This is a genomic window from Streptomyces sp. NPDC006925 (assembly GCF_042869575.1).
In the GTDB taxonomy this organism is placed as follows: domain Bacteria; phylum Actinomycetota; class Actinomycetes; order Streptomycetales; family Streptomycetaceae; genus Streptomyces.
Map to the genome: position 1 here is coordinate 54979 of NZ_JBIAGB010000016.1, position 57053 is coordinate 112031.

The 57053-nt window shown below is 72.6% G+C and carries 51 protein-coding genes (2 of these 51 only partly in view); 37 read left to right on the top strand and 14 right to left on the bottom strand.

Annotated elements, in window-relative coordinates:
* The 3 genes from ACFYNS_RS21310 to ACFYNS_RS21320 form a co-directional block, all read left to right on the top strand.
* Nucleotides 1-382, top strand: the 3' portion of a protein-coding gene (locus ACFYNS_RS21310; RefSeq protein WP_388604533.1) for a glycosyltransferase family 4 protein. Its footprint begins 872 nt before the window's first position; only the last 382 of its 1254 coding nucleotides appear in the window; the start codon falls outside the window, past its left edge; its stop codon occupies nt 380-382.
* Nucleotides 376-1851 (top strand): sensor domain-containing protein, encoded by a 1476-nt coding sequence (locus ACFYNS_RS21315; protein ID WP_360299386.1) that lies wholly within the window; start codon nt 376-378, stop codon nt 1849-1851. The genes ACFYNS_RS21310 and ACFYNS_RS21315 overlap by 7 nt, the downstream gene beginning before the upstream one ends.
* An 85-nt stretch (nt 1852-1936) precedes the next feature.
* Nucleotides 1937-2650 (top strand): response regulator transcription factor, encoded by a 714-nt coding sequence (locus ACFYNS_RS21320; protein WP_360299413.1) that lies wholly within the window; start codon nt 1937-1939, stop codon nt 2648-2650.
* Nucleotides 2651-2671: 21 nt separating this feature from the next.
* On the opposite strand, the gene ACFYNS_RS21325 is transcribed toward ACFYNS_RS21320, so the two are convergent.
* A complete protein-coding gene (locus tag ACFYNS_RS21325) occupies nt 2672-4408 on the bottom strand; it encodes a PucR family transcriptional regulator ligand-binding domain-containing protein (RefSeq protein WP_360299388.1) in 1737 nt (578 codons plus the stop codon).
* Between the two features lie 385 nt (nt 4409-4793).
* Here ACFYNS_RS21325 and ACFYNS_RS21330 point away from each other — a divergent pair, with 385 nt between their 5' ends.
* From ACFYNS_RS21330 to ACFYNS_RS21350, 5 genes are all read left to right on the top strand, one after another.
* On the top strand, nt 4794-5699 hold the full coding sequence (locus tag ACFYNS_RS21330; protein WP_388604535.1) for an FAD binding domain-containing protein: 906 nt from the start codon (nt 4794-4796) through the stop codon (nt 5697-5699).
* Nucleotides 5690-6208, top strand: coding sequence for a (2Fe-2S)-binding protein (locus tag ACFYNS_RS21335; protein WP_360299394.1), 519 nt, complete (start codon nt 5690-5692; stop codon nt 6206-6208). Before ACFYNS_RS21330 ends, ACFYNS_RS21335 begins: the two co-directional genes overlap by 10 nt.
* 1 nt (nt 6209) lies before the next feature.
* Nucleotides 6210-8603 (top strand): xanthine dehydrogenase subunit D, encoded by a 2394-nt coding sequence (pucD, locus tag ACFYNS_RS21340; protein ID WP_388604537.1) that lies wholly within the window; start codon nt 6210-6212, stop codon nt 8601-8603.
* Nucleotides 8604-8806: 203 nt separating this feature from the next.
* Entirely contained in the window at nt 8807-10288 is a 1482-nt protein-coding gene (locus tag ACFYNS_RS21345; RefSeq protein WP_388604539.1) for an NCS2 family permease, read from the top strand.
* 97 nt (nt 10289-10385) lie between these two features.
* The gene (locus ACFYNS_RS21350) at nt 10386-11546 is read left to right on the top strand and encodes an XdhC family protein (protein ID WP_388604541.1); all 1161 of its coding nucleotides are present in this window, start codon (nt 10386-10388) and stop codon (nt 11544-11546) included.
* 26 nt (nt 11547-11572) lie between these two features.
* On the opposite strand, the gene ACFYNS_RS21355 is transcribed toward ACFYNS_RS21350, so the two are convergent.
* On the bottom strand, nt 11573-12598 hold the full coding sequence (locus ACFYNS_RS21355; RefSeq protein ID WP_388604543.1) for an endonuclease/exonuclease/phosphatase family protein: 1026 nt from the start codon (nt 12596-12598) through the stop codon (nt 11573-11575).
* A 124-nt stretch (nt 12599-12722) separates the two neighbouring features.
* Here ACFYNS_RS21355 and ACFYNS_RS21360 point away from each other — a divergent pair, with 124 nt between their 5' ends.
* The gene (locus ACFYNS_RS21360) at nt 12723-14411 is read left to right on the top strand and encodes an AMP-binding protein (RefSeq protein WP_360299408.1); all 1689 of its coding nucleotides are present in this window, start codon (nt 12723-12725) and stop codon (nt 14409-14411) included.
* A gap of 43 nt (nt 14412-14454) precedes the next feature.
* On the opposite strand, the gene ACFYNS_RS21365 is transcribed toward ACFYNS_RS21360, so the two are convergent.
* From ACFYNS_RS21365 to ACFYNS_RS21385, 5 genes are all read right to left on the bottom strand, one after another.
* Entirely contained in the window at nt 14455-15210 is a 756-nt protein-coding gene (locus ACFYNS_RS21365) for a hypothetical protein (protein ID WP_388604545.1), read from the bottom strand.
* Nucleotides 15211-15576: 366 nt separating this feature from the next.
* On the bottom strand, nt 15577-17043 hold the full coding sequence (locus tag ACFYNS_RS21370) for a catalase (protein ID WP_360303776.1): 1467 nt from the start codon (nt 17041-17043) through the stop codon (nt 15577-15579).
* A 167-nt stretch (nt 17044-17210) separates the two neighbouring features.
* Nucleotides 17211-18980 carry a glyoxylate carboligase gene (gene gcl / locus ACFYNS_RS21375; RefSeq protein WP_360301068.1) on the bottom strand — a complete coding sequence of 590 codons (1770 nt, stop codon included), beginning with the start codon at nt 18978-18980 and terminating at the stop codon, nt 17211-17213.
* Between the two features lie 112 nt (nt 18981-19092).
* Nucleotides 19093-20004 carry a 2-hydroxy-3-oxopropionate reductase gene (locus ACFYNS_RS21380; RefSeq protein ID WP_360301063.1) on the bottom strand — a complete coding sequence of 304 codons (912 nt, stop codon included), beginning with the start codon at nt 20002-20004 and terminating at the stop codon, nt 19093-19095.
* Between the two features lie 92 nt (nt 20005-20096).
* A complete protein-coding gene (locus ACFYNS_RS21385) occupies nt 20097-20912 on the bottom strand; it encodes a TIM barrel protein (RefSeq protein ID WP_360301060.1) in 816 nt (271 codons plus the stop codon).
* Nucleotides 20913-21531: 619 nt separating this feature from the next.
* Between ACFYNS_RS21385 and ACFYNS_RS21390 the strand changes: the two genes are divergently transcribed.
* The 8 genes from ACFYNS_RS21390 (at nt 21532) to ACFYNS_RS21425 (ending at nt 28448) form a co-directional block, all read left to right on the top strand.
* Nucleotides 21532-22437: a helix-turn-helix transcriptional regulator gene (locus ACFYNS_RS21390; RefSeq protein WP_360301057.1), complete on the top strand. Its 906-nt coding sequence runs from the start codon at nt 21532-21534 to the stop codon at nt 22435-22437.
* Nucleotides 22438-22475: 38 nt separating this feature from the next.
* A complete protein-coding gene (locus ACFYNS_RS21395) occupies nt 22476-22730 on the top strand; it encodes a hypothetical protein (protein ID WP_360301055.1) in 255 nt (84 codons plus the stop codon).
* On the top strand, nt 22730-23116 hold the full coding sequence (locus ACFYNS_RS21400; protein ID WP_360301052.1) for a helix-turn-helix domain-containing protein: 387 nt from the start codon (nt 22730-22732) through the stop codon (nt 23114-23116). Before ACFYNS_RS21395 ends, ACFYNS_RS21400 begins: the two co-directional genes overlap by 1 nt.
* A gap of 196 nt (nt 23117-23312) precedes the next feature.
* Entirely contained in the window at nt 23313-23831 is a 519-nt protein-coding gene (gene uraD, locus ACFYNS_RS21405) for a 2-oxo-4-hydroxy-4-carboxy-5-ureidoimidazoline decarboxylase (RefSeq protein ID WP_388604548.1), read from the top strand.
* Nucleotides 23828-24283: a hydroxyisourate hydrolase gene (locus ACFYNS_RS21410; RefSeq protein WP_360301046.1), complete on the top strand. Its 456-nt coding sequence runs from the start codon at nt 23828-23830 to the stop codon at nt 24281-24283. Before uraD ends, ACFYNS_RS21410 begins: the two co-directional genes overlap by 4 nt.
* Nucleotides 24284-24287: 4 nt before the next feature.
* A complete protein-coding gene (gene pucL, locus ACFYNS_RS21415; RefSeq protein ID WP_360301043.1) occupies nt 24288-25223 on the top strand; it encodes a factor-independent urate hydroxylase in 936 nt (311 codons plus the stop codon).
* A gap of 106 nt (nt 25224-25329) precedes the next feature.
* Nucleotides 25330-26736, top strand: coding sequence for an 8-oxoguanine deaminase (locus ACFYNS_RS21420; RefSeq protein WP_388604550.1), 1407 nt, complete (start codon nt 25330-25332; stop codon nt 26734-26736).
* A 224-nt stretch (nt 26737-26960) separates the two neighbouring features.
* Nucleotides 26961-28448, top strand: coding sequence for a nucleobase:cation symporter-2 family protein (locus ACFYNS_RS21425; RefSeq protein WP_388604551.1), 1488 nt, complete (start codon nt 26961-26963; stop codon nt 28446-28448).
* A gap of 154 nt (nt 28449-28602) precedes the next feature.
* Here the strand turns inward: ACFYNS_RS21425 and ACFYNS_RS21430 are convergent, their stop codons facing one another.
* On the bottom strand, nt 28603-29298 hold the full coding sequence (locus tag ACFYNS_RS21430) for a helix-turn-helix transcriptional regulator (RefSeq protein ID WP_360303603.1): 696 nt from the start codon (nt 29296-29298) through the stop codon (nt 28603-28605).
* A 269-nt stretch (nt 29299-29567) separates the two neighbouring features.
* Here ACFYNS_RS21430 and ACFYNS_RS21435 point away from each other — a divergent pair, with 269 nt between their 5' ends.
* The gene (locus tag ACFYNS_RS21435) at nt 29568-31094 is read left to right on the top strand and encodes a YfcC family protein (protein WP_388604554.1); all 1527 of its coding nucleotides are present in this window, start codon (nt 29568-29570) and stop codon (nt 31092-31094) included.
* A gap of 74 nt (nt 31095-31168) precedes the next feature.
* The gene (locus ACFYNS_RS21440; RefSeq protein ID WP_388604556.1) at nt 31169-31840 is read left to right on the top strand and encodes a GPP34 family phosphoprotein; all 672 of its coding nucleotides are present in this window, start codon (nt 31169-31171) and stop codon (nt 31838-31840) included.
* Between the two features lie 285 nt (nt 31841-32125).
* Here ACFYNS_RS21440 and aceB read toward each other — a convergent pair whose 3' ends face one another.
* Both aceB and ACFYNS_RS21450 read right to left on the bottom strand, forming a co-directional pair.
* A complete protein-coding gene (aceB, locus tag ACFYNS_RS21445) occupies nt 32126-33754 on the bottom strand; it encodes a malate synthase A (protein ID WP_388604558.1) in 1629 nt (542 codons plus the stop codon).
* 396 nt (nt 33755-34150) lie between these two features.
* The gene (locus ACFYNS_RS21450; RefSeq protein ID WP_388604560.1) at nt 34151-34816 is read right to left on the bottom strand and encodes an NTP transferase domain-containing protein; all 666 of its coding nucleotides are present in this window, start codon (nt 34814-34816) and stop codon (nt 34151-34153) included.
* A gap of 210 nt (nt 34817-35026) precedes the next feature.
* Between ACFYNS_RS21450 and ACFYNS_RS21455 the strand changes: the two genes are divergently transcribed.
* Both ACFYNS_RS21455 and ACFYNS_RS21460 read left to right on the top strand, forming a co-directional pair.
* Entirely contained in the window at nt 35027-35362 is a 336-nt protein-coding gene (locus ACFYNS_RS21455) for a DUF5955 family protein (RefSeq protein ID WP_388604562.1), read from the top strand.
* Between the two features lie 63 nt (nt 35363-35425).
* A complete protein-coding gene (locus ACFYNS_RS21460; protein ID WP_388604563.1) occupies nt 35426-37243 on the top strand; it encodes a serine/threonine-protein kinase in 1818 nt (605 codons plus the stop codon).
* 131 nt (nt 37244-37374) lie between these two features.
* On the opposite strand, the gene ACFYNS_RS21465 is transcribed toward ACFYNS_RS21460, so the two are convergent.
* Nucleotides 37375-38178 (bottom strand): IclR family transcriptional regulator, encoded by an 804-nt coding sequence (locus ACFYNS_RS21465; protein WP_360302278.1) that lies wholly within the window; start codon nt 38176-38178, stop codon nt 37375-37377.
* A 331-nt stretch (nt 38179-38509) separates the two neighbouring features.
* Between ACFYNS_RS21465 and allB the strand changes: the two genes are divergently transcribed.
* The 3 genes from allB (at nt 38510) to ACFYNS_RS21480 (ending at nt 41523) form a co-directional block, all read left to right on the top strand.
* Nucleotides 38510-39853, top strand: a complete 1344-nt coding sequence (gene allB, locus ACFYNS_RS21470; RefSeq protein ID WP_360302280.1) for an allantoinase AllB — start codon at nt 38510-38512, stop codon at nt 39851-39853.
* Nucleotides 39850-40983 (top strand): allantoicase, encoded by a 1134-nt coding sequence (gene alc / locus ACFYNS_RS21475; RefSeq protein ID WP_360302283.1) that lies wholly within the window; start codon nt 39850-39852, stop codon nt 40981-40983. Before allB ends, alc begins: the two co-directional genes overlap by 4 nt.
* 114 nt (nt 40984-41097) lie before the next feature.
* Complete coding sequence (locus ACFYNS_RS21480) at nt 41098-41523, top strand: ribonuclease (RefSeq protein WP_360302286.1); 426 nt, start codon at nt 41098-41100, stop codon at nt 41521-41523.
* A gap of 106 nt (nt 41524-41629) precedes the next feature.
* Here the strand turns inward: ACFYNS_RS21480 and ACFYNS_RS21485 are convergent, their stop codons facing one another.
* Both ACFYNS_RS21485 and ACFYNS_RS21490 read right to left on the bottom strand, forming a co-directional pair.
* Complete coding sequence (locus tag ACFYNS_RS21485) at nt 41630-42337, bottom strand: hypothetical protein (protein ID WP_360302288.1); 708 nt, start codon at nt 42335-42337, stop codon at nt 41630-41632.
* Nucleotides 42334-42861 carry a sigma-70 family RNA polymerase sigma factor gene (locus ACFYNS_RS21490; protein ID WP_388604567.1) on the bottom strand — a complete coding sequence of 176 codons (528 nt, stop codon included), beginning with the start codon at nt 42859-42861 and terminating at the stop codon, nt 42334-42336. Before ACFYNS_RS21490 ends, ACFYNS_RS21485 begins: the two co-directional genes overlap by 4 nt.
* Before the next feature lie 579 nt (nt 42862-43440).
* Here ACFYNS_RS21490 and ACFYNS_RS21495 point away from each other — a divergent pair.
* The 4 genes from ACFYNS_RS21495 to ACFYNS_RS21510 all read left to right on the top strand — a co-directional run bounded on the left by ACFYNS_RS21495 (nt 43441) and on the right by ACFYNS_RS21510 (nt 47072).
* Nucleotides 43441-44370 carry a sugar kinase gene (locus tag ACFYNS_RS21495; RefSeq protein ID WP_360303408.1) on the top strand — a complete coding sequence of 310 codons (930 nt, stop codon included), beginning with the start codon at nt 43441-43443 and terminating at the stop codon, nt 44368-44370.
* Between the two features lie 85 nt (nt 44371-44455).
* Nucleotides 44456-45088 (top strand): bifunctional 4-hydroxy-2-oxoglutarate aldolase/2-dehydro-3-deoxy-phosphogluconate aldolase, encoded by a 633-nt coding sequence (locus ACFYNS_RS21500; RefSeq protein ID WP_360303404.1) that lies wholly within the window; start codon nt 44456-44458, stop codon nt 45086-45088.
* A gap of 149 nt (nt 45089-45237) precedes the next feature.
* A complete protein-coding gene (locus ACFYNS_RS21505) occupies nt 45238-46467 on the top strand; it encodes a cytochrome P450 (protein WP_360303402.1) in 1230 nt (409 codons plus the stop codon).
* A 110-nt stretch (nt 46468-46577) separates the two neighbouring features.
* Complete coding sequence (locus ACFYNS_RS21510) at nt 46578-47072, top strand: GNAT family N-acetyltransferase (RefSeq protein ID WP_388604570.1); 495 nt, start codon at nt 46578-46580, stop codon at nt 47070-47072.
* An 88-nt stretch (nt 47073-47160) separates the two neighbouring features.
* Here the strand turns inward: ACFYNS_RS21510 and ACFYNS_RS21515 are convergent, their stop codons facing one another.
* Nucleotides 47161-48183: a Gfo/Idh/MocA family oxidoreductase gene (locus tag ACFYNS_RS21515; protein WP_360298930.1), complete on the bottom strand. Its 1023-nt coding sequence runs from the start codon at nt 48181-48183 to the stop codon at nt 47161-47163.
* A gap of 151 nt (nt 48184-48334) precedes the next feature.
* Here ACFYNS_RS21515 and ACFYNS_RS21520 point away from each other — a divergent pair, with 151 nt between their 5' ends.
* The 9 genes from ACFYNS_RS21520 to ACFYNS_RS21560 all read left to right on the top strand — a co-directional run.
* Nucleotides 48335-49054 (top strand): GntR family transcriptional regulator, encoded by a 720-nt coding sequence (locus ACFYNS_RS21520; RefSeq protein ID WP_360298939.1) that lies wholly within the window; start codon nt 48335-48337, stop codon nt 49052-49054.
* A gap of 232 nt (nt 49055-49286) precedes the next feature.
* A complete protein-coding gene (locus tag ACFYNS_RS21525; protein ID WP_360298936.1) occupies nt 49287-50282 on the top strand; it encodes a sugar ABC transporter substrate-binding protein in 996 nt (331 codons plus the stop codon).
* A complete protein-coding gene (locus tag ACFYNS_RS21530) occupies nt 50279-51382 on the top strand; it encodes an ABC transporter permease (protein ID WP_360298927.1) in 1104 nt (367 codons plus the stop codon). The genes ACFYNS_RS21525 and ACFYNS_RS21530 overlap by 4 nt, the downstream gene beginning before the upstream one ends.
* Nucleotides 51379-52176, top strand: coding sequence for an ATP-binding cassette domain-containing protein (locus tag ACFYNS_RS21535; RefSeq protein WP_360298925.1), 798 nt, complete (start codon nt 51379-51381; stop codon nt 52174-52176). The genes ACFYNS_RS21530 and ACFYNS_RS21535 overlap by 4 nt, the downstream gene beginning before the upstream one ends.
* Before the next feature lie 216 nt (nt 52177-52392).
* The gene (locus ACFYNS_RS21540; RefSeq protein ID WP_019357145.1) at nt 52393-53487 is read left to right on the top strand and encodes an ROK family glucokinase; all 1095 of its coding nucleotides are present in this window, start codon (nt 52393-52395) and stop codon (nt 53485-53487) included.
* Nucleotides 53488-53546: 59 nt separating this feature from the next.
* A complete protein-coding gene (locus tag ACFYNS_RS21545) occupies nt 53547-54116 on the top strand; it encodes a hypothetical protein (RefSeq protein ID WP_388604573.1) in 570 nt (189 codons plus the stop codon).
* 194 nt (nt 54117-54310) lie between these two features.
* A complete protein-coding gene (pcaC, locus tag ACFYNS_RS21550; protein ID WP_360298918.1) occupies nt 54311-55609 on the top strand; it encodes a 4-carboxymuconolactone decarboxylase in 1299 nt (432 codons plus the stop codon).
* Entirely contained in the window at nt 55599-56276 is a 678-nt protein-coding gene (locus tag ACFYNS_RS21555; protein WP_388604575.1) for an MBL fold metallo-hydrolase, read from the top strand. Before pcaC ends, ACFYNS_RS21555 begins: the two co-directional genes overlap by 11 nt.
* Before the next feature lie 47 nt (nt 56277-56323).
* Nucleotides 56324-57053: the 5' portion of an exodeoxyribonuclease III gene (locus ACFYNS_RS21560; protein WP_019357141.1), read on the top strand. The gene runs 50 nt beyond the window's last position; only the first 730 of its 780 coding nucleotides appear in the window; its start codon is at nt 56324-56326; the stop codon falls past the right edge of the window.

Consider the following 57053-nt stretch of genomic DNA (forward strand, 5'->3'; position numbering starts at 1 on the left):
CGGGTCCCGGGCGCACGGCGACCTGCCGCCCTACTACGCGGCAGCCGACGTCTTCGCCATGCCCTGCCGCACCCGCCGGCTCGGCCTGGAGGCCGAAGGGCTGGGCATCGTCTGTCTGGAGGCCGCAGCTGCCGGACTGCCCGTGCTGGCCGGGAACTCCGGCGGGGTGCCGGAAGCGGTCCGGGACGGTGAGACCGGGTATCTCGTCGACGGCCGCGACGTCCGAGCCGTCGCCGAGCGCCTCACCGGCCTGCTCACCGACCCGCGGGCGGCCGCCGCGATGGGCGCGGCGGGCCGTTCCTGGGCCGCGGCGGAATGGAGTTGGGAGTCCGCGGTCCGGCAGTTGCGCGCGCTGCTGTCGCGTACGGTCGATCCGTGGTGACCAGCGAGAAGCCGACGGTGCGGCCGCCGTTCGCGGAGGACCGGGACCGGGACGCGGAGGACCGGGACCGGGACCGGGACCGGGACACGGGGGACCGGGCCGGAGCGGGGGTACCCGCACACCCCGGGACCGGCTCAGCCGCCGGTCGGCAGGACGCCGCCGACGTCGGAGTGTGGCAGGCGCTGGCGGGCGGGCCCCGGACCTTCCTGTGCTCGACGTGGCCGCTGCGCGCGGTGCGCCAACTCCTGGTCGGCGGTGTGCTGGGGCTCGGCTGGCTCTGTCTCGCGGTCGCGCTCACGGTGTCCGGGATGCTGCTGCTGCCGGTCGGGATCGGCGCGGTCGCGCTGCTGGGCGTCCCCGCCTCGGCCGCCGGCCTCGCCGCACTGGAACGGCGCCGACTGCGCCTGTCCGGCCCGCGGGACACCCGGCCGCCCCGCCCGCGCCTGCCCGCGGGGGCGGGCCGGCGCACGCGCGGCAGTGCGATCCGGCGCGCGCTGCGCGGGCTGCGGCGGCGCGCCGCCTCCCCGGTCACCTGGGCGGAGTTCGGCTTCGCCCTGCTCAACGCGGTGCTGGCGCCGCTGGACCTGCTGGCGGTCCTGCTGGCGCTCGGCCTGGTCGTCAGCCAGCCCTTCGCGCTGCTCACCGTCGCGGACGGGGACCGGGTGATGTACGGGCCGGGCATCGTGCTGACGGAACCGGTCCAGGTGCTGCCGTGGCTCCTGCTGACGCCGGTCTTCGTGGTGCTCGGCTGCTACGCCCTCGCCTGCCTGGCCGGGATGCGGGCGTCGCTCGCCCGGGCCGTGCTGGTGGGGCCGCGCCGGGAGCGGGAGCTGGACGCGCGGCTGACGGAGGTGACCGCGTCCCGGGCCCGGCTGGCGGACGCCTTCGAGGGGGAGCGGCGCCGCATCGAACGCGATCTGCACGACGGCGCGCAGCAGCGGCTCACCGGACTGATCATGAAGCTGGGCCTCGCCCGGCTGGACGCCGACCCCGCGCTCGTCGCCGAGGCGCAGGAGGAGGCCCGCGCCGTCCTCGGCGATCTGCGGGACCTCGTCCGCGGCCTCCATCCGCCGGTGCTCACCGACCGGGGGCTGGGCGCGGCGCTCGGCGCGCTGGCCGAGCGGGCGCCCCTGCCGGTGCGGGTGACGGACCGGCTCGGTGCCCGGCGCCCCGCCGAGGCGCTGGAGGTGGCCGCCTACTTCGCCGCCGCGGAGGCGCTGGCCAACGTGGCCAAGCACAGCGGCGCCGCACACGCCGAGGTGACCGTAGGAGGCGGGCGGACGCTGACGCTGGAGGTCCGTGACGACGGCCGGGGCGGCGCCGACCCGGCGCGCGGCACCGGCCTGAGGGGCCTCGCGGACCGGCTCGCGGCGCACGGCGGACGGCTGCGTCTCTCCAGTCCGCCCGGCGGTCCGACGCTGCTGCGGATGGAACTGCCCTGGACCGACGAGAGCACGCATCGGCGATGATGTGCGGGCGGCGGAAACCGTCGGGATCGCGGGGCCGCCGGGCCACCGGAGAACAGCACGAGGAGGGGGAACGGCTGTGCGGCTGGTGCTCGCCGAGGACTCCGTACTGCTGCGCGAGGGGCTGACCCAGCTTCTCGCCCGCTTCGGCCACGAGGTGTGCGCGGGCGTCGGCGACGCGCCCGCGCTGCTGGAGGCCGTGGCCGCGCACGCGCCGGACTGCGTCGTCACCGATGTGCGCATGCCGCCGGGCCTGCGGGACGAAGGGCTGCGCGCCGCGCTCCGGCTGCGCACCGAAGACCCCGGGCTGCCGGTACTGGTGCTCTCCCAGTACGTCGAGAACTCCTACGCCGCGGACCTGCTCGCCACCGGCGACGGTGTCGGCTACCTGCTCAAGGACCGGGTGGGCGAAGTGGCGGAGTTCGTCGAGGCGCTGCGGCGGGTGGCGGCCGGCGGCACCGTCATCGACCCCGAAGTGGTCCGGCGGCTGCTGGCCCCGGACCGCGAACCGGCCGCGCTGCGGCGGCTGACCGCCCGGGAACGGGAGGTGCTGGCCGCCATGGCAGAGGGGCGCTCCAACGGCGGCATCGCCCGCGCGCTGGTCGTCAGCGAGGCGGCGGTCGTCAAACACGTCCGCTCCATCCTCGCCAAGCTCGACCTCCCGCCCGCACCCGACGACCACCGCCGGGTGCTGGCCGTCCTGGCCTACCTGCGCCGGGCCGACGCGGGCCCCGGTACCGCAACCGGCGCGGCGCCACCCGCGGCCCCGCACTCCGGCGGGAGAATCCCCTCCGAACGGTGAGACGGCTTCCGGCCGGCCGGCTCAGCTCATCCGCAGCGCGAGGAAGAAGTCCAGCTTGTCCTCCAGGCGGGACAGATCGCGGCCGGTGAGCTGCTCGATGCGGCTGACCCGGTACCGGAGGGTGTTGACGTGCAGATGGAGTCGGCCCGCGCAGCGCGTCCAGGAACCGTCCGAGGACAGGAACGCCTCCAGGGTGGGCACCAGTTCGGCGCGGTGCTTGCGGTCGTACTCGCGCAGCGGGTCCAGCAGCCGGGCGGTGAAGGCGCGGCGTACGTCGTCCGGGACGAACGGCAGCAGCAGTACATGCGAGGCCAGCTCCTCGTGCCCGGCCGCGCGCACCGCACCGGGGCGCGCCGCCGCCACCCGGCGGGCGTGCCGGGCCTCCTCCAGGGCGCCCCGCAGTCCTTCGGCGGAGTGCACCGCGGCGCTCACCCCCAACGTCAGCCGCCCGTCGTCGGCGAGGGCGCGCCCCAGCGGTTCCCCGGCCTCGGCCAGCAGCGCCTCCGCGTGCAGCCCCTCGCCGGCGCGCTTCCCGCCGTCCGCGGGCGCCTCGCCGCCGGCGGACGCCGCCCCCTGCGCCCCGGCGCCCTCCTCGACGGCGTCGTCCTGCGGGCCCTCGCCGGTCAGCGGCACCAGCGCGACCGCCTCGCCGTCGACGTGCGCGACGGCGATCCGGTCCGAGCCGTCCGGGCCCCCGGTGCGCGGGTCCACCAGAAGCTCCTCCAGCAGGGACTGGGCGACCGCCCCGCCGTCCAGGGCGCGGGCCGGGTCGGGCTCGTCCCACTCCACGCGGGCCACGATCACCTGCCAGGCGGGGGCCGCACCCTGTCCGGGCAGCAGGACGGGCGCGGCGACCCGCAGCCGCGCGGCGATCTCGGAGGGCGGCGCGCCGGCCTGCACCAGCTCCAGGACCTCCTGCGCCAGTCTGCGGCGCACGGTGCGGGCTGCGTCGCGCCGGTCGCGTTCGACCGCGATCAGCTGGGTGACGCCGTGCAGCAGGTCCAGGCGCTCGGCGGGCCAGTCACCGGTGTCGTCGGCGACCGCCAGCAGCCAGTCCGAGAGCACGGTGCGGCGCGGGTCGCCGGTGCCCCGGCCGACGGGGAAGAGCGAGTAGGGCGCACCGTCCTCGGTCGTCCGGTGCGGGGCGCGCCGCCCGGCGCGGACGGCGGCCAGATGGGCGCCCGCCAGCCTGGCGGCGGTGGCGTGCGGCAGTTCCGGTCCCTCGCTGGGGCCGGCGATCTGCCGACCGGTGGGGGAGAGCACCCAGGCGGCCAGGTCCAGGTCCGAGCCGAGCAGGTCGAGCACCACATCGGGTCCGCCGCCCGCGGGGCCGGAGGACATCAGCCGCCGGTGCCGGTCCACGACGGCGGCCAGATCCCCGGCGCGCTCGGTGGAGACCTGCCGGACCACGTGCTCGGTGATGGTGGCGAAGGCGACCGACTCGGTCACCGCGAACAGCGGCAGCCGGTGCCGCGCGCAGGCGTCGACCAGGTCCTGCGGGACAGGGCCCAGTTCCGCCTCGCCCGCGGCCAGCCCCGCGACGCCCGCGGTGGCCAGGATCTGGACGAACGGCTCGGAGTCCTCCGGCGCGTGCCGCCACGCCAGCCCGGAGAGCACCAGTTCGCCGCCGGACAGGTAGCGGCTGGGGTCGCGCAGGTCGGTGGTCATCACGCCGCGTACGGTCCGGTCCAGCTCGTCGTCGCCGCCGAGCAGCCGGAGGCCCAGTGAGTCGTTCTCCAGGAGGGCGCGGAGCCGCATCGTCTCGTCGCCTGCCGTTCGTGTTTCGTCTGCCGGGTGGGTGGGTCGTGCGCAGCACGTTGTCGTGGCACCGGGGTGTGACCGGGAGAAAGCCGTGAGGTTACCGCTTCCCTGCTTTCGTCTGAATCTACAAGACGAGGTGGCCGACCAGCCAAACGCTTCATGTTTTCGGTGACTGCACCGCAGCGGGTACCTCTCGGTGTACTGACCGCACCCCCTCGACACCCCTCGAGACCGCTCGCCCCCCCCGACAGCATCCACAGCGTCCCTGGGCACCCGGAACGCACCCCTCCCGGGCCGCATCCGCTGGGAAGCACTCTGCCGCGTCCCACCTGCGCAGGCACCCGCCAGCACCCCCCCCGCCAGCACACCGAGAAGAGACACCATGGAGTTCCTGCGCCCGGCAAGCTGGGAGGAGGCGCTCGCCGCGAAGGCGGAGCACCCCTCGGCCGTGCCCCTCGCGGGGGGCACGGATGTCATGGTCGAGATCAACTTCGATCACCGCCGTCCCACCCACCTCCTGGATCTGAGCCGGGTCCGGGAGCTGCACGAGTGGGAGACCGGCGGCGAGACCGTCCGGCTCGGCGCCGCCGTGTCCTACTCGAGGATCATCGACGGGCTCTCCCGCGAGCTGCCGGGCCTCGCTTTGGCCTCGCGCACCGTCGGCTCCCCGCAGATCCGCAACCGGGGCAGCGTCGGCGGAAACCTCGGCGCCGCCTCCCCGGCGGGGGACGCACACCCCGCGCTGCTCGCCGCTGGCGCCGAGGTCGAGGCGGAGTCGGTGCGGGGCACCCGGTCGATCCCCGTCGAGGACTTCTACACCGGGGTCAAGCGCAACGCGCTCGCCGAGGACGAGCTGATCAGGTCCGTCCGCATCCGGAAGGCGGACGGGCCGCAGCAGTTCTCCAAGGTCGGCACCCGCAACGCCATGGTCATCGCCGTGTGCGCCTTCGGTATCGCGCTGCACCCCGCGACCCGTACCGTCCGCGCCGGTATCGGCTCGGCGGCGCCGACCCCGCTGCGGGCCCGGGTCGCGGAGGACTTCCTCACCGCGGCGCTGGAGGAGGGCGGCCTCTGGACCAGCGGTGGGACGATCCCGCCGGCCGTCGCCCGCGAGTTCGCCGAGCTGTGCTCCGGCGCCTGCAACCCGATCGACGACGTACGCGGCAGTGCCGCCTACCGGCGCCGCGCCGTGGGTGTCATGGCCCGCCGCACCCTGGGCTGGGCCTGGGAGAGCTACCGCGCCACCGGGAACGGCAGCACCACCGAAGGAGGCGCACAGTGCGCGTGACATTCACCGTCAACGGGCGCCGGCACGAGGCCGACGACGTGTGGGAGGGCGAGTCCCTGCTGTATGTGCTGCGCGAGCGGATGGGCCTGCCCGGCTCCAAGAACGCCTGCGAACAGGGCGAGTGCGGCTCCTGCACGGTCCGCCTGGACGGCGAGCCGGTCTGCGCCTGCCTGGTGGCCGCAGGCCAGGTCGAGGGCCGCGAGGTGGTCACCGTCGAGGGACTGGCCGCGTACGCACGGGAGCGGGACGGCACCGCCGGTACCGGCGACCTGGCCCCCGTGCAGCAGGCGTTCCTGGACGCGGGAGCGGTCCAGTGCGGCTTCTGCACCCCCGGCCTGCTCGTCGCGGCGGACGAGTTGATCGAGCGCAACCCGCAGCCCTCCGACGCGGACATCCGCGAGGCGCTCTCCGGCAACCTGTGCCGCTGCACCGGCTACGAGAAGATCATGGACGCCGTCCGGCTCGCGTCCGCCCGCGCCGACGACGGCGGCGCGCGGGAGGTGGTCTGAGATGGCGCCCGCGAGCGGCCCCACCGGGGCCCCGGCCACTCTCGACCAGGGCGTCGGCACCCGGGCCGGAGTCGGCGACTCGCCGCTGCGGCCCGACGGCACCCTCAAGGTGACCGGGGAGTTCGCCTACTCCTCGGACATGTGGCACGAGGACATGCTCTGGGGCTGCACCCTGCGCAGCCCGCACGCGCACGCGGAGATCGTCTCCCTCGACGTCGGCGAGGCGCTGCGGCAGGCCGGGGTGCACGCGGTGCTCACCCACGACGACCTCCCGGCCGCGGTGAAGAACTACGGACTGGAGATCCCGGACACGCCCGTCCTGGCGCACGGCCGGGTCCGGCACCACGGCGAGCCCGTGGCGCTGGTGGCCGCCGACCACCCGGAGACGGCGCGCCGCGCCGCCGCGAAGATCAAGGTCGGGTACCGCGAGCTGCCCGTCGTGCACGACGAGGAGTCCGCGACGGCCCCGGACGCGCCCCTGCTCCACCCGGACCGCGAGGACCACCACGCGGGCCATGTGCCGCACCCCAACATCGTGCACCGCCAGCCGATCGTGCGCGGCGACGCCGCGGCGGCGGCCGGACGGGCCGACGTGGTCGTCACCGGCGAGTACGAGGTCGGCATGCAGGACCAGGCGTTCCTGGGGCCCGAGTCCGGGCTGGCCGTGCCCGCCGAGGACGGCGGGGTGGACCTCTACGTCGCCACCCAGTGGCTGCACTCGGACCTGCGGCAGATCGCCCCCGTCCTCGGGCTGCCTGAGGAGAAGGTGCGGATGACGCTCTCCGGCGTCGGCGGCGCCTTCGGCGGCCGCGAGGACCTGTCCATGCAGATCCACGCCTGCCTGCTGGCGCTTGCGACCGGCAAGCCGGTCAAGATCGTCTACAACCGGTTCGAGTCGTTCTTCGGGCATGTGCACCGCCACCCGGCCAGGCTCCGGTACGAGCACGGCGCCACCCGGGACGGCAAGCTCACCCATATGAGGTGCCGCATCGTGCTGGACGGCGGCGCCTACGCCTCGGCCTCCCCGGCGGTGGTCGGCAACGCGGCCTCGCTCAGCGTCGGGCCGTACGTGGTCGACGACGTCGAGATCGAGGCGCTGGCCCTCTACACCAACAACCCGCCCTGCGGAGCGATGCGCGGCTTCGGCGCGGTGCAGGCGTGCTTCGCCTACGAGGCGCAGATGGACAAGCTCGCCGCCGCACTGGGCATGGACCCGGTCGAGCTGCGGCAGCGGAACGCCATGGCGCAGGGCGCCGTGCTGCCCACCGGGCAGGCCGTCGACTCCCCGGCGCCGGTCGCCGAGCTGCTGCGCCGGGTCAAGGCCAGGCCGATGCCGCCGGAGGCGCAGTGGGAGACCGTCGACGGTGCGCCGGACGTCCGTGCGCTGCCCGGCGGGCTGTCCAACACCACGCACGGCGAGGGAGTCGTGCGGGGCGTCGGCTACGCCGTCGGCATCAAGAACGTCGGCTTCTCCGAGGGCTTCGACGACTACTCCACCGCGCGGGTGCGGCTGGAGGTCGTCGGCGGCGAGCCGGTCGGCTCGGTGCACACCGCCATGGCGGAGGTGGGACAGGGCGGCATCACCGTGCACGCCCAGATCGCCCGGACCGAGCTGGGCGTCACCCAGGTGACGATCCAGCCGGCCGACACCCGGGTCGGCTCGGCCGGGTCCACCTCCGCCTCCCGGCAGACGTATGTGACCGGCGGCGCCGTCCAGCACGTGTGCGCACTGGTGCGCGAGAAGGTGCTGGAGCGCGGGCGGGAGCGGCTGGGCACCCACCACCCCGCCTGGGCGACGGCCGAGCTGCTGCTGGAGGGCGGCAAGGTCGTCACCGACGGCGGCGAGGTGCTGGCATCGCTGGCCGACGTGCTCGGCGAGGAGCCGATCGAGGCCGAGGACGAGTGGCGGCACCGGCCGACCGAAGCCTTCGACCTGAGGACCGGCCAGGGCTTCGGCCATGTGCAGTACTCCTTCGCCGCGCACCGCGCCGTGGTGGAGGTCGACACCGAACTCGGGCTGGTCAAGGTCGTCGAACTGGCCTGTGCACAGGACGTGGGCAAGGCGATGAACCCGCAGGCCGTGGTGGGCCAGATCCAGGGCGGCACCGTGCAAGGGCTCGGACTCGCCGTGATGGAGGAGATCGTGGTCGACCCCGGGGCCAAGGTCCGCAACCCGTCGTTCACGGACTATCTGATCCCCACCCTTCTCGACACGCCGACCATCCCGGTCGACGTGCTGGAACTCGCCGACGCGCACGCGCCCTACGGGCTGCGGGGCGCCGGTGAGGCTCCGACCCTCTCGTCGACGCCCGCCGTGCTGGCGGCCGTCCGGGCCGCGACCGGGCGCGCGCTGCCGCGCGTGCCCGTCCGACCGGAGCACATCGTCGACGTGTGATCTTCCCCGGTCCCGCCGTCACCGGGCTTCGGGGGCAACCGCCCCCGGAACCCGGGCCCGAGCGGCGGAGAGGCTGCAACAGCCCCTCCGCCGGTTCGGGGAGGGACCGAGGACATGGCAGGACACGGGCCGTCCCCCGGGTCGTGCTTCCCAAATCCTCGGCAGTCGCCGAGGTGCCCCTTTGAACCTTGGGAGTCAGCACAATGACCCAGTCCACAGTGGAGCCGACGACGTCGGCGGAGGACGCGGGCCCCGGCTCGCGCACCCCCGCGGGCCGCTCCTGGCTCGACAGGTACTTCCACATCTCCGCGAGAGGGTCGACCTACGGCCGGGAGATACGCGGCGGTATCACCACCTTCATGGCGATGGCGTACATCGTCCTGCTCAACCCGGTCATCCTCTCGGTGCCCGACGCCAATCAGCAGACGCTGGACGGCGGGCAGGTCACCACGGCCACGGCGTTCGCCGCCGCGGCGACCACCATCGTGATGGGCCTCATCGGCAACGTACCGCTGGCCCTGGCGGCCGGACTCAGCGTCTCGGCGGTGCTGTCGTTCCAGGTCGTGCCCGAGATGACCTGGGGCAACGCCTGGGCGATGTGCGTCATCTACGGCGCGGTGATCATCCTGCTGGTGGTCACCGGGCTCCGCGAACTGATCATGAACGCGATCCCGCTGGCGCTCAAGCACGCCATCACCATGGGCATCGGCCTGTTCGTCTGCCTCATCGGCCTGGTCCAGGCCGGCTTCGTCACCTCGATGCCCGGCCCCGGCGGACTGCCCGGTGCCAAGCCGATCCAGCTCGGCACCGCGGACATGCTCACCGGCTGGCCGGTGCTCTGCTTCGCGGTCACCGTGCTGCTCATCTTCGCGCTCCAGGTGCGCAAGGTGCCCGGCGCGATCCTCATCGGCATCGTCGGCGGCACCGTGCTGGCCGCGCTCGTCCACCAGTTCGCCGGCCTGGACAAGAAGGACTGGGGCGGCCGGAACGCCCCGGAGATCACCGGGTCGCTGGTCAGCTCGCCCGACTTCGGGCTGCTGGGCAACGTCTCCTTCAGCGGGCTCGGGGACGTCGGCGGCATCACCGTCGGCGTCATCGTCTTCACCCTCGTCCTGGCCGGGTTCTTCGACGCGATCGGCACCATCATCGGCATCGGCCAGCAGGCCGGACTCGCCGACGAGCAGGGCCGGATGCCCGGCCTGAACAAGGCACTGACCATCGACGGCGCCGGCGGCGTGGTCGGCGGCGTGGCCGGGGCCTCGGGACAGACCGTGTTCGTGGAGTCGACCGCCGGCGTCGGCGACGGCGCGCGGACCGGCCTGGCCAGCGTCGTCACCGGCCTGGGCTTCGCCCTCTGCCTGTTCTTCACCCCCCTCGCGCAGGTGATCCCCCCGCAGGTGGCGGCCGCGGCACTGGTCGTCATCGGCTCGATGATGATGACCAACGCCATGCACATCGACTGGACCGACCCGGCCACGTCGATCCCGGTCTTCCTGACCACCGTGCTGATGCCGTTCACTTACTCCATCACGGCCGGCATCGGCGCCGGAGTCATCGCCTACGTTCTGATCAAGGCCGTCCAGGGAAAGTTTCGTGAGCCCGGATGGTTGATGTGGGTACTGGGGCTCGTCTTCCTGGCCTACTTCGCACTGAACCCGATCGAACAGTGGCTGGGGGTCAAGTAGCCGGCCGGCCCTCAGGAGCCGTTCAGGTGGGAGCGGGTGCGGTCCCCTGGCCGTTCCCGCTCCCACCTGGCCGTATATCACCGCCGAGGAGAGACACATGCTGGACATCGCCGCTGAGCTGCACCGCTGGTGCCAGGAGGGGCGGGACTTCGCCGTCGCCACCGTCGTCGGCGTGGGCGGCAGCGCACCGCGGCAGCCGGGCGCGGCGCTGGCCGTGGACACGGACGGCGAGGCCGTCGGCAGCGTGAGCGGAGGCTGCGTCGAGGGCGCGGTCTACGCGCTGTGCGAGGAAGTGCTGGAGTCCGGCGCGAGCGTCCGCCAGACCTTCGGCTACAGCGACGAGGACGCCTTCGCCGTCGGTCTCACCTGCGGCGGAACCGTCGACATCCTGATCACCCCGGTCCGCGCCGGAACGGCGGCCCGCACGGTGTGCGCCGAGAGCGCGGCCGAGGCCGCCGAAGGACGCACCGCGGCGCTCGTCCGGATCGTGGACGGGCCCGGCGAGCTGCTCGGCGGCGCCCTGCGGCTGGATGCCGAGGGGCGGCCGCACGGCGCCCTGGGCGGGGCGCCCGAACTGGACGCCACCGCGGCGGCCGAGGGCCGGGCGCTGCTGACCGCCGGCCGCACGGCCACCGTCACCATCGGCGCGGACGGCAGCAGGTGCGGCCGGCCGGTGACCCTGCTGGTGGAGTCCAGCGTCCCGCCGCCCCGGATGCTCGTCTTCGGCGCCATCGACTTCGCCGCCGCACTGGCCCGGATCGGCAAGTTCCTCGGCTACCACGTGACCGTGTGCGACGCGCGGCCCGTGTTCGCCACACCCGGCCGCTTCCCCGAGGCCGACGAGGTCGTCGTCGACTGGCCGCACCGCTACCTCGACTCCCAGGACCTCGATCCGCGCACCGTCGTCTGCGTCCTGACCCACGACGCCAAGTTCGACGTGCCGCTGCTGGAGCGGGCACTGCGGCTGCCGGTGGCCTACGTCGGCGCCATGGGATCCCGCCGCACCCATCTGGACCGGCTGGAGCGGCTGCGCGAAGTGGGGATGACGCCGCTGGAGCTGGCCGCGCTGCGCTCACCCATCGGCCTGGACCTGGGCGCCCGCACCCCCGAGGAGACGGCGCTGTCCATCGCCGCGGAGATCGTCGCCGCCCGGCACGGCGGCACCGGCGTCCCCCTCGACGGCGCCCACACCCCCATCCACCACGACGGCGGGGCCGCCACCTCGATCAGCGGAGGCGCCGGGCGCGCCGCGGGCTGAGCGTCCCGCGCGGGACGCGGCCGGGCTCAGAACAGCTTGACGTTCACCAGCAGGGCGCGGTGGTCGGTGCCGCGCAGATCCACGAACTCGCCGTCCACCGGCAGCATCGCCCCGCTCAGCAGCACATGGTCGAGCTGCGCGCCGAGCACCGGAGTGGTGCGGGTGGGCCAGGTGGGGGTACGCGAGTTGCCCAGCATGCGAGCCGCGTCGTGCATGCCGGTGCGCAGGATCGCCCGGAAGGCCGCGTGGTCCTGGGAGGAGTTGAAGTCGCCCGCGATCAGCGTCGGCAGCCTGCCCCGCGCCGCCGCCGCGGCCCGCAGCCGGTCCAGCTCCACCCGCCAGGCCGCCGTCCGGCCCGGCTCGGGCGGCATCGGGTGCGCCACCTGAAGGGCGACCCGCTCGCCGTGGATGTCCGCGATCGCCCCGGGCATCGCCAGCCGCCCGCGTACCTCGCCGCGGCCCTCCAGCGGATAGACGCTCAGCAGTGCCGAGCCGCGGGCGCCGCCGTCGTCGGTGATGATGCGGTGCGGATACTCCTCGCGCAGCGCGGGGGCACGCAGCGCCGCCGCGCACCGTGCGTCGCACTCCTGCACCGAGACGACCTGCGGCCGCTCCCGGCGCACCGCCGCCACCAGGTCGCGGGTGGCGGCACCGTGGTCCAGGTTGGCCGTCAGCACCCGGAACTGGGCCTTCGCCGGCCGGGCCGCCGTGTCCGCCGGTGCGGGCTGCCCGTAGGGGCGCAGGAACCAGCCGGTGCCCGCCAGCACCGTCAGCGCCCACAGCAGCACCAGCCAGCGGCGGGAGAGCGTCGCGACCAGCGCCGCCAGCCAGGCCGGCGCCAGGAACCAGGGCAGGAACGCCAGCAGTTGCGGCACCGGGGTGGGTCCGTCCTCGTCCCCGGCGCGGAAGGCCAGCGCCACGCTGAGCACCAGCAGGGTCAGCACCGCCAGCGCGGTGAGGAACGGATGGCGCCGTGCGCGACGCCGTCCGCCGCCGCGCGTACCGCCGTCCGCCGCGTCCCGGTCCCGGCGTGTGTCGGCCCCCGTGTACATCTCTCCGATGATGCCGCACCTCCCGTCACATGGGCGTAAGCCCCCGGCCGGGGGTGGTGCGGCACACGGGTGGGCGTACACGATGGCTCCCAGCGCCCGCAGCACCCCCTGAGCAGGAGGAAACATGGTCCCGTCCACGCCTACCGATCAGTTCCGCGCCGCCCGCGACACGCTGCTGCGGCACCGGACGGACTACGAGGCCGCGCGGGCCGCCTTCGACTGGCCCCGGCCCGAGCACTTCAACTGGGCGCTGGACTGGTTCGACCACATCGCCCGGGGCAACGACCGGCTCGCGCTGCACATCGTCGAGGAGGACGGGCTGGAGCGCCGCGTCACCTTCGACCAGATGCGGACCCGCTCCGACCAGGTCGCGGGCTGGCTGCGCGGCCGGGGCGTGGCGCCCGGCGACCGGGTCGTGCTCATGCTGGGCAACCAGGTCGAGCTGTGGGAGACGCTGCTCGCGCTGATGAAGCTGCGCGCCGTCGTCATCCCCGCGACACCCCAGTTGGGCCCGCGCGACCTGGCCGACCGGATCACCCGCGGCGCGGCGCGCCATGTGGTGGTACGCGCCGAGGACACCGGGAAGTTCACCGACGAGGTGCCGGGCGACTACACGCGGATCGCCGTCGGCAGCGGCGGCACCCCGGCCGCCGGCTGGCTGGCCTACGAGGACGCCTACGAGGCCGCGGCCGACTTCGACCCGCAAGGCGCCACCCGTGCCGACGACACCCTGCTGCTGTACTTCACCTCCGGGACGACCGCGCTGCCCAAGCTGGTCGAGCACACCCACGTCTCCTACCCGGTCGGGCACCTGGCGACGATGTACTGGATCGGCCTGCAGCCGGGCGACGTCCACCTCAACATCTCCTCGCCCGGCTGGGCCAAGCACGCCTGGTCCAACTTCTTCGCGCCCTGGAACGCCGAGGCGACGATCTTCATCCACAACTACAGCCGGTTCGACGCCGGGCGGCTGCTCACCGAGATGGAGCGCGGCGGCGTCACCAGCTTCTGCGCACCGCCCACCGTCTGGCGCATGCTCATCCAGGCCGACCTCAGCAGCCTCTCCGCCGTCCCCCGGGAGGTCGTCGCCGCCGGTGAGCCGCTCAACCCCGAGGTCATCGAGCACGTCCGCCGGGTGTGGGGTGTCACCATCCGGGACGGTTTCGGCCAGACCGAGACCGCCGTCCAGGTCGCCAACACCCCGGGCCAGCCCCTCAAGCCGGGCTCCATGGGCCGGCCCACGCCCGGCTTCGACGTCACCCTGCGCGACCCGGTCACGGGCGAGACCGGCGTCGAGGAGGGCGAGATCTGCCTCGACCTGTCCACCCGCCCGGTCGGCCTGATGGTCGGCTACCGGGGCGACGCGGAGCGCACCGCGGAGGTGATGGCCGACGGCACCTACCGGACCGGCGACATCGGGGCGCGGGACGAGGAGGGCTACCTCACTTACGTGGGGCGCGCGGACGACGTCTTCAAGGCCAGCGACTACAAGATCTCCCCGTTCGAGGTGGAGAGCGTCCTGCTGGAGCATCCCGCCGTGGCGGAGGCCGCCGTCGTGCCGTCGCCGGACCCGGTGCGGCTCGCCGTGCCCAAGGCGTATGTGGTGGTCGCGGACGGCGCCGCCGCGGACGCGGAGACCGCGGCCGTGCTGTTCGCGCACTGCCGTGAGCGGCTCGCCCCCTACAAGCGGGTGCGGGTGATCGAGTTCGCCGAGCTGCCCAAGACGATCTCCGGGAAGATCCGCCGCGTCGAGCTGCGCGCCCACGCGGCGGGCGAGGCGGGTACGCCCGGAACCGAGCACCGCGACCGGTAGCGCGCCGAGCGGGCGGGAGCACGGCGCCGGCGTCGCGGCGGGGTCACCGCGGGGTGCGGATCAGCTGCTCGGCGGCCTCGTTCACCGCCCGCGGTGTGCCCGTCAGGTCCAGGACGAACAGCGGGAGCCGCAGTTCGTCGGCGCGGGCCCGCGCGTCCTTGCCGTATCCGGCCAGGGCGAAGCAGACGGCGGCGACCGAGTCGTTCAGTCCGTTGAGCCACAGGGTCTCCACGTCGCGCAGCCCGGCCGGCGAGGTGGAGGGGTCGACGTGCGCGACCACGGCGGGCCCGCGCACGTCCACTCCCGAGGCGGGTGTCCGCTCGGCGACCCGTACCCCCTCGAAACCCAGCCACCGCAGATACTGCGCCGCGGCCAGCTTCGCGTCCTGCGCCGTGCGGATGGTGACGGGCCGGAAGGCGGGCCGCGGGACCGGTCCCCGCGCGGCGGGTGCGGGGTCCGCGGCGCTCGGCGCGGGCTCCGGCGCGGTGCGGGCGACCGGCGGCGGATGCTCGGCGGACGGCGTCGCCACCCCGGTCCGGCCGCGGGCGACCGGCACCCGCAGGGTGGTGCCGCAGCCGCAGCCCAGCTCGGGCTGCGGCCACTCGTCCACGCGCCCGCAGGCCGGGCAGCGTACCGAGATCCAGGAGCCCGCCCAGGTGCGGTGCCGCACCTGGATCGCGGCGGCGGAGGAGAGCAGCGGCAGGGCGACCGGCGCACCGCAGCCGCAGGGGTAGACGGGCGCGGTGTAGCTGTGCTCGCGCCGGCACACGGGGCAGCGCACAAGCACTCTCTCAGCCATCGTTCGGCTCCTGGCACGGGTGATCCGGTGGGCACGGTGGGGCTGCTGTGCCCGGCCGCCCTCCAATCGTCGCCGATGGAGCGGGTTTTCCGAAGGGGCAGGTGCCGGACGGGCCGGGGAAGGTGCGCGAGGGGGCGGACGAGGGCGGATCGGGAGGGGGGACGAGAGTGGATGATGACAAGGGTGTGCCCCCGCGCGGAACGGTCACCCCTCATCACAAGGACCGTTCCGCACGGGGGCGCGTGCCGGGCCGACCTCCCAATCACCCCGGTACGCCGTTCACCGCGAGAGAGTTGCGGCGCGCCCGCGTGGGGCGCCCCGCGCGGGCGCGCCCGCGGTCGGGACGCGCCCTGCGGCGGACGGTGCTCAGCCCTCCTGCAGCTCCCGCACGGCGGCTTCCACGCGGCGCCCGTACTCCGGGTCCGCGGCGCTGAAGTGGGCCAGGTTCTTCTCGATGACGTCCTCGCGGGAGACCTGCGAGAGGCCGCCGGCGATGTTGGCGACCAGCCGCCCCTTCTCCTCCTCCGACATCAGCCGGTAGAGCTCGCCGGCCTGGAAGAAGTCGTCGTCCTTGGAGTGCTGCGGCGCCTCGTGGGTGCCCCAGTAACCGGTGACCGGGCGCGGTGCGGACAGCGGGGAACCGCTCTCGACCGGGCCGCCGTAGGAGTTGGGCTCGTAGTTCTTGGTGTGCCGCCCGTAGGCGTTGGCGGCCATCAGGCCGTCCCTGCCGTAGTTGTTCGCCTCGGTCGCCTTGGGCGCGTTGACGGGCAGCTGGGTGTGGTTGACGCCGAGCCGGTAGCGGTGCGCGTCGGCGTACGCGAACAGCCGGCCCTGGAGCATCTTGTCCGGCGAGGGGCCGATGCCGGGCACGAAGTTGTTGGGCGAGAAGGCGGACTGCTCGACCTCGGCGAAGACGTTGTCCGGGTTGCGGTCCAGCACCAGCCGGCCCACGCGCTGCAGCGGGTAGTCGCTGTGCGGCCACACCTTGGTGAGGTCGAAGGGGTTGAACCGGTAGTCGGCGGCCTCGTCGGCGGGCATGATCTGCACGTACAGCGTCCAGGACGGGAAGACGCCGCGCTCGATGGACTGCAGCAGGTCGGTCTGGTGGCTGTTGGGGTCGGTGCCGGACAGCTCGGCGCCCTGGTCGCTGGACAGGCAGCGGATGCCCTGGTTGGTCTTGAAGTGGTACTTGACGAAGAAGACCTCGCCCTCGGCGTTCGTCCACTGGTAGGTGTGCGAGCCGTAGCCGTTCATGTGCCGGTAGGAGGCCGGGATGCCGCGGTCCCCCATCAGCCAGGTGACCTGGTGGGTGGCCTCGGGCGCGTGGGCCCAGAAGTCCCAGACGTTGTCCGGCTCCTGCTTGCCGGTGAAGGGGTCCCGCTTCTGCGAGTGGATGAAGTCGGGGAACTTCAGCGGGTCCTTGATGAAGAAGACCGGGGTGTTGTTGCCGACGAGGTCGTAGTTGCCCTCCTCGGTGTAGAACTTGAGGGCGAAGCCGCGCGGGTCGCGGGCCGCGTCCGGGCCGCCGAGGTTGTCGGCGACGGTGGAGAAGCGGAGGAACGTCTCCGTGCGGCGGCCGACCTCGCCGAGGAAGTGGGCGCTGGTGTGCGCGGTGACGTCGTCGGTCACCTCGAAGTAGCCGTAGGCGCCGGAGCCGCGGGCGTGCACCACGCGCTCCGGGATGCGCTCGCGGTTGAACCGCGCCAGCTTCTCCAGCAGGTGCTGGTCCTGGAGGAGGAGCGGCCCACCGATGCCGGCGGAGGTGGAGTTCTGGTTGTCGGCGACGGGCGCGCCCGCCTCGGTGGTCAGCGTGGGCTTCGACGACTTCGACATGGACGACCTTCCTGGGGCTGATTCACGGAAAACGGTTTCCGCATGTTGGAGCGTAAGGACGCCTCATCAGGGCGTCAACACTTTGTTGAAACTCGGTTCTCCGGCCCCCGGGAGACCGTTCCCGGGGGCCGGAGGAGGGGCGGCCGAGGGGGCGGGCGGTGCCGTCCTCAGCCCAGCGGAACGGTGGCCGTCGGCGCGTGCGCCGCCTCCGTGGCCAGCTCCTCGAACTCGTTGACCGAGGCGATGTCGCTGCCGCTCATCGAGATGTTGGTGACCCGCTCCAGGATCGCCTCCACCACGACCGGCACCCGGTGCTCGGCGGCGAGCTTCTTCGCCTCCTCGAAGGCGGGCAGCAGCTTGTCCGGCTCGGTCACCCGCAGTGCCTTGCAGCCCAGGCCCTCGGCGACCTTGACGTGGTCCACGCCGTAGGCGCCCAGCTCGGGCGCGTTCAGGTTCTCGAACTCCAGGTTGACCTGGAAGTCCATGTCGAAGTTGCGCTGGGCCTGCCGGATCAGCCCGAGGTAGGAGTTGTTGACCAGCACGTGCACATAGGGGATGCGGTGCTGAGCGCCGACCGCCAGCTCCTCGATCATGAACTGGAAGTCGTAGTCGCCCGACAGCGCCACGACGCTCGCCTCCGGGTCCGCCTTGGCCACACCCAGCGCGGCCGGCACGGTCCAGCCCAGCGGGCCCGCCTGGCCGCAGTTGATCCAGTGCCGCGGCCGGTAGACGTGCAGGAACTGCGCACCGGCGATCTGCGAGAGGCCGATGGTCGACACGTAGCGGGTCTCCGGCCCGAAGGCCCGGTTCATCTCCTCGTACACGCGCTGCGGCTTCAGCGGCACGTCGTCGAAGTGCGTCCGGCGCTGCAGCGCACCCTTGCGCTCCCGCGCCCCGGCGGCCCACTCCGACAGGTCGCGCAGCGCACCGGCCGCGGCGCGTTCCCTGGCGATCTCGACGAAGAGGGTCAGGGCCGCGTGCGCGTCCGAGGCGATGCCGTAGTCCGGTGCGAAGATCCGGCCGATCTGGGTCGGCTCGATGTCCACGTGCACGAACGTGCGGCCCTCGGTGTAGGTCGACAGCGCGCCGGTGTGCCGGTTGGCCCAGCGGTTGCCGACGCCGAGGACGAAGTCCGACTCCAGGAACGTGGCGTTGCCGTAGCGGTGCGAGGTCTGCAGACCGACCATGCCCGCGTGCAGCGGGTGGTCGTCGCCGATGACGCCCCAGCCCATCAGCGTGGGCACTACGGGGATACCGGTCAGCTCGGCGAACTCGACCAGCAGCTCGGAGGCGTCCGCGTTGATGACGCCGCCGCCCGCCACGATCAGCGGCCGCTCGGCCGCCGCCAGCATGTCCATCGCCTTCTCGACCTGCCTGCGGGTCGCGGCGGGCTTGTGCGGGACCAGCGGCTCGTAGGTGTCCGGATCGAACTCGATCTCCGTCTGCTGGACGTCGATCGGCAGGTCGATCAGCACCGGGCCGGGGCGGCCCGAGCGCATCAGGTGGAACGCCTCCTGGAAGACACCGGGGACCTGGGCCGCCTCCTTGACGGTGGTGGCCTTCTTGGTGACCGGCTTGGCGATCGAGGCGATGTCGACGGCCTGGAAGTCCTCCTTCTCGATCACCGCGACCGGTGCCTGCCCGGTGATGCACAGGATCGGGATCGAGTCGCCGATCGCCGAGTAGAGGCCGGTGATCATGTCGGTGCCGGCCGGGCCCGACGTGCCGATGCACACGCCGATGTTGCCGGGCGCCGTGCGGGTGTAGCCCTCGGCCATGTGCGAGGCGCCCTCGACGTGCCGGGCGAGCGTGTGCTCGACGCCGCCCGCGGCCCGCAGGGCAGCGTAGAAGGGGTTGATCGCCGCACCCGGCACCCCGAAAGCGGTGTCCACACCCTCGCGCTTGAGGATCTCAACTGCCGCGCGGGCAGCGGTCATACGAGCCATCGGACTCTCCTGGTTCGGTGCAGGTGGTGTCCGGGCGGCGGCGCCTGGGCGCGACAGGACAGTGTCGGCGCCGCCGCCCGGAGTCTCTGGGGGAGTGCGGTCCTCAGTTGGCGCCGTCGGGGTTCTCGCCCGAGAGCCGCTTGACGCCGCGGACCAGCGCCGAGTGGTCGAGCCCGCCGTCGCCCTGCGCCCGCAGCGCCGCGACGAGCTGGGCGACCAGCGCACCGGCGGGCACGGCCGCACCGACCGCGCGGGCCGCGTCGGTGACGATGCCCATGTCCTTGTGGTGCAGGTCGATCTTGAAGCCGGGCCTGTAGTCGCCGGCCAGGATGCTGTCCTTCTTGCGGGTCAGCACCGTGGAGCCGGCCAGCCCGCCGTTGAGCACCTCGAGACCGGCCTCCAGGTCGACGCCGGACTTGCGCAGGAAGACCACCGCCTCGGCGACGGCCTGGATGTTGACCGCCACGATGAGCTGGTTGGCCGCCTTCACGGTCTGGCCGGACCCGGCCGGGCCGCACAGCACGATCGTCCTGCCGAGCGCCTCCAGCACCGGCTTGGCCGCGTCGAAGGTCTCCTGGTCGCCGCCGACCATGATGGACAGCACGCCCTCGACGGCGCCCGCCTCGCCGCCGGACACCGGAGCGTCGAGCGCCTTGACGCCCTTGGCCCGCGCGGCCTCGGCGACCTCGACGGAGGTCTGCGGTGTGATCGACGACATGTCGATGAGGGTGCCGCCCTCGCGGAGGTTCTCCAGCACGCCGCCCTCGTGCAGGACGACCTGCTCGACCTGCGGGGAGGCGGGGACCATCGTGATGACGACGTCGGCGCCGCCGACCGCTTCCGCGATGGACGCCGCGCCCTTGCCGCCGTCCTTGACGAAGGCCTCGACCTTCTCCGTCTCCAGCGTGTACGCCGTGACGTCGTACCCTGCCTTCAGGAGGTTGCGTGCCATGGGCGCGCCCATGATGCCGAGCCCGATGAAGGCGATCTTGGTGTTGCCGGCGGTGTGAGCCATCTCTGGTGCCTTTCGCAGTTCCGAATGCCGGGGCCGCCCCTGAGGGCCCCGCGCGGTGCCGGGCCCCGCCCTGCCCGGGCGGGGGCGCGCAGTTACTTCAGCCAGCCGAAGGAGGCGGCGCTGCCGTTGTCGCCGGGCTTGTACTCGAGCCCGACCAGGCCGTCGTATCCGCCCTTGTCCAGCCGCTCGAAGAGGTCGCCGAAGTCCAGGGACCCGGTCCCCGGCGCCCCGCGCCCGGGGTTGTCGGCGATCTGGACGTGCGCGGTCCGGTCGAGGGAGTTCTCGATGACGGCGGGCAGGTCCTCGCCGTTCATGGACAGGTGGTACAGGTCCATCAGGAACCGCGCGTTGTCCAGGCCGGTGGCCGTGTTGACCGCGTCGACCACCTCGAGCGCGCGGGGCGCGCTCACCAGCGGGCACTTGGGCGACTCGGGAGCGTTCAGCGCCTCGATGAGCAGCACCGCCCCCACGCGGTCCGCGGCGCGCGCGGCCAGCCCGAGGTTCTCCAGAGCGAGCGCGTCCTGCTCGGCCTCGGAGGCTCCCTCGACGCGGTTGCCGTAGAGGGCGTTGAGCGCCTTGCATCCCACGGACCGGGCGAAGTCGGCGGTCACGTCGATGTTGGCGCGGAACTTCTCCGACTCCTCGCCGGGCACGGACAGGGCGCCGCGGTCGGGTCCGGGCAGCTGGCCCGCGTAGAAGTTCAGCCCGGTGAGCTGCACCTGGGCGTCCTCCAGCGCGCCGCGCAGCGCGTCGAGCTCGGAGGGCTCGGGCACGGGCGCGTCGACCCAGGGCCACCACAGTTCGATCTTGTCGAAGCCCGCGGCGGCGGCTGCCGCCGGGCGCTCCAGCAGGGGCAGCTCGGTGAAGAGGATCGAGGCGTTGACGGTGAACCGGTCCGAGGAGACCACTGCGACCGCCCTCCCTTCCGTCGGGGACCGTAGAAGATTTCGTATCGTGAAACTTGTTTTCTGCTCATTGGAAGATTGCGGTGTCGGTGCCGGTCCTGTCAAGAGCGGATCTGCTGCCACCCCGCCGGGCGACCCGACGGTCGGGGGATGCGCCGCGCACCTCGGGGCGAGCCGGGTCCGGCGCCTCGGGGTCGGCCCGGGGCAGGGCCCCGGTCGCGACCCGGTCCGGGGCGGCGCCGGGTCGCGACGGGCTCGCCCGTGGAGGTCGCGGACCCCGCGCCGGTGCGCAGCGGCCCGTACGGCCCGGGAGTCCACGGGCCGGACCCGGCGCCCGCTCGTCCGGGCCGCGCGGGTACGGGGGCAGGGGGGGCGGGCCGGGGTGCCGCACACGTGCCGGGATCGCTCCGGGCCGGTTTCCGGTGCCGGCGGTCGGACGCCTGGTCTCCGGGTCCTTCAACTACCGTGCCGAGGAGGCCTGTTGCCGGGGCGGCGACGGCGCGACGCGGAGGGTTCCGGACGCAACCCCCGTGCGCCGGCGGCGTATTCTCCAGGTACCTGTACCTGACCGGTACACCGGTGCCACACTGTTGTGACCGCCCAAACACCCTTGGGAGTCGGAATGACCGCCATGATCCAGCCGTCCGGTGACGCGTCGCGAGGGGCTGCGCAGGAGCAGTCGAACGGTCCCACCGCGCTGCGGATCATCCTGGGCGTCAAGCTGCGCAGGCTCCGGCAGGACCGGGACATCAGCCGGGAAGCCGCCGGACGGGCCATCCGCGGCTCGCACGCGAAGATCACCAGGCTGGAGCGCGGCCAGGTCGGGGCCAAGGAGCGCGATCTGCGCGACCTGCTGACGCTCTACGGCATCCACGACCCGGACGAGCGCGAGGAGTTCTTCGGCCTCGCCCGGCAGGCCAACTCGCCCGGCTGGTGGTGCCAGTACTCGGATGTGCTGGAGGACTGGTTCGAGCTGCACCTCGGGCTGGAGGACGCGGCGTCGGTGATCCGCACCTACGAGGTGCAGTTCCTGCCCGGACTGCTGCAGACCGAGGACTACGCGCACGCCGTCAGCAGGCTCGGCTATCCGAACACCGAGCCGCGCAAGGTGGCCCGGATCGTCGCGCTGCGCATGGCCCGGCAGAAGCTGCTGCACCGGCCCGAGCCGCCGCGGCTGTGGGCCGTCGTGGACGAGGCGGTGCTGCGCCGCCCCTTCGGCGGCACCGAGGTGATGCGCGAGCAGCTCGAGCACCTGCTGAAGATGATCGAACTACCGCACATCACACTGCAGGTCGCGCCGTTCGAGGTGACGGCCGCCGCGGCCGGCACCCCGGTGACCCTGCTGCGCTTCGTCGACCACGATCTGCCCGACAAGGTCTACCTGGAGCACCTGACCAACGCCGTCTACCTGGACAAGCCCTCGGAGATCGACCAGTACACGCTGATCATGGACCGGCTGTGTGCGGAGGCCCGGCAGCCCGCCGAGACGGCCGCCTTCATCGAGGACATGCTCGCCGAGCTGCGCTGACCTGCGGCGGGCCAGGGCGTTCTCGGTACTGTGGGGCCATGGAGCGATTGCGAGTGGAGTTCACCACCGAGCCCTTCGACCTCGACCAGGCGCCGGAGCACGCGGTCGTGGCGCGGGAGGTCGTCCAGTCGGCGGCACTGGATGCCGTGGACGTCGGTCCGTTCGGCAACACCGCCGAAGGCTCGGCCGACGCGGTGCTGGGCGCGGTCACCGCACTGCTGCGCCGCTCGCTGGAGGCCGGCGCGACCCGGGTCTCCCTGCAGGTGAACGTGATCGGGGAGGGCGAGGACTGATGGGGGAGGACGCGCGCGCCTCGGGTCATCCGTTCGTCGTCGCGATCAAGCCGCTGGTGGACGCCATGGGTGGGGCCATGGTCGCCCCGCAGGAGGCGCAGGGCGACGATGTGGTCCTCGCCTGGGAGGGCGAGGACGTGGTGGCCGTGCGGCTGCCGCATCTGTCGGACTCCCTCGACCACATCCTGGCGGAGCTGGAGAGGCGGCACGGGGTGCCGCTCGCGGAGCTGGACCGCAGGACCAAGCAGTCGGTGGTGCGGATCCTGGAGACCCGGGGGGCGTTCTCGGTCCGGCACGGTGTCGAGACCGTCGCCGGTGCGCTGGGTGTCTCGCGCTTCACCGTCTACAACTACCTCAACCGGGAGAACGGGCGCTCCACGAGCTGAGGTGTGCGCGCTCCGGAGGAGGCTGCGGAGGCTCTCCGGCGGGCGTGCGGGCCTTCCGCGGTGCCGCCTGTGGGGCTTCCGTATGGCGGGTGCTGTTTTCCGGGATGCCGAAAAGCATTCAACAAAGTGTTGACGTGGTGTGGCCTGAGGACTTAGCTATTCCCAGCCCGAACAGCACCACGGCCACGGAGGTCCCGTGACTTCGCGCTCGACGCCAGGTCTCACCTGGTTCAACTCCGCAGCGGACGCCGAGGCGCGCGCCGCGCTCCATGAGATGTGCGCCGCCCGGAGCTGGGGGAGCGCGCTGCTCGCCCGGCGTCCGTACGGCACCGTCGAAGCCCTCTTCGTCGCGAGTGACGAGGCCACCGAGGCCCTCACGGACGACGGGCTGGCCGAGGCCATGGCCGGGCATCCGCCCATCGGCCGCCCGAAGCCCGGCGACCCCACTTCCTCCCGTGAGCAGCGGGGGATGGCCGGGGCCTCCGAGGAGCTGAAGGCCGAGATGCTCGAACTCAACCTGGCATACCAGGACAAATTCGGGCATGTGTTCCTCATCTGCGCCACCGGCAGGAGCGCCGAGGAGATGAGGGACGCCGTTCGTCACCGGATCGACAACACTCCGCAACAGGAGCGGGAGATCGTGCGGCGGGAGCTGGCGAAGATCAACCGCCTCCGGCTCTCCCGTCTCGCGGAGGAAGGAGCCCCCACGGCATGAGCGACGCGACGAGCACGTCGGTGTCCACCCACATCCTGGACACCAGCCGCGGCCGCCCGGCCGCCGGGGTCGGGGTACGGCTTTCCGTACGCCAGGGCGACGAGCAGGCCGGATGGGTCGCGCACGGGGTGTCGAGGACCGACGCCGACGGGCGCTGCAAGGACTTTCCGGCGCTGCCGGAAGGCACCACCCACGTCCGGTTGTGGTTCGAGACGGAGCCGTACTTCTGCGGCGGGTCCGACTCGGAGCGACCGGAGGTGGCAGAGCACAGTTCGAATCCGCGCAGCCAGCGCGAAGCCGCGGAACAGCAGGACGCCCCCCGCGTAAGGGACAGCGCGCCAGGCAGCTTCTTCCCCGAGGTGACCATCGTCTTCGCGGTGCACCCGGGGGAGCACTACCACGTGCCGCTGCTGCTCAACCCGTTCGGCTACTCCGTGTACCGAGGGAGCTGACACCATGCCCACGATTCTCGGCCAGAACCAGTACGGCAAGGCAGAGAACCGCGTCGTCAAGATCACGCGGGACGGCGACACCCACCACATCAAGGACCTCAACGTCTCGGTCGCCCTCAGCGGCGATCTGGACGACGTCCACTACTCCGGCTCCAACGCCCATGTGCTGCCGACCGACACCACCAAGAACACCGTGTTCGCCAAGGCGAAGGAGCACGGGATCGAGTCGGCCGAGGCGTACGGCGTCCTGCTGGCCCGGCACTTCGTGGAGAGCTGCGAGCCGATCAGCAGGGCGCGCATCCGGATCGAGCAGTACGACTGGGAGCGCATCGAGACCTCCGACGCCAACTCGAAGTTCATCGGCGCCGACGAGGTCAAGCACTCCTTCGTGCGCAAGGGCCAGGAGATACGCACGGCCCAGATCACCTTCGACGGCGAGCGCGTCGAGGTGCTCTCGGGCCTGAAGGAGCTGACCGTCCTCAACTCCACCAACTCGGAGTTCTGGGGCTACGTCAAGGACCGGTACACCACGCTCAAGGAGGACTACGACCGCATCCTCGCCACCGAGGTGGCCGCCGTGTGGCGGCACAACTGGACCGGCACGGCCGGGGAGCGGACGCCCAACTGGGACAAGTCCTACGCGCAGACCAAGCGGCACATGCTGCAGGCGTTCGCGGAGACCTACTCGCTCTCGCTCCAGCAGACGCTTTACCAGATGGGTTCGCGCGTCATCAACAGCCGGCCCGAGGTCGACGAGATCCGCTTCTCGATGCCGAACAAGCACCACTTCAAGGTGGACCTGTCGCCGTTCGACATCAAGAACGAGGCGGCCGACGGAGCCGTCTACTACGCGGCGGACCGGCCGTACGGCCTGATCGAGGGCACGGTCCTGCGGGACGGGGTCACCCCCCGCATCCCGGTGGACATGACCAACCTCTGATCTTCCTCACCCTGCCCCGCCCCTCCCGGAACCCGCTCCTCGGGGCCCGAGCCCCGAGGAGCCGGGCGGGGGCGGGACAGGGACCGATCCCAAGCGAGGAACCCCCATGGCCGACACCGGACCACCACAGCCACCACCCACCGGGCGCGTCGTGATCGAGAAGTGCGCGATCGCGACCGTCGACGCCGAGGACACCGAGTACGCGAGCGGCCACCTCGTCGTCAACGGCAACCGGATCGAGTCCCTCGGCCCGGGCGACGCGCCCGAGGGCCTGGCGGACGTCACCCGCCGCATCGACGGCACGGGCCACCTCCTCACCCCGGGCCTGATCAACACCCACCACCACTTCTACCAGTGGCTCACCCGCGGTCTGGCCCAGGACTGCAACCTCTTCGACTGGCTCGTGACCCTCTACCCCGTCTGGGCGCGCATCGACGAGGAGATGGTGCACGCCGCGGCCCGCGGATCCCTCGGCATGATGGCCCGCGGCGGCGTCACCACCGCGATGGACCACCACTACGTCTTCCCGCGCGGCGCGGGCGACCTGCTGGGCGCCGAGATCCGCGCGGCCGGTGAGCTGGGTGTCCGCTTCACCGCGGCGCGGGGTTCGATGGACCGCGGCGAGTCGGACGGCGGGCTGCCCCCGGACTTCGCCGTGGAGACCCTGGAGGGCGCGCTCGCTCAGACCGAGAAGGCTGTCGACGCACACCACGACGCCTCCTTCGGCTCGATGCGGCATGTCGCCGTCGCGCCCTGCTCCCCCTTCTCCGTCTCCACCGAACTGATGCGGCAGAGCGCGGAGCTGGCCCGCCGCAAGGGTGTGCGGCTGCACACCCACGGCTCGGAAACGGCGGAGGAGGAGAAGTTCTGCCATGAGCTGTTCGGCATGGGCCCGACCGACTACTTCGAGTCGGTCGGCTGGCTGGGCGAGGACGTGTGGATGGCCCACTGCGTCCATATGACCGACGCGGACATCGCCGCCTTCGCCCGCACCAGGACGGGCGCGGCGCACTGCCCCTCGTCCAACGCGCGGCTGGGCGCGGGGATCGCCCGGGTCCCGGACATGCTGGACGCGGGCGTCCCGGTCGGACTCGGCGTGGACGGTACGGCCTCCAACGAGTCGGGCGAGCTGCACACCGAGCTGCGCAACGCGCTGCTGATCAACCGGCTCGGCCCGCGCAGGCAGGACGCGCTGACCGTGCGCGCGGCCCTGCGGCTGGGTACCCACGGCGGCGCCCGAGTGCTCGGCCGGGCCCAGGAGACCGGCTCGCTGGAGGCCGGGAAGCTGGCCGACCTGGTGCTGTGGAAGCTCGACGGCATCGGGCACTCCTCCATCGCCGACCCGGTCGCCGCCCTCGTGCTGGGCGCGGCGGCACCGGTCACCCTCTCCCTCGTCAACGGCCGGCCGGTGGTCGAGGACGGTCACCTCGTCCGGGCCGACGAGGAGGAGATCGCCGGCACCGCACGGGACGAGGCGCGGCGCCTCGCCCGGATCGCGGCCGACGCGGGCTGACGCTTTCGCCGCGCGGCCGGAGCACCGCTCCGGTACCACCCCACAGACACCGGCCGGGAGGGACGGCTCCCGGCCGGTTCGACCCCCCATCCGGACTCCTGTCATGTTCCGGACACCAATGACGGGCGCACCAGTAGGACATCGCACCGACAGCACCACCTTGCACAGCGCAACACCTCCGGAAAACGAGTGCCACACGGCGCAGACAGCGACAGGAGGACCCCGTGGCCAAGACGCCCAGGTTCACCAGGCAAGGAAAGACGGCGGACGGCAGTGGGGACGAACCGGGCCGCGGCTCGCACGACCCCGACCAGCAGCAGCCCGCGGCGCAGGAGAAGCACCCGGTCGACCAAGGCATGCCGCCGCTCAAGCTGTTCACCACCGGCCTGCAGCATGTGGCCGCCATGTACGCGGGAGTGGTGGCGCCGCCGCTCGTCATCGGCGCGGCCGTGGGCCTCTCGCCGTCCGAACTGACGTTCCTCACCGGGGCCAGCCTCTTCATGGCCGGCATCGCCACCCTGCTGCAGACGCTCGGCTTCTGGAAGGTCGGCGCGCGGCTGCCCTTCGTCAACGGCGTCACCTTCGCCACCGTGGCGCCCATGCTGGCCATCAACAAGTCCGAAGGCCCCGCCGACGCGCTGCCGGTCATCTTCGGCGCGACGATGGTCGCCGCGGCGCTCGGCTTCGTCATCGCCCCGTTCTTCAGCAAACTCGTCCGCTTCTTCCCGCCGGTGGTCACCGGCAGCGTCATCGCCCTCATCGGCGTCTCGCTGATGCCCGTCGCCTTCAACTGGGCCCAGGGCGGCAACGCGAAGGATCCCGACTACGGCGGTTTCGAGAACATCGGCATGGCCGGTGCCACCCTGCTGATCGTGCTGCTGCTGCGCCGGTTCACCTCCGGCTTCCTCAAGCAGATAGCCGTGCTGATCGGTCTCGTCGTCGGCACCCTGATAGCGATACCGGTCGGCATCACGGACTTCACCGCGGTCGAGCAGGCCGACCTCGTCGGCTTCCCCACCCCCTTCCACTTCGGCGCCCCGCAGTTCGCACTCGCCGCGATCATCTCCATGTGCGTGGTCATGCTGGTCTCGATGACCGAGTCCACCGCCGACATGCTGGCTCTCGGCGAGGTCGTGGACCGCCCCTCCGGGGAGAAGACCATCGCCGCCGGGCTGCGCGCCGACACCCTCGGCTCCTTCGTCAGCCCCTTCTTCAACGGCTTCCTGTGCAGCGCCTTCGCGCAGAACATCGGCCTGGTGGCGATGACCCGCATCCGCAGCCGGTTCGTGGTCGCCACCGGGGGCGGCATCCTCATCGTCATGGGCCTCTGCCCGCTCGCCGCCGGGCTGGTCGCGGCCGTGCCGCAGCCGGTTCTGGGCGGCGCGGGCGTCGTACTGTTCGGCTCCGTGGCCGCCAGCGGCATCCAGACCCTGCTCAAGGCGGACCTCGGCAAGGACAACAACGTGCTGATCGTGGGTACGGCGCTGGCCGTCGGCCTCATCCCGATCGCGGCGCCGGACTTCTACCACGCGTTCCCCGAGGGCGCGAAGATCATCCTCGACTCCGGGATCTCGACCGGCTGCGTCACCGCCGTCGTCCTCAATCTGGTCTTCAACCACCTCGGCCGCTCCCGCCGCGACGACGAGGTGGTGGCCCACCCCATGGAACCCGGCGAGGGCATCCCGCATCCGAGGGAGGGCGCCCCCGCGTAGCCCGACCGCGCGGAAGCGCAGAGACGCAGAGACGCAGAGACGCAGAGATACAGCAGTGCGGCAGTGCGCCACCGGCCGGTGGCGCACTGCCGCACTGCCGCACTGTCGCGACGGGACCGCCGGGCCCTGGCCCACCGGGTCCGCTCCGCGGCCGTCAGCCCTCCACGGCCTGCCAGAAGTGCGCGAGGATCTCGTCCATGAAGGCCCGGCCCGCGTCGCGGGACGACGCCGAGGCCGGCTGCCCCCAGCCGAGGGAGGCGGCCGTCGTGGAGTGGTACGCCGCGTGCAGCGCCCGCAGCCCGTCCGCGACGTACTCGCGCGGCAGCGGCACCAGCGCGCAGACCGGATCCGTGTACGCCTGCCACCGGGTCGCCGCGGCCTTCCGCAGCAGACGGGCGAGTTCCTCGTCGCGCCCGGTGAACTCGATCAGCGCGGGTACCGGCAGCCGCAGCACCGCGCCCAGCGCGTCGGCCTGCCTGGCGTTCCCCGGCCAGCCGCCGGATTCCTCGACGGCGGCGTAGTCCTCGGGGGACATGCCGATCTCCCGCGCGACATCGGTCAGCGAGACACCTCGCGCCAGCCGGTACTCGCGCAGCGTGCCGGGGTTGCCCATCAGATCGGCTGCCGAACACCACAGCGCGCCCGCGAGCGCGGCCAGATGCCGCTCGTCGGGCGCCGCCGCGCCGGCCTCCCACGCCGCGACCGTGCGGGCGTCGGCCCCGGTCCCGTAGGCGGCACGCATGCCGTACGCGACATCCTCCGCGGAGAGCCCCAACTCCTCGCGCAGCCGCCGTGCGGCCGCGCCGTCGAACGAACTTCCTGCCTGCCCCCGTGACGTGCCGTAGTGCATGCGCTCACCGTACGGAGCCGGATCCGCGGCTGCCTACAGTGCGTTCACCCGAAGCCCCGGCTCGTAGAAACCTCCACCGACGTGGGCGGATACACCGAGACGAGGCCATCGGCCGCGCGCGGCGGTCCCGTCCCCGGGAGCGCGCCGCGCCCGCGTCGGCTCCGGGAGACACCCGCGGCGATGCCCCTGCCCGTGCTGCCCCCCTTCTCCGCCTTGTGCCCGATATGCTGCGGTTTGCTCGACAGGAGACCCACGAAGGGAAGCACCGCATGCGGACGGAGGCCGAGCCGCAGGAGGAGGCGGAACCGCAGCGCGGATTCACCTTCCCGAGCGCGCTCACGGTGCTCGCACTCGTGACCCTGCTGGTCTGGGCGGTGGCGTTCTTCGTCCCCTCCGGCAGCTACGACCGCGACGCCGACGGTGCGCCCGTACAAGGGACCTACCACCGCGAGCCGTCCGGACTCGGCCTCACGGACCGGTTCAGCGACCTCTTCCTCTCCCCGGTGAACGGCCTCTACGGCCTGCAGGACACCAGGACCGGGCGGATCGGCCCCGACCTCACCGGAGAACTCTTCGGCGCCGCCGGGGTGTTCCTCTTCGTCCTGACCATCGGCGCCTTCATCGCCGTCGTCTTCGCCACCGGCGCCATGGACCGCGGAATCGGCCGCCTCGCCCACCGGCTGCGCGACCGGGGCGTACTGCTGATCGCCGGCGTGATGCTGGTCTTCTCGCTGCTGGGCACCGTGGAGGGGTTCGCCGAGGAGACGCTGGGGTTCTACGGACTCGTCGTCCCGCTGATGCTTGCGCTGGGCTACGACCGGATGGTGGCGATCGGCACCATCGTGCTGGGTGCCGGGATCGGGGTGCTGTGCTCGACCGTCAACCCCTTCGCCACGGGAGTGGCCTCCTCGGCCGCGGACATCTCGCTCGGGGACGGCATCGCACTGCGGGCGCTGATGTGGGTGGTGCTGACCGCGGTCACTGTCGGCTATGTCGTCCGGTACGCGCGCCGGGTGCGGGACCACCCCGAGCGCTCCCTCTCCGGCTACCGGCCCGGCGACCGGGAGCAGGCCGCGGTGCGCGACGACGCTGCCGAGCCGCCGCCGCTCACCGGGCTGCACATCCTCGTCCTGGTCGCCGTCGCGCTGGTCTTCGCCTTCATGATCTTCTCGGTGATCCCCTGGGCCGGCGCGCTCACCGGGGACGCTCAGGCCGCTCCCTACAGCTGGGAACTGGGCTGGTCCTTCCCGCGGTTGGCCGCGCTCTTCCTCTGCGCCGCGATCCTGGTGGGAGTGCTGACGCGGATGGGGGAGCAGCGGTTCACCAGCACCTTCGTCCGCGGCGTGGGCGAGTTCGTCCCGCCGGCCCTGGTGATCGTGCTGGCCCGCGGGGTGACGGCGATCATGAACAACGCCAAGATCACCGATACCCTGCTGCACTCCATCGAGGGAGCGGTCACCGGGGTCCCCTCGGCGCTCTTCACCGTCATGATCTACGTCGTCAATCTGCCCCTCGCCTTCCTCATCCCCTCCACGTCCGGCCACGCCACCCTGGCCATGCCGGTCCTGGCACCCCTCGCCGACTTCGCGGGGGTCTCCCGCGCGGTCGTCGTCACCGCCTGGCAGGCGGCCAGCGGCTGGATGAACCTGTGGGTCCCCACCTCCGCCGTCATCATGGGCGGGATCTCCCTCGCCAGGGTCGGCTACGACCGGTATCTGCGCTTCGCACTCCCGCTGCTGGGCCTGCTGGCCCTGCTGATCACCGGTTTCCTCGCCCTGGGCGCGGTGCTGACGTAGCGGACCCAGGTTTGCGCCGCCCCAGGATGGGCAGCGGAAACCGGATGAGTACGGGGACGCGCGAAGGGGGACTCATGGCGGTCACACTGGGTGAGGAAGTGGCGCTGCTCGCGCTGGACGACCACTCCGGCGCCGCGAAGAACCGATCCGCCGCCGGCTGGGCCGTCGCCGGTGGCGTGCTGCTGGACCTGACACTGGCCGGCCGGGTCGCCGTCGTCGACGAGCGGCTCACCGTGACCGACCCGACGCCGACGGGCGACGCGCTGCTGGACGGGCGGCTGGCGAAGATCGCCGAATGGGCCGAACGCGACACCAAGGCCAAGGTCGGCGACTGGCTGGGCAAGGACCAGGCCAAGGCGCTCGAGGCGGCTGTCGAGAACCTCTGCGCACGCGGCGTCGTCACCGAGCACAAGCACCGCACACTCGGCATCTTCACCACCCGCCGCTACCCCGAGGTGGACGGCACGGCCGAACGCGAACTGCGGCACCGGCTGGAGGACGTCGTACGCTACGGCGCGGAGCCGGACGAGCGTACGACCGGGCTGATCGCCCTGCTGCACGCCGCCCGCCTGCACGCGGTGGCCTTCCCGGGGGTCGCCCGGAAGCAGGTGGCTCCCCGGATGGAGGCCATCGCCGAGGGGCAGTGGGTTGCCGAGGACATCCGCCAGGCCATCCAGGACATGCAGGCGGTCCTGGTCGCCGTCATGACGGCGACCACGGCGGCGACCACGGTCGCCACGATGTGACGCCGGTCGGCCCCGGGCCCCTGCCGAGCCGCAGGGTCCCGGGGCCGACCGGCGTGACCGACGGCACCGCGGATCGCACCCGCGGACGGCACGGGGGCGGGACCGGTCACCGGCGCCGCACGTTCCGGCGCTCCCAGGCCTCTTCCGCGCGGACCGGCACCCTTCGTGCGGTGCCCCCCGGCGCTTCCCCGGTGCTTCCCGGGCGTTTCCCCGGTGCTTCCCGGGCGAGGCTCCGGTGCGGAGTTCCGGACTTCCGCCCGGGACCCCGCACGGTGCCCGGTCGCCTCAGCCGCGCAGGGCCGCGTAGGCCGGAGTGGTCAGGAAGTCCTCGTACTGCTCGTCGAGGGCCACCCGCAGCAGCAGGTCGTGCGCCTCCTGCCAGCGGCCCGCCGCGAAGGGCTCCTCGCCGATCTCCGCGCGGATCGCGGCGAGTTCGTCGGCCGCGACCTGGCGCGCCAGCTCCGCGGTGACCTGCCGGCCGTCGTCCAGGACGACGCCCGCGTTGATCCACTGCCAGATCTGGGAGCGGGAGATCTCCGCGGTGGCCGCGTCCTCCATCAGGTTGAAGATGGCCACCGCGCCCAGGCCGCGCAGCCACGCCTCGATGTAGCGGATGCCCACCTGGACGGCGCTGCGCAGGCCCTCGGAGGTGGGGCGTGCCTCCAGCGAGTCGACCGCGATCAGGTCGGCGGCCTTCACCTCGACGTCCTCGCGCAGCCGGTCCTTCTGGTGGGGGCGGTCGCCGAGGACGGCGTCGAAGGACGCCTTGGCGACCGGCACCAGGTCCGGGTGGGCGACCCAGGAGCCGTCGAAGCCGTCCCGCGCCTCCCGGTCCTTGTCGGCCCGGACCTTCTCGAAGGCGACCTCGTTGACCTCCGCGTCCTTGCGGGAGGGGATGAAGGCCGCCATGCCGCCGATCGCGTGGGCCCCGCGCTTGTGGCAGGTGCGCACCAGCAGTTCGGTGTAGGCCCGCATGAACGGCGCCGTCATCGTCACCGCGTTGCGGTCGGGCAGCACGAACCGCGAGCCCGCGTCCCGGAAGTTCTTGACGATGGAGAAGAGGTAGTCCCAGCGGCCCGCGTTCAGCCCGGCCGCGTGCTCACGCAGCTCGTAGAGGATCTCCTCCATCTCGTAGGCCGCGGTGATCGTCTCGATCAGGACGGTGGCGCGGACGGTGCCGTGCGGGATGCCGCAGTACTCCTGCGCGAAGCCGAACACCTCGTTCCACAGCCGCGCTTCCAGGTGCGACTCGGTCTTGGGCAGGTAGAAGTACGGCCCCTTGCCCAGGTCGAGCAGCCGCTGCGCGTTGTGGAAGAAGTAGAGCCCGAAGTCGACCAGCGCGCCGGGCACCGGCTGCCCGTCGCACTCCAGGTGCCGCTCGTCCATGTGCCAGCCCCGCGGCCGCACCACGACGGTGGCCAGTTCCTCGGCGGGGCGCAGCGCGTAGCTCTTGCCGGAGCGCTCGTCGGTGAAGTCGATGCGCCGCTCGAAGGCGTCGCTCAGGTTGAGCTGGCCGCCGATCACGTTCTCCCAGGTGGGCGCCGAAGCGTCCTCGAAGTCGGCGAGCCACACCTTCGCGCCCGAGTTGAGGGCGTTGATCGTCATCTTGCGGTCGGTGGGGCCGGTGATCTCGACCCGGCGGTCCAGCAGCGCGGGCGGGCAGTCGGCCACCCGCCAGTCGCCGGCCCGCACCTCGGCGGTCTCCGGCAGGAAGTCCAGCGTGCTGGTGCGGGCGATCTCGGCGCGCTTTTCGGCGCGGCGCGCGAGCAGTTCGTCCCGGCGCGGGGTGAACCTGCGGTGCAGCGCGGCGACGAAGTCGAGCGCGGCACCGGTCAGAACCTCGTCCTGCCTCTCGGGCCGCTGCCCTGGCTCGACGCCGACGATTTCCAGCGGGGAGGGCGCTGGTGCGGACATGGTGGGTCACTCCTTCAGCGAGCGGTGTGCAGAGGCCGCCGGGCGAGGTCCGGTGCGGGGCGGCACGGGGTGCCGCGACCCGTGCCTGGCGCACGGAACGCGGGCATGGGCGCCTTCGGGACAGGAAGACGCTTCTGATCAGTGGAGATTAGTTTCCTCATAGTGGAACTTCAAGAGTTTGTTGACGTCGAGATATCTCTCACCCCGATCTGTCCCCGGAACGACTCCTTCCGCTGTCCTCGGGTGCCACGCCGGCCGCTCGGGGCGCCCGCCCATCCCCTCGGGGTCACCCCGCCTCCGGCCGCACTGCGCCACCCTCGTCACCCGTGCGCCCCTGTCCGGCGCCCCGTGCCCCCGAGCCCGGTACGGGTGCCGCCGAGCCCCGGGCGGCGGCACCTACCGCAGGCGGTGCAGGTCGTCCGGGGTGTCGATGTCGGACGGATCGGCGAGATCCGCGCACTCCACGAGCGCCAGCGCCTCCTGCCGCTCCCGCAGGTACCCGCGCGCTCCCGAGTCCGCCAGTGCGCTGCGTGCGACGCCGGTCCAGTGCGCCGAGCCCAGCAGCACGGGGTGGCCGCGGCGGCCGCCGTACGCGGCGGCGGCGAGGGTGGCCGGGGAGCGGTAGGCGGTCCGTACCCGGGCCACCGCGTCCGCGCCGATGCCCGGCTGATCCACCAGGGACACCAGGACCGCCTCGGCGCCGCGGTCCGCCCCGTCGCCCCCTGCGGCGGCCCCCGCCGCGGACACGGCCGCCAGTCCCGCCCGCAAGGAGCTCCCCATGCCCTGGGCCCAGTCCGGGTTGTCCACCAGTACGCAACCGGGCAGGGTCGCCGCCTCCCGCACCCGCTCACCGGCCGCGCCCAGCACCACGTACACGGGGCCGCAGCCGCCCTCCCGGAGGGCCCGGGCCGCGTGCTCCACCAGAAGTCCGCCGGAGTGCCGCAGCAGCGCCTTCGGGCGGCCGCCCAGCCGCCGCCCCGCCCCGGCGGCCAGCAGCAGCCCGGCCACCCGGGGCGCCGTGCCGCACTCGGGGTCGTGGGATGTCTGTCCGCTGTGCGCCATACGTTCATGGATATCGCACGTAAGAGGGATGGGGCCGTCATCCTTGGGGATGATCATCGGAAAGGCGACCCGAAATCTTGCGTTCCGTGTGGCGGCACACGCGTAGAGTGGCGTTTACTGTCGGAACCTCCGACAGGAGCGGTCACTTCCTCGGAGGAAGGCGGAAATCCCGTGCCTGAAGGCGCGGGACATCCCATGTGGGGGGAGAACGTGCGAAGCGAGGCTGTGGGTGAGCGGCGGTCCATGACCGCCGGGCACGACACCGGCGCCGACCCGCGGGTCGAGGCGCTGGGCCGGGCCGTGCAGCGGATGCGGCGGGCGCTGGACGCGCACCCCGCCGAGCTGCCCGACCGCTGCGAGGCCGAGCGCGGGCTGGACGCGCTGGCGGCGGCGGTCCGCTCCGGAGCGCCCGCAGCCCAGGAGCTGCGGTATCCGCTGCTGCTGTTGGCGGCCGCCGTGGGCTCGGTGAGCGCCCTGGCGCGCCCGCTGGTCGGCGTCCGGGAGGCCGTCGAACTCTTCGGGACGGGCCCGCGCTCCGGGAGCTGAGTGCCACACCGATAGTGTCTGGGCGTCAGCAACGCGCAACGACTCCATCGGGGGCAGTGGTTCATGGTTGACGGGGCGGCGGCGCAGGTCTTCACTCCGCTCGCGCCGGACGATCCGGCGACGGTCGCCGGGTACCGGCTGGCGGCCCGGCTCGGCTCCGGAGGCATGGGCAAGGTCTACCTCTCCTACACCCCGGGCGGGCGTCCCGTCGCCATCAAGGTCATCCGCCCCGACTTCAGCGAGGACCCGGAGTTCCGCCGCCGGTTCCAGCAGGAGGTCCGGGCCGCCGAGCGGGTGCAGGGGCTGCACACTGCGCCGGTGATCGACAGCGACACCGAGGGCCCGCAGCCCTGGCTGGCCACTGCCTACGTCCCGGGTCCCTCGCTCGCGGACGCGGTGCTCGGGCACGGAAGACTGCCGGTGTCCACCGTGCTCTTCCTGGTCGCCGGAGTCGCCGAGGCACTCCAGGTCATCCATAGGGCGGGCATCGTCCACCGGGACCTCAAGCCCTCCAACGTGCTGCTCGCGGACGACGGACCGCGGGTCATCGACTTCGGTATCGCCCGCGCCGCCGACGCCACCTCGCTCACCAGCAGCGGGGTCACGATCGGCACCCCCTCGTTCATGGCGCCCGAGCAGGCGGCGGGGGAGCGGGTCACGGCGGCCACCGACATCTTCGCGCTGGGGCAGATAGCCGCCTACGCCGCGCTGGGCACCCCGGCCTTCGGCGAGGGCACCTCGCACGGGGTCCTCTACCGTGTCGTGCACGCCGAGCCGGCGCTGGAGGGTATCCAGGACGAGCTGCGGGAACTGGTCACTCGCTGTCTGGCCAAGCGCCCGGAGGACCGGCCCGGGCTCGATGAGGTGCTGCGGCTGTGCCAGGACGCCTCCGGCGGTACCCCACTGCGAAGGCCGGGGGACTGGCTGCCCTCACCGGTGGCCGCCGAGATCTCCCACCGCTCGGCGGCACCCGCGCCGTCACAGACTCCGCCGCACATGACTGCCGATGCGGCGCAGGACCCGACCCGGACGGCGGGCGCGGCCGCGGATACCGCTTCCTCCGCTGGTTCCCGCGCTGCCGCCGGGACGGCCCCGCTGACTGCTCAGGTGGCGCCCCCCCCGCGGCCGACCGGGCCGCGGCAGCCGCCCCCGGCGCCACCACCTCTCGCCGCCGTGCCCACCATGGCCGCCCGGTCGGTGGGCCCGCAGCCGTTTGTCCCGCCTGCCGGGGGCCCATATCCTCCGGCGGGGTACGTCCCGCACCGTCCGGCGGGTCCGGTCGGCCCGTACGGACCGGTTTACCCCCGTCCGCTGCAGCCGCGCCGCAAATGGGACCGGGGCAAGACGATCGCGACCGTGGCCGTGGGCGGGACGGTGCTCTTCTGGGGTGGCCTCCTGGCGATCGGCTCCAGCGCGTCGGGTGGCTCCGGCTCCGAGGCGGAACCCGAGGGTGCAAAGAAGCCGGACCCCAAGCCGGTGACGTACCAGGGCGTCAATGTGACCGATGACTACTTCCTGAGCTTTGCCGATGATCCGCTCAAGCCGAGGGAAAGTGGTCACGCCGACGGGAGTGAAGAACTGGTCTTCAGGGATTCTGCGTACGACAAGGACGACGAGCTGTCCGCCGGGTACGCCGGCAAGCTCGTCCTGCTCAACAACTCGCAGAAGGGTTCCCTCAAGACCTGCCGCGCTGAGACGCGCTTCGCCGACTCCGTAACCCTCGACCAGCTCTCGCGGGGTTCTCGGATCTGCGTTCTGACCGATTCAGGGCACGTGGCCCTGGTCACCTACCGGGGGCGCGCCCCGGAGTCGGACCCCAGCAGCTACGTCAAGCTGGACGTGAAAGTCTGGCGCAACGCGATCCCTGCCGAGGAGGACTAGCGGGGCCCCGGACCCGGGGTGTGCCTGCGGTCCGGACGGCGGGCCCGCACCGCGCAGGCCCGTGCGCGCGGTCGAGGCAGGCCGCATCCGCCCTGCTCGACCGCTGCGACGCCTCGCGCCCCGTACGGAGCTTACTGGGCGCCCGTGGCCAGCGCGGCCGACAGATCGCCGGCCACCTCGTGCAGCAGGGGGACGAACTTGTCCGTGGCCGCGTCGGTGACCCGGCCCGCGGGGCCCGAGATGGAGACGGCGGCGGAGGTCGGGGAGTCGGGCACGGAGACGGCGATGCAGCGCACGCCGATCTCCTGCTCGTTGTCGTCGGTGGCGTACCCGGCCTCGCGCACGTGCGCCAGGGCCTCCAGGAAGCCCTCCGGGGTGGTGATGGTCTTCTCGGTGGCGGCGGGCATGCCCGTCCGGGCCAGCAGCGCCCGGACCTGGTCGTCCGGGGTGTGCGCGAGGAGGACCTTGCCCACGCCGGTGGAGTGCGGCAGCACCCGGCGGCCGACCTCGGTGAACATCCGCATGGAGTGCCGGGAGGGCACCTGTGCGACGTAGACGACCTCGTCGCCGTCGAGCAGCGCCATGTTCGCCGTCTCGCCGGTCTCCTCCACCAGCCGGGCCAGGTAGGGGCGGGCCCAGGTGCCCAGCAGCCGGGCTGCGCTCTCCCCGAGCCGGATCAGCCGGGGGCCCAGGGCGTAGCGCCGGTTGGGCTGCTGGCGCACGTAGCCGCAGGAGACGAGGGTGCGCATCAGTCGGTGGATGGTGGGAAGCGGCAGGCCGCTGGCGGTCGAGAGCTCGCTGAGACCGACCTCGCCCCCGGCGTCGGCCATCCGCTCCAGCAGGTCGAAGGCCCGCTCGAGGGACTGCACCCCGCCGGTCGCGGCGGGCGGCGTGGCAGCCTGGGGGGTGGTTGTGTGCTCTGCGGACGGCGGCACGTCGCGTTCCTTTCCTGGCCTGCGGTCAGGCGCATGGTATCGGGGGCGGAGGACCGGGCGGCGGTCTCCCGCGCGGTCACCTCTCTCGTACACGCCCCGGCGCGGACACCGGTTTCCTGCTGCGACGCGTTCGCTGTCGCGCCCGGCCTTGGCGGCGCTCTTCTTCTGTATGGCGAAAGTCTAGTTCCATTTTGTGGAGTTCTCCAAGAGGGCGGCCCTTGACTGGTCCCCTCCCTCGCACGAAGATTCGTACAGCCGGTCTTTCAACAGAACGTTGAAGGGACGGTGAGGGTCCGAATGCGAGGGCTCGTGGAGTACGAAGGAGGTCGGTGTGTCCGACGTGCGGCTCGTCCTGCGCTCCCGGCGCGTGATCACCCCGGAGGGAGAGCGTCCCGCCGACGTCGCGGTCGACGGCGGCGGCCGGATCGCGGAGGTGTCGGCGCACGGAGCCCCGGTGCCGCCGGGGGCGGCGCTGGAGGACGTGGGGGAGGACGTGCTGCTGCCCGGCCTGGTCGACACCCACGTCCACGTCAATGATCCGGGTCGTGCCGAGTGGGAGGGCTTCTGGACGGCCACCCGCGCCGCCGCGGCCGGCGGCATCACCACACTCCTCGACATGCCGCTCAACTCCCTCCCGCCGACCACCACCGCCGGCAACCTGCGGATCAAGCGCGAGGTGGCCGGACCCAAGGCACACATCGACGTGGGTTTCTGGGGCGGCGCCGTGCCCGGCAACGTCGCCGAGCTGCGCCCCCTGCACGAAGCGGGAGTCTTCGGCTTCAAGTGCTTCCTCTCGCCCTCCGGGGTGGACGAGTTCCCCGAACTCGACCGCGCGCAACTCGCCGCCGCCATGGCCGAGATCGCCTCCTTCGACGGGCTGCTGATCGTGCACGCCGAGGACCCCGGCCGACTCGCCGCGGCGCCGCAGCGGAACGGCCCCGCCTACACCGACTTCCTCGCCTCCCGCCCCCGCTCGGCGGAGAACGACGCCATCGCGCTGCTGATCGAGCTGGCCGCCGAGCACGGCACCCGCGTCCATGTGCTGCACCTCTCCTCGGGCGACGCGCTGCCGATGCTCGCCGAGGCCCGAGCCGCAGGGCTCCGGCTGACCGCCGAGACCTGCCCGCACTTCCTCACCCTCACCGCGGAGGAGGTCCCGGACGGCGCGACGGAGTTCAAGTGCTGCCCGCCCATCCGGGAGCGGGCCAACCAGGACGCGCTGTGGCAGGCGCTGGCCGACGGCACCCTCGACTGTGTCGTCTCCGACCACTCGCCCTGCACCACCGACCTGAAGACCCCCGACTTCGGCACCGCCTGGGGTGGTATCTCCTCCCTCCAGCTCGGCCTGCCCGCCGTCTGGACCGAGGCCCGCCGCCGCGGGTTCGCGCTGGCCGACGTCGTCCGCTGGATGTCCCGGGAACCGGCGCGGCTGGCCGGGCTGGAGGGCAAGGGCAGCATCGCTCCGGGCCGGGACGCCGACTTCGCGGTCCTGGCACCCGAGGAGACCTTCACCGTGGACCCCGCCAGGCTCCACCACCGCAACCAGGTGACCGCCTACGCGGGCAGGACCCTGCACGGCGTGGTGCGTGCCGCCTGGCTGCGCGGCGAACGGGTCGCCGACCACGGAGTTCCCACCGGAAAGACCGGACGGCTCATCGAAAGGAAGACCGCATGACAGCGGCGCAGACCGCAGGCATACCCAGCTATACCGGAGACGCCGAGCCCTACTCGGGCGGCGACACCTACGCCGACTACCGTGCGCCGGAGGCAGGGTTCCCCTTCGCCCACCTTCCCGACCTGGCCGACCGCAGGCTGGGCGCCACTGTCATCGCGGCCAACGACGAGTTCTTCGCCGAGCGGGAGAACCTGCTCAACTCCGAGCGCCCCGAGTTCGATCCGCACGCCTTCCAGCACAAGGGCAAGGTCATGGACGGCTGGGAGACCCGCCGCCGGCGCGGCGCCTCGGCGTCGGAGCCCCACCCGGCCGCGGACGAACACGACTGGGCGCTGGTCAAGCTCGGCGCTCCCGGTGTGATCCGCGGCCTCGTCGTGGACACCGCGCACTTCCGCGGCAACTACCCGCCCGAGATCTCCGTCGAGGCCACCTCCGTGCCGGGGGCGCCCTCCCCCGAGGAACTGCTCGCCGACGACGTGAAGTGGACGACCCTCGTCCCCCGCAGCTCCGTCGGCGGCCACGCCGCGAACGGCTTCACCGTCACCGAGGAGCGCCGCTTCACCCACCTGCGGCTGCGCCAGTACCCCGACGGCGGCATCGCCCGGCTCCGGGTGCACGGCCAGGTGCTCGCCGATCCCGAATGGCTGGCCGCGCTGGGCACCTTCGATCTGGTGGCGCTGGAGAACGGCGGCCTCGCCGAGGACGCCTCGGACCGCTTCTTCTCCCCGCCGGTCAACAGCATCCTGCCGGGCCGTTCGCAGAAGATGGACGAGGGCTGGGAGACCCGCCGCCGACGCGACAAGGGGCACGACTGGGTCTCCTACGCGCTCGCCGGACAGGGCCGGATCCGCGCCGTGGAGGTCGACACCGCCTGCTACCGGGGCAACGCGGCGGGCTGGGTGAGCTTGGTGGGCAAGGACGGCGAGACGGGGGAGTGGGCCGAACTGCTGCCGCGCACCCGCCTCCAGCCCGACACCATCCACCGCTTCCTGCTGACCGACGCGCCCGCGGTCACCCATGTGCGGATGGACATCCACCCGGACGGTGCGGTCGCCCGCCTCCGGCTGCACGGCTCCCTGACGGACGAGGGGGCCCGCCGACTGGCGGCCCGCCACGCCGAGTCGAGCTGACCCCGCTGCCGGAGGGGTGCCCACGCGCCCCTCCGGCGTCGGACCGGTGAACGTGCGGCAAAACCCCGCGAGTTGGCATTGACACGCCCTCTACGCGCGTCACCATGGGGTGGCATGACATTCCCCCCACGCTGGACCCGTATCGGCGCAGCCGGAGCCCTCGCCGCCGCGATGCTCGTCGGCGGCCCCGCCCTCACCACGGCCTCGGCCGCACCCGCCGCGCACCCCGCGGTCGCGGCGGCGCGGATCGCCGCCGTCGGCGACATCTGCGCCTCCGAGCTGCCGTCCGAGGCCCACGACACCCTCGACCTCATCGAGCAGGGCGGCCCCTACCCCTATCCGCAGGACGGCACGGTCTTCGAGAACCGCGAGGGCATCCTGCCCGACCACGAGCAGGGCTACTACCACGAGTACACCGTGGAGACCCCCGGCTCGGAGGACCGCGGCGCCCGACGCATCGTCACCGGGGAGCAGGAGGCGGAGGACTACTACACGGCCGACCACTACGCCTCCTTCGACCTGGTCGATCCCGCCTGCTGACGCCCCCACACACCGAACCCTCGGGCGGCCGTCGCCCGTACCGGGAGGCGGCCGCCCATGCGGTGGCCCGGACGCCGAGTGCGGCGCGGGCCGCGCGCCGCACGGATCAGACCGAGCCGCAGCCGTTCAGCCGCAGGGCCAGTTCGTGGTCGGGGCGGCACACGAGCATCTCGTCCGCGTTGTCGATGGTGGCCAGTCGGTAGACCTCGTCGATCAGAGCGGCCACATACCCGGACGCCGGGTTCCCGTTGCGCCACTCCCAGGCGGCGAACCTGCGCAGGCCGCAGAGGAACTCCTCGTCCAGCGTCTCGGGGGTGTCCATGGACTTCAGTGTTCCCAGCCAGTGCTCGGCCTCGGGCGTCTCGCCCCGTCCGAGGTGGTGGAGATGGAGGCAGAAGGCGGCGACGCGCATTCCGGCACCGGCGGCGAACTGCCACCAGAACTGGGCACTCTCGTGATGCCGGGCCAGGTAGAGCATGCAGGCGAAGAGGTGTGCGCCGTCCACGTCGATCTCGGTGAGGTCGCTGACGCGTACCAGGAGCATCCAGTCGTCCTGCTCATCGCCGTAACTCTTCTTCTCACCGATCGCCTCGGCGAGACGCTCCAGGTGCGCGGCGGCCCCGGGGTGCTCCAGGGCCCAGCGCACCACCACCGTCAACTGCTGCCCGGCCACTGCGGGGAGGTCGCGCAGCGGGAGCAGTCCGGCGTCCTCGGCGATCCGGCGCAGCGCGGCGGGCTCGTCGAAGGTGCGCTCCTCGGCGCGCAGCGCCCGGCCCATGGAGGCCAGCGTGCTCTCGACGCGGCTGCCGGTCACTTGGGATCCCTCCCGGGCTTCACATGCGAGGGAACGGCCTGCTCCAGGCGCTCCTTGGCCTTGCGGCAGTGGTAGTCGACGGTGCGGGTGGTCACGCCCAGGTACCAGGCGATCTTGCTGGTCTCCAGATGCATCACCTGCTTGAGGACGACGGCGTCGAACTGGCGCGGAGGCAGTTTCCGCAGGGCCCGGAAGAGGCCGATCTCCTCGTCCGGCTCCAGGCGGGAGAGGCCCTCGCGGAAGGAGTTCAGCTCCTGGGAGACCACGGTCTTGCGGAAGATCGCCCAGACCTCGCCCTGCATGTTGCTCGACTGCAGCAGTTCGTCCCAGAGGTTCAGGATCTCCAGGAACGCGCGGTGCACGGTGGCTTCGGCGGCCTGCCAGTTCCCGGACACCACGCGGGCGTACTGGTGGAAATCCGCCTGGTTGGTCACCCAGAGGGCCTCGAACTCCAGCGGCAGCGGCAGCGGTGCCGTCTCCGTGACGGTGCCGAAGACGATGTGCGGGTGGGCATCTTCGCTCATGGGTCCTCTTCGTCGAGGGGGTGGAAGCGACAACCTGTGAGCACGTCACGTCGTATCGCGTGTGCATGACGACCACTCAACCCCCGAAACACCGCACACACGCATACCGTTGGGCATCAAAATCACACAGTGATGCCACAAGGCGGCGCACCGTAATGACGTACTTATCGGTAACGGCCCGTGAGCTGGAGCCCGAATGGCGCCTTTCCCTGAAGGTCTACACCTCTCGCGCCTTGTCGCGTGACGTATGCCATACCAGGCATATGCATCTCGCCCGCGTTCCTCCGTGCAGGTCCTCGCGGTATCGGGCCGTGTGCGGCAAGGGAGGGGCTGCCGCCTCGACGGCGACTGCCGTCCTCCCGGCCGGGGCAGTGCGACAGAAGTCGGCGCGCCGCGAGTCCTATCGACTACCTTCGACTCGCCAGGTGAGGCGACGCCGTACCTCGGGTGTCGTGCCACCCGGGGGTGGCTTACCCGGCGTAAACGGGTAACGTTCCCCACAGAGAGTGATGCGCGGGCGGTAGATATGGGGAGTCAACGGTGAGAAACGGCCCGGAAGCGGTTACCTGCGGTGAGGCCATGCTGCTGATGCTCGCCGAACCCGGCCTCCCCCTGGAACGCGCGACGCACTTCCGGCGTTCCGTGGCCGGGGCCGAGTCCAACGTCGCGGCCGGACTGGCCAGGCTGGGCCACTGGGCCCGCTGGATCGGCCGGGTCGGGGACGACCCTGCAGGCGAGGCCGTGCTGCGGGAACTGCGCGCCGACGGCGTCGACGTCTCCTGCGCCGAGATGGACCCGGAATCGCCGACCGGACTGCTGCTGCGCGACAGCCACCCCCGCCGCGCCGTCGACGTGCAGTACTACCGGACCGGTTCGGCCGCCTCGCTGCTCAGCCCCGCGCAGATCACCCCCGAAGCACTGGCCGGTGTGCGGCTCGTGCACGTCACCGGCATCACCCCGATGCTCTCCGAGGACGCCGAAAAGGCCACCCACGCCCTGATCGAGGGCGCCCGGCAGGCCGGTGCCACTGTCTGCTTCGACCCCAACGTGCGGCGCAAGCTGGGCACCGACCACGAATGGATCCGGCGCGTCGGGCCGCTGCTGCGCGAGGCCGACCTCGTCCTCGCCGGGGAGGAGGAGATCGAACTCCTGCTGGGCGCGGGCCCGGACGAGGGCGCCAAAGCCCTGCTGACGCTCGGCCGGGCCGGCACGGTCGTGGTCAAGCACCGCGACCACAGCGCGGTCGCGCACACCGCCGAGGGGCAATGGCGGCAGGAGCCCTTCGAGGTGCCGGTCACCGACCCGGTCGGCGCGGGCGACGCGTTCGCGGCCGGCTGGCTCTCGGCCCGGCTGCGCGGGCTGGACCACCAGCGGGCCCTGGCCGAGGCCGCGTGCGTGGCGGCCCTCGTCGTCCAGGCGCCCGGCGACATCGACGGACTGCCCACCGCCGCCGCCCGCGACCGCGCGCTCGCGGCGTTCACCCGCGGCACCGACCCGGTGCACCGCTGACCCCGCCACCGGCCCCGCTTCCGCGGGGTCCGGCCCGGTGCCGGCCGGCCGACATCCCACAGATCGAGAGAGGCGGCGAACTGCCGTGTACCGCTGGGAGATCACCAGAGCGGCGCTGGAACAGCGCGTCCTCGCCATCGTCCGTGCGGACAGCTACGAGAAGGCGGCCGCTACGGCCGACATCCTGCTCGCCGCCGGGCTCACCAGCCTGGAGGTCTCGCTGACCACGCCGTACGCGCTGGACGCCATCAGCACGCTGCGCCGCGAGACCGGCGACGACTCGGTGATCGGCGCGGGTACCGTCCTGGACAGCGCCTCGGCCCGCCTCGCCGTCGACGCCGGTGCCCGCTTCCTCGTCGCGCCCGCCCTCGACGAGGAGGTCATCCGCACCGGGCACCGCTACGGAGTGCCCGTCTTCCCCGGCGTCGCCACTCCCACCGAAGCGGTCCGGGCGCTGGAACTGGGCGCCGACGGACTCAAACTCTTCCCCGCCTCGCAGCACGGGCCCGGCTGGCTGCGGGACGTGCGCGCGGCGCTGCCGCAGGCGCCCTTCCTGCCCACCGGCGGCATCACCCTGGAGGAGGCGCCCGAGTGGATCGCCGCGGGCGCCGTCGCCTGCGGCATGGGCTCCGCCCTGACCGACGGCCACGACCGGGAGACGACCACCAAGCGGGTCGCCGAACTCCTCAAGCGCCTCCAGGACGCCGCACCCGACTGAGCAGCGCACCGGGGCCCGCCCGGAGGCGGAAACGGGCCGCCCGTCCGTCGGCGGATTGGGGCGGCAGCCCTCCGCCGGTGGACGGGGCTGCCTTCGCTGGCCGAAAACGCCCCGGTGACCTGTCGCGTACCCGCTTCTAGGCTCTCCCCATGGCTGACCGGAGCGTGCTGGACCTGACCCCGGACACGGACGGCATCGTCGACCTCGCCGTGCTGGGGGACGACTTCGTCCGCGACCCCTACCCCGTCTACGCCGCGTTGCGCCGCCGCGGCACCGTGCACCATGTGCGCACCCCGGAAGGCGCGCTCGGCTGGCTGGTGGTCGGCCACGAGGCAGCGCGGGCCGCACTGAACGACCCGCGGCTCTCCAAGGACTGGGCCAACGCCTCGCCGGAGGCCGGAACCCTCTCGATCTCCCCCGGCACCCACATGCTGATCAGCGATCCGCCCGACCACACCCGGCTGCGCAAGCTGGTCAGCAGGCAGTTCACCCCGCGTCGGATCGCCGCGCTGGAACCCCGGATCAGGGAGCTGACGGCCGGGCTGCTGGACCGGATGCTGGCAGACCCCGACGGGCGCGCCGACCTGGTCGAGGCGCTCGCCTTCCCGCTCCCGATCGCGGTGATCTGCGAACTGCTCGGCGTGCCGGACCTGGAGCGCGAGCGGTTCAGCGCCTGGAGCGATCACGTGCTGAGCGCGGCCCCGGAGGAGGAGAAGCGCGGCTCGATCGAGGCGCTGAGCGGCTATCTGACCGAACTGCTGGAGCGGCAGCGCGCGCGCCCGGGCGAGGACCTGCTCAGCCTCCTGATCCGCACCAGCGACGAGGACGGCGACCGGCTCTCCACCGGCGAACTGCACGGCATGGCCTGGCTGCTGCTGGTGGCCGGGTACGAGACGACGGTGGGGCTCATCGCCAACGGCGCGCTCGCGCTGCTGTGCCACCCCGACCAGCTCGCCGCACTGCGCGCCGATCCGGCGCTGCTCGACGGAGCCGTCGAGGAGATGCTCCGCTACGACGGCCCGGTCGAGACGTCCACCTACCGCTTCACCCGTGAACCCCTGGAGATCGACGGCACCCTGATCCCCGGGGGCGGGCGGCTCGTGCTGCCGGTCCTTGCCGACGCCGACCGGGATCCGGCGCGCTTCCCCGAGGGCGACCGCTTCGACATCCGCCGGGAGAGCGGCGGCCATCTCGCCTTCGGGCACGGCATCCACTTCTGTCTCGGCGCCCCGCTGGCCCGGCTGGAGGCCCGGATCGCCTTCGGGATGCTGCTGGAGCGCACCGACCGGCTGGAGTTGGACGCCAGTCCCGCCGCACTGGAGTGGCGGCAGGGGACCGTGCTGCGCGGGGTGAAGAGCGTGCCGGTACGGTTCGGCTGACCAGGGTGTTCCCGGCCCGGGGGCCCTGCCGGGTGCGGGCTGTGGTCCGGGCCGGGGGACGTGTTGTGAAGCATGGACACAGGTCCGTACCAGGCTCGTAGGGTACCGGCATGCGGATCAGTCAGTGCCGGGAAGAAGACCTCGAACTGCTCGAGGCGCACAAGCCGCTGCGCGGGGCGGCCACCCCACACGAGGCCCGCTACGCGCGGCAACGGCAGGGCAGCGCCACGTTCCTGCTTGCCTGGCAGGACCGGCGGCCGGTCGGCAGCTGCGAGATCCGCTGGGCGGGGTGCGAGGCGCCTGAGGTGCGGGCAGCGCATCCCGGCTGCCCCGAGGTGCACGGGCTCGGAGTGTGGCACGGGGCCCTCCGCTCCCAGAACATCAGCACCGCGCTCCTCCATGAGGCGGAGCGCCTCGCGGGGGAGCGGGGCTGCCGCGCGGTCGGGCTCGGCGTCGAGAAGAACAATCCGCGGGCGAGCGCGCTCTACGGCCACCTCGGCTACCGCGACTCCGTGCCGTATCTGGACTGCTGGAGCTACCAGGACGGGGCCGGGGTGGTCCACCGGGTTGCCGATGCCTGCCTGTTCATGGTCAAGAAACTGTGACGCCCCACCGGGCGCGCCGGCACCTCGGAGTGCCCGGTGGGCCCGTCGCCGCGGTGCCGGCACCGGCACCGCCCCGGCGGGGCCCGGCTCAGCCGGTCCGGGAGGGCTCGGCGCTGTCGAGTGCGGCCACCTCCACCGGGGCGCCGGTGGCGCGCGACAGCTCGCAGGCCTCCGCGGCCAGCAGCGCCGCGAGGGCCTCCCGGCCGTCGCAGGGATTGGGGATCTCGCCGCGCAGGGCGCGGACGAAGGCGGCGATCTCGGCCTCGTACGCGGGCCCGAACCGCTCGAGGAAGCCGGGCCAGGGCCGCTCCGGCGGCGGGGGAGCGGCCGGTTCCAGTGAGGTGAGGGGGGTGTGTGCGTCCAGTCCGACCGCGAACTGGTCCCGCTCGCCCGCGAGCTCCATCCGCACGTCGTAGCCCGCACCGTTCATCCGGGTCGCGGTCGCGGTGCACAGGGTGCCGTCGTCCAGGGTGAGGAGCGCGGCCGCGGTGTCCACGTCGCCCGCCTCCGCGAACATGGCGGGACCCGCGGCGGAGCCGGTGGCGTAGACGGAGACGATCTCCCGCCCGGTCACCCACCGCACGGCGTCGAAGTCGTGGACGAGGCAGTCCCGGTAGAGCCCTCCCGAGTGCGGCAGGTAGGCGGCGGGCGGCGGCGCCGGGTCCGAAGTCATGGCCCGCACCGTGTGCAGCCGGCCCAGGCGGCCGGTGCGCACCGCCTCCCGGGCGGCCGTGTACCCGGCGTCGAAGCGCCGCATGAAGCCGATCTGCAGCAGGGTTCCGGCCGCCGCCACGTCCGCGAGCGCCGCGCGGGTGCCGGCCGGGTCCAGGGCGATGGGCTTCTCGCAGAAGGCCGGCAGCCCGCGCCGGGCCGCGGTGCGGATCAGTTCGGCGTGCGAGGCGGTGGCGGAGGCGATCACGACCGCGTCGAGGTCCGCGGAGAAGAGGTCCGGCACGCCGGGTGCGGCGGTGGCGCCGAGGGCGGCGGCCACCTCGCGGGCGCGTGCGGCGTCCGCGTCCGCGACCACCAATCCGCTCACCTCGGGATGCGCGTGGAGAGTGCGGGCGTGCAGGGTGCCGATCCGGCCGGTGCCGATGAGTCCGATGCGCATGGGCCCACGCTCGCCCGCGCGCCCGGCGGTGTCAACGCTTTGCCTTTTCGTCTTTTCGTCCTGACAATCGAATGTACGGTTCACGTGACCGCCGAAGGGCACTACGCTCCCGTCCGTGGCCAAGAATGATCCGGTGGACCTGCAGCTCAGTGTGGACCGCGCCAGCCCCGTCCCGCTCTACTTCCAGCTCGCCCAGCAGCTGGAGAGCGCCATCGAGCGCGGCAAGCTGGCGCCCGGGAGTCTGCTGGGCAACGAGATCGAGCTGGCCGGGCGCCTGGGGCTCTCCCGCCCCACCGTCCGGCAGGCCATCCAGTCGCTGGTCGACAAGGGGCTGCTGGTCCGGCGCCGGGGCATCGGCACCCAGGTCGTGCACAGCCAGGTCAAGCGTCCCATGGAGCTGAGCAGCCTCTACGACGACTTGGAGGCGGCGGGCCAGCGTCCGGCCACCCGGGTGCTGCGGCACGGCGTCGAGGAGGCGACGGGGGAGGTCGCGGCGGCACTGGGGGTGCCCGAGGGGGCCGAGGTGCGGCTGGTGGAGCGGCTGCGGCTGGCGCACGGGGAGCCGATGGCGCACATGCGCAACCATCTGCCGGTGGATCTGCTCACCCCGCGGGAGGGCGAGCTGGAGACGACGGGCCTCTACCGGCTGATGCGCGGAGCCGGAGTGACGCTGCACTCGGCCCGGCAGTCCGTGGGCGCGCGGATCGCGGACGCGGCCGAGGCGGAGCTGCTGGGGGAGACCGAGGGCGCTCCGCTGCTGACGATGGAGCGCACCACCTACGACGACACCGGTCGCGCCGTGGAGTACGGCTCGCACCTCTACCGCGCGTCCCGCTACTCCTTCGACTTCCAGCTCCTGGTGCGTCCCTGAGCCCTTGAGAGGTGTCCCTGTGCGAGAGCCCCGAGCCGACGACGTTGACGGCTGCCCTGCTCGCCGCTACACATCCCGGTCGGAGGGGGTGGGCGCGGGCCCGGTGGGGGGTTTCCGGCCACCTTGGCGGATATGTGTGCGAAGATCCAGGGCGGATCCCGACCGTATACCTACCCAGAGAGCAGGACAGGTGGCCAGCGTGCAGAGGTCCCGGCGAAGGTTCCGCAGGTCCATACGTACGACCGGGGCCGCGGTGGCGGCGACGGTCGTCGCGCTGACCGCGCTCGCCGGGTGCAGCAGCACCGGCGGCAAGCGGGCGGAGGAGGCGCGCGAGCAGGCGGCCTCGGGCAAGGCCAACGTGACCACCCCGCGCTGGAAGGTCGCCATGGTCACCCACTCCGGCGACGGCGACACCTACTGGGACATCGTGCAGAGCGGCGCCAAGCAGGCCGCCGCCAAGGACAACATCGAGTTCCTCTACTCGCACGACAAGGAAGCCGGCCGCCAGGCGCAGCTCGTCCAGACGGCGATCGACAAGAAGGTCGACGGCCTGATCGTCACCCTCGCCAAGCCGGATGCGATGAAGCGCGTGGTCAAGAAGGCCGTGAAGGCCGGTATTCCGGTCATCACCATCAACTCCGGCCAGGAGGTCTCGCAGGACTTCGGTGCGCTGACCCACATCGGCCAGGACGAGGTGCTCGCGGGTGAGGCCGTCGGCCGCGAGCTGAACGAGCGGGGCCGGAAGAAGGCCGTCTGCCTCATCCACGAGCAGGGCAACGTCGGCCACGAGCAGCGCTGCGACGGCATCAAGAAGACCTTCGACGGCAAGGTCAAGAACCTGTACGTGGACGGCACCAACATGCCGGGCGTGCAGTCGTCGGTCGAGGCCAAGCTCCAGTCCGACAAGAAGGTCGACGCGGTCGTCACGCTCGGCGCGCCGTTCGCGGCCACCGCGGCCAAGGCGAAGGAGAACGCGGGCAGCGAGGCCGAGATCGACACCTTCGACCTGAACGACAAGGTCGCCGCCGGCCTGCAGGACGGCACGATCGGCTTCGCAGTCGACCAGCAGCCCTACATGCAGGGCTACGAGGCCGTCGACCTGCTCTGGCTCTACCGCTACAACGCCGACATGCTCGGCGGCGGCAAGCCGGTGCTCACCGGGCCGCAGATCCTCACCAAGAAGGACGCGGGCAAGCTGGCCGAGCTGACGAAGCGGGGCACCCGATGACGGCCCCGGCCCGGCCCGGCGGCCAGGGCGCCCAGGACGGCTCCCCGCAGCCGGAGGATTCCCCTCCGCCGGCCCCCGCGGTGGTCGACGAGCGGCTGGTGCACCGTCCGCTGGCGGTGCGGCTGCTGCGGCGTCCGGAACTGGGCGCCGTGGTCGGCGCCCTGGCGCTGTTCGTCTTCTTCGCGCTGGTCGCCGACAGCTTCCTGCGCCCCTCCAGTCTCTCCACGGTCCTCTACTTCTCCTCCACCCTGGGGATCATGGCGGTGCCGGTGGCGCTGCTGATGATCGGCGGGGAGTTCGACCTGTCGACCGGCGTGATGGTGACCTCCTCCGCGCTGGCCTCCTCGATGTTCAGCTACCAGATGACGGCCAACACCTGGGTCGGCGTCGGGGTGTCGCTGCTGGTCACACTGGCCATCGGACTTTTCAACGGGATCATGCTCACCCGCACCAGGCTGCCCAGCTTCATCATCACGCTGGGCACCTTCCTGATGCTGACGGGCCTCAATCTCGGCCTCACCAAACTGATCAGCGGCACGGTCACCACCAAGAGCATCAGCGACATGGAGGGCTTCGACTCGGCCAAGGCCGTCTTCGCCTCCACGCTCACCCTCGGCGGCGTCGATCTGCAGATCACCATCGTGTGGTGGCTGCTGCTGGTGGCGGCCGCCACCTGGATCCTGCTGCGCACCAGCGTCGGCAACTGGATCTTCGCGGTGGGCGGCGGAGTGGACGCGGCCCGCGCCGTCGGCGTTCCGGTGGCCCGCACCAAGATCGGCCTGTATCTGGGTGTCGCGTTCGCCGCCTGGATCTCCGGCCAGCACCTGCTGTTCAACTACGACACCGTCCAGTCGGGCGAGGGCGTCGGCAACGAACTGATCTACATCGCCGCGGCCGTCATCGGCGGCTGCCTGCTGACCGGCGGCTACGGCTCCGCGGTCGGCGCCGCCGTGGGCGCCCTGATCTTCGGCATGGCCAACAAGGGCATCATCTACGCGCAGTGGGACCCGGACTGGTTCAAGTTCTTCCTCGGCGCGATGCTGCTGCTCGCCACGCTGCTGAACGCGTGGATCCGGAAGCGGGCGGAGGCGACCCGATGAGCGAGGTACAGCCGGCCGACGACGGGGCGCTCGTCGAGCTGTCCGACGTCAGCAAGTTCTACGGCAACATCCGGGCCCTGGAGGGCATCTCCCTGACGGTGCGGCCCGGGGAGATCACCTGCGTGCTCGGTGACAACGGGGCGGGCAAGTCCACCCTCATCAAGATCATCTCAGGGCTGCATCAGCACGACGGCGGCACCTTCAGCATCCAGGGGGAGGAGACCCGGCTCTCCTCCCCACGCCAGGCGCTGGACCGCGGCATCGCCACCGTCTACCAGGACCTGGCCGTCGTCCCGCTGATGCCGGTGTGGCGGAACTTCTTCCTCGGCTCCGAGCCGACGACCGGCCGCGGGCCGCTGCGCCGGCTCGACGTGCAGCGCATGCGGCGCACCACGCACAGCGAGCTGCTGCGGATGGGCATCGACCTGCGCGACGTCGACCAGCCGATCGGAACGCTGTCCGGCGGCGAGCGGCAGTCCGTCGCCATCGCCCGCGCCGTGCACTTCGGGGCCAGGGTCCTGGTGCTGGACGAGCCCACCGCCGCGCTCGGGGTCAAGCAGAGCGGGGTCGTGCTCAAGTACGTCGCCGCGGCCCGGGACGCCGGCCTCGGCGTCGTGCTGATCACCCACAACCCGCACCACGCCTATCTCGTCGGGGACCGCTTCGTGGTGCTCAAGCGCGGCGCCATGGCCGGGTCCTACGTGAAGGACGGACTGGAGCTGGAGGAGCTGGTGCGGCAGATGGCGGGCGGTTCGGAGCTGGACCAGCTCAGCCACGAGCTGCAGCGCGACTGAGCCCCGGTGCCCCGGGCCCGCCGGCCACAAGTCGGTGCGGGCCCGGCGGTGCACGGGACTCCGAGCGCCCGTGCGCCGGACGACGTACCGTTGACCCCTGGCAGCAGCGGGCGCCACCCGTGAGACCCCTCCCAGAGAGACGACCACCCCTTGAACGCGGACAGCTTTCAGCGAGCAGACCGGGTCCACCGACGGCGGACGGGCCCCAGCCCGAGCGTGCTGAGGACCGTCAGCACGCGAGAGCGCCGCTCCCATCTGTCGGCGCCCCGCGTTCCCACCGTAGGTATCGACATCGGCGGCACCAAGGTCATGGCCGGTGTCGTGGACGCCGACGGGGTGATCCTGGAGAAGGTGCGGGCGGAGACGCCGGAGAAGTCGAAGAGCCCGAAGGTGGTCGAGGACACCATCGCGGAGCTGGTGCTCGACCTCTCGGACCGGCACGACGTGCACGCGGTCGGCATCGGCGCGGCGGGGTGGATCGACGCGGACCGCTCCCGGGTGCTGTTCGCGCCGCACCTCGCCTGGCGCGACGAGCCCCTCAAGGACGCGCTGACGGCGCGGCTGGCGGTGCCGGTGATGGTGGACAACGACGCGAACACCGCGGCGTGGGGCGAGTGGCGATTCGGCGCCGGGCGCGGCGAGGACCACCTGGTGATGATCACGCTGGGCACCGGGATCGGCGGCGCCATCCTGGAGGACGGCCGGGTCAAGCGCGGCAAGTACGGGGTGGCCGGCGAGTTCGGCCATATGCAGGTGGTGCCCGGCGGCCATCGGTGCCCGTGCGGCAACAGAGGGTGCTGGGAGCAGTACAGCTCCGGGAACGCGCTGGTCCGGGAGGCCCGCGAGCTGGCGGCGGCCGAGTCGCCGGTGGCCTACGGCATCATCGACCGGGTGGGCGGCCAGGTCGGCGACATCACCGGACCGCTGATCACCGAGCTCGCCCGCTCCGGCGATGCCATGTGCACGGAGCTCTTCCACGAGGTCGGCTCCTGGCTGGGGGTGGGCCTGGCCAATCTGGCGGCCGCCCTGGACCCGTCCTGCTTCGTGGTCGGCGGCGGGGTGAGCGCGGCCGACGAACTGCTGATCGAACCCGCCAGGGAGGCGTTCCGGCGGCAGCTCACCGGCCGCGGATACCGGCCGGAGGCCCGGATCGTGAAGGCGCAGCTGGGCCCCGAGGCGGGTATGGTCGGTGCTGCGGACCTGGCCCGGCTGGTGGCCCGCCGCTTCCGGCGTGCCAACCGGCGTCGGCTGGAGCGCTACGAGCGCTACGAGCGGGCGGCGGACAACCTGCGCCGGGCCGTCGGTCAGTGACGGGGCCGGGACCGCCGCCCCGCCGAACATCCACCACACCCTCCGAGACGCCCAGCGCCATGCCGCACACCGACGCCAGCCCCCGCCCCTCCGAGCCCCGCGAGCGCCCCCCGCACCGGCCCCGCCACCGCCTCGCCGTACTGGTGATCGTGGTGCTGCTCATCGCGCTGCCGGCCGGTTACCTGGTGCAGTCGGCGTTCAAGAGCCGCGCCAGCGGCAAGGACAAGGAGCGCGCCGCCGCTGCGACCAGCCTCACCTACGCGCGGCCCCCCAAGGTCAGCCAGCGGGTCTACAGCGTCCCGGTGCCGGTCTCCTCGACTCGGGTGGCCTTCTACGAGGCGAACGCTTGGCAGAAGAGCACCATGTGGGTGCAGTTCCGTACCAGCCCCAAGCGGCTCACCGAGTTCCTGGAGGACATCGGGAGCAGCCGCGCCGAGCTGACCGAGGGCGAGGTCGCCATCAGCGGGCGGAAGGCCAGAGTGGTCGGCTGGCGGTTCGACGAGCCCAGCAGCCACTACCGGAGCCTGCGCCTCGACCAACCCGGGAGCGAGCCCGACCTGGTGATCACCGTGGACACGACGTACGAGAGCAGACCCCGCGTCTACGTCGTCTCCACCGCCGAGTTCTGAGTCCGCACGTCTTCTCCACGGACTCCGCGCGTGCTCCGCACGCCCCGCGCACGCTGCCGCCACGGATGCGCCGTGCGCCTCGGAGCGGGCGCCCCCGAGGAGTGCGGACCGCCCGCCGCTCGATAGCGTGCACGCGTGAGTAACGGCCGCCCCTCCCCCAACCCGCCCCGCACGTCAGCTCGAGGTGAAGCACGGTGACCCCCGCCCAGACGCTGCAGCACCGGACCGACGGGCCCGACAACGCGCCCGTACTCGTCCTCGGCCCCGCCCTCGGCACCACCTGGCACATGTGGGACCGGCAGATCCCCGAGTTGACCCGGAACTGGCGGGTGCTCAGATTCGACCTGCCCGGGCACGGCGGCTCCCCGGCCTACTCCGCCGACTCGGCCGACGCCTACGCCGAGCGGCTGCTGGCCACCCTCGACCAGCTGGGCATCGAGCGCTTCGGCTACGCGGGCTGCTCCTTCAGCGGCGCGATCGGCATCCAGCTCGCGCTGCGGGCCCCGCAGCGTGTCACCTCGCTCGCGCTGATCTCCTCCTCGCCCCGGTTCGCCACGGCGGACAGCTGGCGGCAGCGCGGGGTCGTCATCCGGACCAACGGGCTCGACCCGATCGCCCGCACCACTCCCGACCGCTGGTTCACCCCCGGCTTCGCCGCCGCGCAGCCCGCCATCGTCGAGTGGGCGGTGCAGATGGTCCGCACCACCGACCCGGGCTGCTACATCGCCGCCTGCGAGGCGCTGGCCTCCTTCGATGTCAAGGACTCGCTGGACCGCATAGGGGTGGGCACGCTGGTCATGGCCGGAGCCGAGGACCAGGTCACCCCGCCCGCCGAGGCCCGGGCGCTGGTCGCGGGCATCCCCGATGCGCGGCTCGCGATCGTGCCCGGCGCCTCGCATCTGACGCCGGTCGAGCAGCCCGGGGCCGTCACCGACCTGCTCATCCGGCACTTCACCACCACCTGGCAGGATTCGGCCGCCGGCCCGCCCGCCCCGGCTCCCGTCATCAGCCCCGTACCGCCGCAGGCGTCCGCGGTCGCCGAGCTGGAGTCCGGCGTGGCGGCGGCGCTGCGCACCGACTCCTACGACGCGGGGATGAAGGTGCGCCGCGAGGTGCTCGGCGACGCCCATGTGGACCGCTCCCTGGAGCAGGCCGACGACTTCACCGAGGACTTCCAGAACTTCGTCACCCGGTACGCCTGGGGCGAGGTGTGGACCCGTACCGGTGTCGACCGGCGCACCCGCTCGGTGATCACGCTGACCGCGCTGGTGGCCCGCGGCCATCTGGAGGAGCTGGCCTTCCACGTCCGGGCCGCGCTGCGCAACGGGCTGACCCCCGCCGAGATCAAGGAGGTGCTGCTGCAGACCGCCGTCTACTGCGGGGTGCCCGCGGCCAACTCGGCGTTCGCCGTCGCCCAGCGGGTGATCCGGGAGGAGACCACCCCGGAGGACCACCGGCAGCCCCGGGAGGAGAATGAGCCCCATGGGAACTGATGCCAACGCCACCGCGCTGAAGCTCACCAAGCAGGGCCACGCCAGCGTCCGGCTGGAGAAGGACGGCCGCACCCTCGTCATCGACCCGGGCGGCTACAGCGAGCAGGAGGCCGGGCTGGGCGCGGACGCGCTGCTCGTCACGCACGAGCACCCCGACCACTTCGACGAGCTGCGGCTGCGTGCCGCCATGGAGGCCAACCCGGAGGCGAAGATCTGGACGCTGCGCAGCGTCGCCGAACAGCTCTCCGGCGCCTTCCCGGGCCGCGTCCACACCGTGGGCCACGGTGACACGTTCGAGGCGGCCGGGTTCGAGGTCGAGGTGCACGGGGAGCTGCACGCGGTCATCCACCCCGACATCCCGCAGATCACCAACATCGGCTTCGTCGTCGACGGGCTGGTCTTCCACCCCGGCGACGCGCTCACCGTCCCCGAGCGGCCCGTCAAGACGCTGCTGCTGCCGGTGTACGCGCCCTGGAACAAGTACGCCGAGGTGCTGGACTACGTGCGCACCGTCAGCCCCGCGCAGGTCTACGACGTCCACGACGGCCTGCTGGGCGACCTCGGGCTGGCGTTCTTCGGCCGGATGCTCGGCGAGGGCGGCCCCGGAACGGGTGGCGCGGCGCACAACCAGCTCCGGCCCGGCGAGAGTGTCCGACTGGCGCGGTAGCCTGCATTCTGCCGGGGGACGACCCCCGTGACCCCGACGGAGTCCGCATGCGAATTGCCACCTGGAACGTCAACTCGATAACGGCCAGACTGCCCCGCCTGACGCAGTGGCTGGAGTCCGCCCAGCCCGACGTGCTCTGCCTGCAGGAGCTCAAGGTGTCCGACGACGCCTTCCCGCAGCAGGAGCTGCGCGCGCTCGGCTACGAGTCGGTCGTCAGCGCGCAGGGCCGCTGGAACGGTGTCGCGGTCCTCTCCCGGGTGGGCATCGAGGACCCGGCGCTGGGCCTGCCCGGCGCGCCCGCCTGGGAAGGCGCCGTCGAGGCCCGCGCCGCCGCGGCCACCTGCGGCGGGGTGCGCGTGTGGTCGCTGTACGTACCCAACGGGCGCGAGGTGGGGCACCCGCACTACGAGTACAAGCTGGAGTGGCTGGCGGCCCTGCGGGACGCGGCGGAGAAGTTCGCCTCGGCCGCGACGCCGTTCGCGGTGCTGGGCGACTTCAACATCGCGCCGACCGACGAGGACGTCTGGGACATCGCCGAGTTCGAGGGCGCCACCCACGTGACCGCCCGGGAGCGGGAGGCGCTCGCCGCCCTGGAGGCGGCGGGCGTCTCGGACGTCCACCCGCGTCCGCTCAAGTACGACGTGCCGTTCACCTACTGGGACTACCGGCAGCTCTGCTTCCCGAAGAACCGCGGCATGCGGATCGACCTCGTCTACGGCAACGAGGCGTTCACCACCGCGGTCTCGGACGCCTACGTCGACCGGGAGGCCAGGAAGG

Bases quoted from the DNA above. Each gene is read 5' to 3' on its own strand.
- ACFYNS_RS21450 (WP_388604560.1), bottom strand. From the start codon at position 34,816: ATGGCGCACAGCGGACAGACATCCCACGACCCCGAGTGCGGCACGGCG.
- ACFYNS_RS21390 (WP_360301057.1), top strand. From the start codon at position 21,532: ATGACCGCCATGATCCAGCCGTCCGGTGACGCGTCGCGAGGGGCTGCG.
- ACFYNS_RS21350 (WP_388604541.1), top strand. From the start codon at position 10,386: ATGCTGGACATCGCCGCTGAGCTGCACCGCTGGTGCCAGGAGGGGCGG.
- gcl (WP_360301068.1), bottom strand. From the start codon at position 18,980: ATGACCGCTGCCCGCGCGGCAGTTGAGATCCTCAAGCGCGAGGGTGTG.
- ACFYNS_RS21545 (WP_388604573.1), top strand. From the start codon at position 53,547: ATGCCGCACACCGACGCCAGCCCCCGCCCCTCCGAGCCCCGCGAGCGC.
- ACFYNS_RS21370 (WP_360303776.1), bottom strand. From the start codon at position 17,043: ATGTCGAAGTCGTCGAAGCCCACGCTGACCACCGAGGCGGGCGCGCCC.
- ACFYNS_RS21530 (WP_360298927.1), top strand. From the start codon at position 50,279: ATGACGGCCCCGGCCCGGCCCGGCGGCCAGGGCGCCCAGGACGGCTCC.
- ACFYNS_RS21345 (WP_388604539.1), top strand. From the start codon at position 8,807: ATGACCCAGTCCACAGTGGAGCCGACGACGTCGGCGGAGGACGCGGGC.
- pucD (WP_388604537.1), top strand. From the start codon at position 6,210: ATGGCGCCCGCGAGCGGCCCCACCGGGGCCCCGGCCACTCTCGACCAG.
- ACFYNS_RS21330 (WP_388604535.1), top strand. From the start codon at position 4,794: ATGGAGTTCCTGCGCCCGGCAAGCTGGGAGGAGGCGCTCGCCGCGAAG.
- ACFYNS_RS21395 (WP_360301055.1), top strand. From the start codon at position 22,476: ATGGAGCGATTGCGAGTGGAGTTCACCACCGAGCCCTTCGACCTCGAC.
- ACFYNS_RS21515 (WP_360298930.1), bottom strand. From the start codon at position 48,183: ATGCGCATCGGACTCATCGGCACCGGCCGGATCGGCACCCTGCACGCC.
- ACFYNS_RS21430 (WP_360303603.1), bottom strand. From the start codon at position 29,298: ATGCACTACGGCACGTCACGGGGGCAGGCAGGAAGTTCGTTCGACGGC.
- ACFYNS_RS21440 (WP_388604556.1), top strand. From the start codon at position 31,169: ATGGCGGTCACACTGGGTGAGGAAGTGGCGCTGCTCGCGCTGGACGAC.
- ACFYNS_RS21535 (WP_360298925.1), top strand. From the start codon at position 51,379: ATGAGCGAGGTACAGCCGGCCGACGACGGGGCGCTCGTCGAGCTGTCC.
- ACFYNS_RS21460 (WP_388604563.1), top strand. From the start codon at position 35,426: ATGGTTGACGGGGCGGCGGCGCAGGTCTTCACTCCGCTCGCGCCGGAC.
- ACFYNS_RS21495 (WP_360303408.1), top strand. From the start codon at position 43,441: ATGCTGCTGATGCTCGCCGAACCCGGCCTCCCCCTGGAACGCGCGACG.
- ACFYNS_RS21435 (WP_388604554.1), top strand. From the start codon at position 29,568: ATGCGGACGGAGGCCGAGCCGCAGGAGGAGGCGGAACCGCAGCGCGGA.
- ACFYNS_RS21480 (WP_360302286.1), top strand. From the start codon at position 41,098: ATGACATTCCCCCCACGCTGGACCCGTATCGGCGCAGCCGGAGCCCTC.
- alc (WP_360302283.1), top strand. From the start codon at position 39,850: ATGACAGCGGCGCAGACCGCAGGCATACCCAGCTATACCGGAGACGCC.
- ACFYNS_RS21400 (WP_360301052.1), top strand. From the start codon at position 22,730: ATGGGGGAGGACGCGCGCGCCTCGGGTCATCCGTTCGTCGTCGCGATC.
- ACFYNS_RS21365 (WP_388604545.1), bottom strand. From the start codon at position 15,210: ATGGCTGAGAGAGTGCTTGTGCGCTGCCCCGTGTGCCGGCGCGAGCAC.
- ACFYNS_RS21380 (WP_360301063.1), bottom strand. From the start codon at position 20,004: ATGGCTCACACCGCCGGCAACACCAAGATCGCCTTCATCGGGCTCGGC.
- ACFYNS_RS21555 (WP_388604575.1), top strand. From the start codon at position 55,599: ATGGGAACTGATGCCAACGCCACCGCGCTGAAGCTCACCAAGCAGGGC.
- ACFYNS_RS21360 (WP_360299408.1), top strand. From the start codon at position 12,723: ATGGTCCCGTCCACGCCTACCGATCAGTTCCGCGCCGCCCGCGACACG.
- ACFYNS_RS21505 (WP_360303402.1), top strand. From the start codon at position 45,238: ATGGCTGACCGGAGCGTGCTGGACCTGACCCCGGACACGGACGGCATC.
- aceB (WP_388604558.1), bottom strand. From the start codon at position 33,754: ATGTCCGCACCAGCGCCCTCCCCGCTGGAAATCGTCGGCGTCGAGCCA.
- ACFYNS_RS21490 (WP_388604567.1), bottom strand. From the start codon at position 42,861: ATGAGCGAAGATGCCCACCCGCACATCGTCTTCGGCACCGTCACGGAG.
- ACFYNS_RS21355 (WP_388604543.1), bottom strand. From the start codon at position 12,598: ATGTACACGGGGGCCGACACACGCCGGGACCGGGACGCGGCGGACGGC.
- ACFYNS_RS21410 (WP_360301046.1), top strand. From the start codon at position 23,828: ATGAGCGACGCGACGAGCACGTCGGTGTCCACCCACATCCTGGACACC.
- ACFYNS_RS21510 (WP_388604570.1), top strand. From the start codon at position 46,578: ATGCGGATCAGTCAGTGCCGGGAAGAAGACCTCGAACTGCTCGAGGCG.
- ACFYNS_RS21420 (WP_388604550.1), top strand. From the start codon at position 25,330: ATGGCCGACACCGGACCACCACAGCCACCACCCACCGGGCGCGTCGTG.
- pucL (WP_360301043.1), top strand. From the start codon at position 24,288: ATGCCCACGATTCTCGGCCAGAACCAGTACGGCAAGGCAGAGAACCGC.
- ACFYNS_RS21325 (WP_360299388.1), bottom strand. From the start codon at position 4,408: ATGCGGCTCCGCGCCCTCCTGGAGAACGACTCACTGGGCCTCCGGCTG.